53 protein-coding genes, 1 pseudogene and 1 riboswitch are annotated in these 57,465 nt (G+C 54.9%); of the genes and pseudogenes, 20 read left to right on the forward strand and 34 right to left on the reverse strand.

All coding sequences use genetic code 11. The features are described 5' to 3' along the window. Positions 1 to 670, forward strand: a pseudogene (locus PSSD_RS10870) (glycerol-3-phosphate 1-O-acyltransferase PlsB); the annotation flags it as partial. Between the two features lie 35 nt (positions 671 to 705). Here the strand turns inward: PSSD_RS10870 and ubiA are convergent. From ubiA to PSSD_RS10890, 4 genes are all read right to left on the reverse strand, one after another. Then, a complete protein-coding gene (ubiA, locus tag PSSD_RS10875) occupies positions 706 to 1,572 on the reverse strand; it encodes a 4-hydroxybenzoate octaprenyltransferase (RefSeq protein ID WP_201023809.1) in 867 nt (288 codons plus the stop codon). 24 nt (positions 1,573 to 1,596) lie between these two features. Then, a complete protein-coding gene (gene ubiC, locus PSSD_RS10880) occupies positions 1,597 to 2,115 on the reverse strand; it encodes a chorismate lyase (RefSeq protein WP_058972255.1) in 519 nt (172 codons plus the stop codon). 88 nt (positions 2,116 to 2,203) lie between these two features. Beyond that, entirely contained in the window at positions 2,204 to 2,614 is a 411-nt protein-coding gene (psiE, locus tag PSSD_RS10885; RefSeq protein WP_039331675.1) for a phosphate-starvation-inducible protein PsiE, read from the reverse strand. 69 nt (positions 2,615 to 2,683) lie between these two features. Further along, positions 2,684 to 3,382: a UTRA domain-containing protein gene (locus PSSD_RS10890; protein ID WP_039331678.1), complete on the reverse strand. Its 699-nt coding sequence runs from the start codon at positions 3,380 to 3,382 to the stop codon at positions 2,684 to 2,686. A 224-nt stretch (positions 3,383 to 3,606) separates the two neighbouring features. On the opposite strand from PSSD_RS10890, the gene PSSD_RS10895 reads away from it, so the two are divergent. The 6 genes from PSSD_RS10895 to PSSD_RS10920 all read left to right on the forward strand — a co-directional run bounded on the left by PSSD_RS10895 (position 3,607) and on the right by PSSD_RS10920 (position 10,008). Next, complete coding sequence (locus PSSD_RS10895; protein WP_058972256.1) at positions 3,607 to 4,668, forward strand: ABC transporter substrate-binding protein; 1,062 nt, start codon at positions 3,607 to 3,609, stop codon at positions 4,666 to 4,668. A gap of 163 nt (positions 4,669 to 4,831) precedes the next feature. Further along, entirely contained in the window at positions 4,832 to 5,641 is an 810-nt protein-coding gene (locus PSSD_RS10900; protein WP_058972257.1) for an alkaline phosphatase family protein, read from the forward strand. Beyond that, positions 5,641 to 6,489: an ABC transporter permease gene (locus PSSD_RS10905; RefSeq protein WP_058972258.1), complete on the forward strand. Its 849-nt coding sequence runs from the start codon at positions 5,641 to 5,643 to the stop codon at positions 6,487 to 6,489. The genes PSSD_RS10900 and PSSD_RS10905 overlap by 1 nt, the downstream gene beginning before the upstream one ends. A gap of 3 nt (positions 6,490 to 6,492) precedes the next feature. Beyond that, complete coding sequence (locus tag PSSD_RS10910) at positions 6,493 to 7,278, forward strand: ABC transporter permease (RefSeq protein ID WP_058972259.1); 786 nt, start codon at positions 6,493 to 6,495, stop codon at positions 7,276 to 7,278. 2 nt (positions 7,279 to 7,280) lie between these two features. Then, complete coding sequence (locus tag PSSD_RS10915) at positions 7,281 to 8,273, forward strand: ABC transporter ATP-binding protein (protein WP_039331684.1); 993 nt, start codon at positions 7,281 to 7,283, stop codon at positions 8,271 to 8,273. Between the two features lie 109 nt (positions 8,274 to 8,382). Next, positions 8,383 to 10,008 carry a Na/Pi cotransporter family protein gene (locus PSSD_RS10920; protein WP_058972260.1) on the forward strand — a complete coding sequence of 542 codons (1,626 nt, stop codon included), beginning with the start codon at positions 8,383 to 8,385 and terminating at the stop codon, positions 10,006 to 10,008. Positions 10,009 to 10,136: 128 nt separating this feature from the next. Here the strand turns inward: PSSD_RS10920 and gntU are convergent, their stop codons facing one another. The 4 genes from gntU to PSSD_RS10940 all read right to left on the reverse strand — a co-directional run bounded on the left by gntU (position 10,137) and on the right by PSSD_RS10940 (position 13,994). Then, positions 10,137 to 11,477 (reverse strand): gluconate transporter, encoded by a 1,341-nt coding sequence (gene gntU / locus PSSD_RS10925; RefSeq protein WP_039331688.1) that lies wholly within the window; start codon positions 11,475 to 11,477, stop codon positions 10,137 to 10,139. A gap of 2 nt (positions 11,478 to 11,479) precedes the next feature. After that, positions 11,480 to 12,016, reverse strand: coding sequence for a gluconokinase (gntK, locus tag PSSD_RS10930; protein ID WP_038649722.1), 537 nt, complete (start codon positions 12,014 to 12,016; stop codon positions 11,480 to 11,482). A 140-nt stretch (positions 12,017 to 12,156) separates the two neighbouring features. After that, on the reverse strand, positions 12,157 to 13,152 hold the full coding sequence (gene gntR, locus PSSD_RS10935; protein ID WP_039331691.1) for a gluconate operon transcriptional repressor GntR: 996 nt from the start codon (positions 13,150 to 13,152) through the stop codon (positions 12,157 to 12,159). Between the two features lie 146 nt (positions 13,153 to 13,298). Further along, a complete protein-coding gene (locus tag PSSD_RS10940) occupies positions 13,299 to 13,994 on the reverse strand; it encodes a pirin family protein (protein WP_058972261.1) in 696 nt (231 codons plus the stop codon). A 364-nt stretch (positions 13,995 to 14,358) separates the two neighbouring features. On the opposite strand from PSSD_RS10940, the gene PSSD_RS10945 reads away from it, so the two are divergent. Beyond that, positions 14,359 to 14,850, forward strand: a complete 492-nt coding sequence (locus tag PSSD_RS10945) for a GNAT family N-acetyltransferase (RefSeq protein ID WP_058972262.1) — start codon at positions 14,359 to 14,361, stop codon at positions 14,848 to 14,850. Between the two features lie 65 nt (positions 14,851 to 14,915). On the opposite strand, the gene ggt is transcribed toward PSSD_RS10945, so the two are convergent. Next, positions 14,916 to 16,667 (reverse strand): gamma-glutamyltransferase, encoded by a 1,752-nt coding sequence (ggt, locus tag PSSD_RS10950; protein ID WP_058972263.1) that lies wholly within the window; start codon positions 16,665 to 16,667, stop codon positions 14,916 to 14,918. A gap of 186 nt (positions 16,668 to 16,853) precedes the next feature. Here ggt and PSSD_RS10955 point away from each other — a divergent pair, with 186 nt between their 5' ends. Beyond that, a complete protein-coding gene (locus PSSD_RS10955; protein ID WP_039331699.1) occupies positions 16,854 to 17,129 on the forward strand; it encodes a DUF2756 domain-containing protein in 276 nt (91 codons plus the stop codon). Here PSSD_RS10955 and ugpQ read toward each other — a convergent pair. The 10 genes from ugpQ to PSSD_RS11005 form a co-directional block, all read right to left on the reverse strand. Further along, positions 17,126 to 17,869, reverse strand: a complete 744-nt coding sequence (ugpQ, locus tag PSSD_RS10960; protein WP_058972264.1) for a glycerophosphodiester phosphodiesterase — start codon at positions 17,867 to 17,869, stop codon at positions 17,126 to 17,128. The genes PSSD_RS10955 and ugpQ overlap by 4 nt on opposite strands. Continuing rightward, a complete protein-coding gene (locus PSSD_RS10965; RefSeq protein ID WP_058972265.1) occupies positions 17,866 to 18,939 on the reverse strand; it encodes a sn-glycerol-3-phosphate import ATP-binding protein UgpC in 1,074 nt (357 codons plus the stop codon). Before PSSD_RS10965 ends, ugpQ begins: the two co-directional genes overlap by 4 nt. Then, positions 18,940 to 19,785: a sn-glycerol-3-phosphate ABC transporter permease UgpE gene (gene ugpE, locus PSSD_RS10970; protein WP_058972266.1), complete on the reverse strand. Its 846-nt coding sequence runs from the start codon at positions 19,783 to 19,785 to the stop codon at positions 18,940 to 18,942. Next, positions 19,782 to 20,669, reverse strand: a complete 888-nt coding sequence (gene ugpA, locus PSSD_RS10975) for a sn-glycerol-3-phosphate ABC transporter permease UgpA (protein WP_034827026.1) — start codon at positions 20,667 to 20,669, stop codon at positions 19,782 to 19,784. Before ugpA ends, ugpE begins: the two co-directional genes overlap by 4 nt. A gap of 60 nt (positions 20,670 to 20,729) precedes the next feature. After that, positions 20,730 to 22,046 carry a sn-glycerol-3-phosphate ABC transporter substrate-binding protein UgpB gene (ugpB, locus tag PSSD_RS10980; protein WP_039331707.1) on the reverse strand — a complete coding sequence of 439 codons (1,317 nt, stop codon included), beginning with the start codon at positions 22,044 to 22,046 and terminating at the stop codon, positions 20,730 to 20,732. Positions 22,047 to 22,391: 345 nt separating this feature from the next. Further along, a complete protein-coding gene (livF, locus tag PSSD_RS10985) occupies positions 22,392 to 23,105 on the reverse strand; it encodes a high-affinity branched-chain amino acid ABC transporter ATP-binding protein LivF (protein WP_039331711.1) in 714 nt (237 codons plus the stop codon). A 1-nt stretch (position 23,106) separates the two neighbouring features. After that, on the reverse strand, positions 23,107 to 23,874 hold the full coding sequence (gene livG / locus PSSD_RS10990) for a high-affinity branched-chain amino acid ABC transporter ATP-binding protein LivG (RefSeq protein WP_039331713.1): 768 nt from the start codon (positions 23,872 to 23,874) through the stop codon (positions 23,107 to 23,109). Beyond that, positions 23,871 to 25,142, reverse strand: coding sequence for a high-affinity branched-chain amino acid ABC transporter permease LivM (locus PSSD_RS10995; RefSeq protein WP_058972267.1), 1,272 nt, complete (start codon positions 25,140 to 25,142; stop codon positions 23,871 to 23,873). The genes livG and PSSD_RS10995 overlap by 4 nt, the downstream gene beginning before the upstream one ends. After that, complete coding sequence (gene livH / locus PSSD_RS11000; RefSeq protein WP_034827036.1) at positions 25,139 to 26,065, reverse strand: high-affinity branched-chain amino acid ABC transporter permease LivH; 927 nt, start codon at positions 26,063 to 26,065, stop codon at positions 25,139 to 25,141. The genes PSSD_RS10995 and livH overlap by 4 nt, the downstream gene beginning before the upstream one ends. A 151-nt stretch (positions 26,066 to 26,216) precedes the next feature. Next, on the reverse strand, positions 26,217 to 27,344 hold the full coding sequence (locus PSSD_RS11005) for a branched-chain amino acid ABC transporter substrate-binding protein (RefSeq protein WP_039331722.1): 1,128 nt from the start codon (positions 27,342 to 27,344) through the stop codon (positions 26,217 to 26,219). A 405-nt stretch (positions 27,345 to 27,749) separates the two neighbouring features. Here PSSD_RS11005 and panM point away from each other — a divergent pair, with 405 nt between their 5' ends. Beyond that, positions 27,750 to 28,136: an aspartate 1-decarboxylase autocleavage activator PanM gene (panM, locus tag PSSD_RS11010; protein ID WP_058972268.1), complete on the forward strand. Its 387-nt coding sequence runs from the start codon at positions 27,750 to 27,752 to the stop codon at positions 28,134 to 28,136. 172 nt (positions 28,137 to 28,308) lie between these two features. Here panM and rpoH read toward each other — a convergent pair whose 3' ends face one another. The 4 genes from rpoH to ftsY form a co-directional block, all read right to left on the reverse strand. Next, on the reverse strand, positions 28,309 to 29,166 hold the full coding sequence (gene rpoH, locus PSSD_RS11015) for an RNA polymerase sigma factor RpoH (RefSeq protein ID WP_058972269.1): 858 nt from the start codon (positions 29,164 to 29,166) through the stop codon (positions 28,309 to 28,311). 239 nt (positions 29,167 to 29,405) lie between these two features. Continuing rightward, positions 29,406 to 30,392: a permease-like cell division protein FtsX gene (gene ftsX / locus PSSD_RS11020; RefSeq protein ID WP_039331725.1), complete on the reverse strand. Its 987-nt coding sequence runs from the start codon at positions 30,390 to 30,392 to the stop codon at positions 29,406 to 29,408. After that, on the reverse strand, positions 30,382 to 31,050 hold the full coding sequence (gene ftsE / locus PSSD_RS11025; RefSeq protein ID WP_039331726.1) for a cell division ATP-binding protein FtsE: 669 nt from the start codon (positions 31,048 to 31,050) through the stop codon (positions 30,382 to 30,384). The genes ftsX and ftsE overlap by 11 nt, the downstream gene beginning before the upstream one ends. Before the next feature lie 5 nt (positions 31,051 to 31,055). Next, complete coding sequence (gene ftsY, locus PSSD_RS11030; protein WP_058972270.1) at positions 31,056 to 32,651, reverse strand: signal recognition particle-docking protein FtsY; 1,596 nt, start codon at positions 32,649 to 32,651, stop codon at positions 31,056 to 31,058. A gap of 230 nt (positions 32,652 to 32,881) precedes the next feature. Between ftsY and rsmD the strand changes: the two genes are divergently transcribed. Further along, the gene (gene rsmD, locus PSSD_RS11035) at positions 32,882 to 33,481 is read left to right on the forward strand and encodes a 16S rRNA (guanine(966)-N(2))-methyltransferase (protein WP_039331731.1); all 600 of its coding nucleotides are present in this window, start codon (positions 32,882 to 32,884) and stop codon (positions 33,479 to 33,481) included. Continuing rightward, positions 33,471 to 33,740: a DUF1145 family protein gene (locus PSSD_RS11040; protein WP_039331733.1), complete on the forward strand. Its 270-nt coding sequence runs from the start codon at positions 33,471 to 33,473 to the stop codon at positions 33,738 to 33,740. The genes rsmD and PSSD_RS11040 overlap by 11 nt, the downstream gene beginning before the upstream one ends. Positions 33,741 to 33,767: 27 nt before the next feature. On the opposite strand, the gene PSSD_RS11045 is transcribed toward PSSD_RS11040, so the two are convergent. Beyond that, positions 33,768 to 34,124, reverse strand: a complete 357-nt coding sequence (locus PSSD_RS11045) for a DUF2500 domain-containing protein (RefSeq protein ID WP_039331734.1) — start codon at positions 34,122 to 34,124, stop codon at positions 33,768 to 33,770. A 162-nt stretch (positions 34,125 to 34,286) separates the two neighbouring features. Between PSSD_RS11045 and PSSD_RS11050 the strand changes: the two genes are divergently transcribed. Then, positions 34,287 to 34,916: a lysoplasmalogenase gene (locus PSSD_RS11050; protein ID WP_058972271.1), complete on the forward strand. Its 630-nt coding sequence runs from the start codon at positions 34,287 to 34,289 to the stop codon at positions 34,914 to 34,916. Between the two features lie 95 nt (positions 34,917 to 35,011). Continuing rightward, complete coding sequence (locus PSSD_RS11055; protein WP_058972272.1) at positions 35,012 to 37,288, forward strand: zinc/cadmium/mercury/lead-transporting ATPase; 2,277 nt, start codon at positions 35,012 to 35,014, stop codon at positions 37,286 to 37,288. Here PSSD_RS11055 and tusA read toward each other — a convergent pair. After that, the gene (tusA, locus tag PSSD_RS11060) at positions 37,285 to 37,533 is read right to left on the reverse strand and encodes a sulfurtransferase TusA (protein WP_039331737.1); all 249 of its coding nucleotides are present in this window, start codon (positions 37,531 to 37,533) and stop codon (positions 37,285 to 37,287) included. The two genes, PSSD_RS11055 and tusA, sit on opposite strands and share 4 nt — an antisense overlap. A 190-nt stretch (positions 37,534 to 37,723) precedes the next feature. On the opposite strand from tusA, the gene PSSD_RS11065 reads away from it, so the two are divergent. Both PSSD_RS11065 and PSSD_RS11070 read left to right on the forward strand, forming a co-directional pair. After that, a complete protein-coding gene (locus PSSD_RS11065) occupies positions 37,724 to 38,389 on the forward strand; it encodes a 7-cyano-7-deazaguanine/7-aminomethyl-7-deazaguanine transporter (protein ID WP_058972273.1) in 666 nt (221 codons plus the stop codon). Between the two features lie 125 nt (positions 38,390 to 38,514). Beyond that, a complete protein-coding gene (locus PSSD_RS11070; RefSeq protein ID WP_058972274.1) occupies positions 38,515 to 39,072 on the forward strand; it encodes a DcrB family lipoprotein in 558 nt (185 codons plus the stop codon). Positions 39,073 to 39,181: 109 nt separating this feature from the next. Here PSSD_RS11070 and glgP read toward each other — a convergent pair whose 3' ends face one another. The 5 genes from glgP to glgB all read right to left on the reverse strand — a co-directional run bounded on the left by glgP (position 39,182) and on the right by glgB (position 48,618). After that, positions 39,182 to 41,629, reverse strand: a complete 2,448-nt coding sequence (glgP, locus tag PSSD_RS11075) for a glycogen phosphorylase (protein WP_039333961.1) — start codon at positions 41,627 to 41,629, stop codon at positions 39,182 to 39,184. Positions 41,630 to 41,650: 21 nt separating this feature from the next. Beyond that, the gene (gene glgA / locus PSSD_RS11080; protein ID WP_039333965.1) at positions 41,651 to 43,084 is read right to left on the reverse strand and encodes a glycogen synthase GlgA; all 1,434 of its coding nucleotides are present in this window, start codon (positions 43,082 to 43,084) and stop codon (positions 41,651 to 41,653) included. Positions 43,085 to 43,158: 74 nt separating this feature from the next. Then, the gene (gene glgC / locus PSSD_RS11085; protein ID WP_039333966.1) at positions 43,159 to 44,442 is read right to left on the reverse strand and encodes a glucose-1-phosphate adenylyltransferase; all 1,284 of its coding nucleotides are present in this window, start codon (positions 44,440 to 44,442) and stop codon (positions 43,159 to 43,161) included. Between the two features lie 10 nt (positions 44,443 to 44,452). Continuing rightward, positions 44,453 to 46,432, reverse strand: coding sequence for a glycogen debranching protein GlgX (glgX, locus tag PSSD_RS11090; protein WP_058972275.1), 1,980 nt, complete (start codon positions 46,430 to 46,432; stop codon positions 44,453 to 44,455). Beyond that, on the reverse strand, positions 46,432 to 48,618 hold the full coding sequence (glgB, locus tag PSSD_RS11095; protein WP_058972276.1) for a 1,4-alpha-glucan branching enzyme: 2,187 nt from the start codon (positions 48,616 to 48,618) through the stop codon (positions 46,432 to 46,434). The genes glgX and glgB overlap by 1 nt, the downstream gene beginning before the upstream one ends. Before the next feature lie 35 nt (positions 48,619 to 48,653). On the opposite strand from glgB, the gene PSSD_RS11100 reads away from it, so the two are divergent. After that, complete coding sequence (locus tag PSSD_RS11100; RefSeq protein WP_058972277.1) at positions 48,654 to 48,980, forward strand: hypothetical protein; 327 nt, start codon at positions 48,654 to 48,656, stop codon at positions 48,978 to 48,980. Here the strand turns inward: PSSD_RS11100 and asd are convergent. Beyond that, a complete protein-coding gene (asd, locus tag PSSD_RS11105; protein WP_058972282.1) occupies positions 48,977 to 50,086 on the reverse strand; it encodes an aspartate-semialdehyde dehydrogenase in 1,110 nt (369 codons plus the stop codon). The two genes, PSSD_RS11100 and asd, sit on opposite strands and share 4 nt — an antisense overlap. A gap of 207 nt (positions 50,087 to 50,293) precedes the next feature. Between asd and PSSD_RS11110 the strand changes: the two genes are divergently transcribed. Then, complete coding sequence (locus tag PSSD_RS11110) at positions 50,294 to 50,887, forward strand: YhgN family NAAT transporter (protein WP_039333975.1); 594 nt, start codon at positions 50,294 to 50,296, stop codon at positions 50,885 to 50,887. Positions 50,888 to 50,902: 15 nt separating this feature from the next. Continuing rightward, positions 50,903 to 51,226 (forward strand): DUF805 domain-containing protein, encoded by a 324-nt coding sequence (locus PSSD_RS11115; RefSeq protein WP_058972278.1) that lies wholly within the window; start codon positions 50,903 to 50,905, stop codon positions 51,224 to 51,226. 163 nt (positions 51,227 to 51,389) lie between these two features. Here the strand turns inward: PSSD_RS11115 and panS are convergent, their stop codons facing one another. The 3 genes from panS to lysC all read right to left on the reverse strand — a co-directional run bounded on the left by panS (position 51,390) and on the right by lysC (position 54,806). Continuing rightward, entirely contained in the window at positions 51,390 to 52,313 is a 924-nt protein-coding gene (gene panS / locus PSSD_RS11120; protein ID WP_039333984.1) for a ketopantoate/pantoate/pantothenate transporter PanS, read from the reverse strand. 180 nt (positions 52,314 to 52,493) lie between these two features. Continuing rightward, positions 52,494 to 53,186 carry an aquaporin Z gene (gene aqpZ, locus PSSD_RS11125; RefSeq protein ID WP_058972279.1) on the reverse strand — a complete coding sequence of 231 codons (693 nt, stop codon included), beginning with the start codon at positions 53,184 to 53,186 and terminating at the stop codon, positions 52,494 to 52,496. A gap of 264 nt (positions 53,187 to 53,450) precedes the next feature. Continuing rightward, entirely contained in the window at positions 53,451 to 54,806 is a 1,356-nt protein-coding gene (lysC, locus tag PSSD_RS11130) for a lysine-sensitive aspartokinase 3 (RefSeq protein WP_039333987.1), read from the reverse strand. A 111-nt stretch (positions 54,807 to 54,917) separates the two neighbouring features. After that, a riboswitch (Lysine riboswitch) is annotated at positions 54,918 to 55,113 on the reverse strand. Positions 55,114 to 55,502: 389 nt separating this feature from the next. On the opposite strand from lysC, the gene pgi reads away from it, so the two are divergent. Continuing rightward, positions 55,503 to 57,149, forward strand: a complete 1,647-nt coding sequence (pgi, locus tag PSSD_RS11135; protein WP_058972283.1) for a glucose-6-phosphate isomerase — start codon at positions 55,503 to 55,505, stop codon at positions 57,147 to 57,149. Positions 57,150 to 57,465: the final 316 nt, after the last annotated feature.

A 57,465-nucleotide genomic window follows, 5' to 3' on the forward strand; every position in this document is an offset into this window, starting at 1 on the left:
GTTTGAGACCGAAAAGGACAGCATTGGCGACATCATTATTCTGCCGCGCGAACAAGCGGTGTTGATGACCTACTATCGCAACAACATCCATCACATGCTGGTGATGCCATCGCTGATTGCCGCCATCGTGCAGCAGCATCGCGAAGTCGATGAAGCGGAACTGCTGCGACAGGTCAGCCTGGTCTATCCGATGCTGAAGAGTGAACTGTTCCTGCGCTGGGATAACGCCGAGCTACCAGCACTGTTGAACGCACTCAGTGCTGAGATGGTGCGACAAGGGCTGATTACCTTGCAGGAAGGTCAGCTGCGCATGAACCCTGCGCGTCACCGTTCACTGCAGTTGCTGGCAGCCGGTATCCGCGAAACCTTACAACGTTTTGCGATTACCTTTGCCATTCTGAGTGCCAAGCCGACGATTAACCGCGGTACGCTGGAGAAAGAGAGCCGAACTTTGGCTCAACGTCTGTCGGTGCTGCACGGCATTAACGCACCGGAGTTCTTCGATAAAGCGGTCTTCACGACCTTAGTGCTGTCACTGCGTGACGAAGGGTACATCAGTGATTCGGGTGATGCCGATGCAGAGCGTACTCATATCATGTGGCAGATGCTGGCAGAGCTGGTTACCAGCGATGTGCGTCTGACCATTGAAAGTGCGGTTACTCACGAGTAATGCCTGTTAGAGGCGCACCTGGGTGCGCCTCTACATCAAAACAGATCAATAAACGGCTGGGTATTCAGCAACACCCCGATAAACATCACCAAACCCACATAGTTGTTATTCAGGAACGCCTGGAAGCAGGGATCGCGCTCGCGCTGGGCAATCAGCTTTTGCTGATGCACAAATAAAGCACCCGCCAGCAACAATGACCAATAAAACGCGCCATTCAGACTCAGCATCCAACCCACCAGCGCCATCAGGCCCAGCGTCGCCAGCTGCAACAAGCCAATGATCAGCTTGTCGTAACGCCCAAACAGAATCGCCGTAGATTTCACGCCAATCTTCAGGTCATCATCACGATCGACCATCGCGTATTGGGTGTCATAGGCCACTGTCCAGCAGATGTTCGCAAAGAACACCAGCCAACAAACAAGTGGTAAGGACTCACTAACTGCCGCCCATCCCATCGGAATTGCCCAGCCAAAGGCTGCGCCCAAAACCACCTGCGGCAAATGGGTAAAGCGCTTCATAAACGGGTAAACCCACGCCAGCGCCAGGCCGCCAAATGACAGCAGAATCGTCATGCGATTCATGGTCAGTACCAGCGCAAACGCCAACAGACCGAGCACCACGAACAGTATCTTGGCCTCTTTCTCCGTCACCGCGCCACTCGCCAGCGGCCTCGAAGCCGTGCGTTTAACGTGGCCGTCAACTTTGCGATCCGCGTAGTCATTAATGACACATCCCGCTGCACGCATGACAAACACACCCAGCACAAACACCACCAGCACAGACAACGGCGGCACGGCCATGCCTGACAGCCACAGTGCCCACATCGTTGGCCACATCAGCAGCAGGGTGCCAATCGGCTTATCAATGCGCATCAGGCGGCGATAGGCCTGCCACTTGGTCATGGTTAAGGTTTTTTCCACAGTCCTTTATCCTTGATCCAGCGCGCGATACAGCGGCGACGCCGGTAAAAACAGTTCAGTTAACATCAGCGGCTTGCCCGACAAACGCAGGCGAGAACGGCGTCCCCATAAATCCTCTACCTGACCGGGATCGATAAAATCACGGCTAAGGGTTGAGGAAGCAAACAAATAACGCCCCAGCGGACGGGTGCCGAGATTTTGTAGCATCAGCTCGGGGCCATTCAGCGTGCTTTCAGGCACCACCGTACGGCCAATTAACCAAGGTTCACCATCACCGCAGAGCACGATCTCACGCAGCCAAAATCGTTCGTCGGCAGGCAGGAACTCCGCTTCTTGCGCCATCTCGTCGGCACGGATAAAGCTTTCGCGGATCAGTTGAACCGTGACTTTCTGGCAATGTTGCTCGAAACGACGCGTCATCGAGTCTTCTTCCAGCAACCAGTCAAGTAATGGGGGCGAGAGTAAGGGGGAAGAGGCTGGCAGCCAGTGCAGTGCGCGTAACTGGCGCAGCGCTTGATGCGACATCAGGACATCTCCGGAAAAAAAGTTGCCCTAGTTTAGCGCAGAGAAACCGACGTGGCACTGTTGGTTGTGCCACGTCAGGAAGAAGATGTTATTCGCGCTTCAAGCGATTGCTGTTCGCCAGCCACAACGTGATCACCAAAATCAGGATCGCCGCCGAATAATAGAGCGTATCGAACGGATTTTTATGGTCAACGATGATCAGGCGGATAATCGCAGTGATACCGATATAGATGAAATAACGCAGCGGAAAGTGATAGCCCGACTGGAAATACTTCACGATCAGCGCGATAAACTCAAAATAAAGAAAATAGATGACGATCCCTTCAATCAGCAGGTAAGAAGAGGCCTGCTCGCCGGTGCTGAACAGTACCGTGGCTAAGTGAATCGTCTCTTTCCCCAAAAACACCACGAGGATGATGGCCAGAATCACCAGGCCAATGTTCAGAACCCACTGCAATACCGAAGCAATAAGCTGCCCCGGTGCTGATTTTGTTGTCATTTTTTGCGCCTTATCGTACGAGAACTCTCTGGCGCTATCATGCTGTAGTGTGATCGAAATCACAATATGCTACACATCAACATCCACACAGAGCGCGTCGTAGCGCCAGTACTCACAATCGCAATCGATCACCCTGCGCTGCCGATCGCGGTTGATGCGGGTGATCAGCAAACCTGGCGTCCCGCTGGCCACATTCAGCGCGGGTGCCGCTCGTGCAGGTAGCGGTCCGGGAAGAATGGTGAAACGCGCGCCACCGTAACGAATGCCGTAACGCTGATCGTAAAGGTCTGTGAGGGAACGCGTGAGGTCTTCATCCAGTAGACCGGGGAAAAAGGCCGGATTGAGGTAATGCTCAACGTACAACACCGCGCGGCCATCAATGCGTCTTAAACGGCGGATACGATAAACCTTGTCACCCTCCAGCAGATTTAAATGCCGGGCGATAGCCAGCTGTGCAGGCACTTCGCGCGCTTCAATCACTTCGGTGGTCGCCACCCGTCCCTGCTCAGCGGCCATCGCATGAAAATGGCTGTGATGAGCCGGGTTATAGACCAGCCGCGGGGGCGCCAGAAACCAACCGCGACGCAGTTCGCGATAAATAATCCCCTGCACTTCCAGCAAGCCCAGCGCTTCACGCAGCGTAATGCGCGTGGTGGAGTAGTGTTCGCTCAGGTTCCGCTCTGCAGGCAGGCGGCCGCTGGCAAATTCACCGTTTTCAATACGTTCGCACAGTGCTGCGGCAATCACGTCCGCCGTTTTCGACGACATTTTACAGCCTCTTATTAGTGCAATATCTGCACTATGACAGTTCGATGACTACAATATGACAAGCATATCCCACGCTTTAGCGCGCCGTATCCGCATGTGGAGCTGCGTGCCACACCACATTTCACCACCATGGTCATAAAACCTTCATCTGATCGGGCTAAATTGGCTCGGTTCTTGCTGGACTAGACCAAGACGTCCCACAACTTACACCCGGAGCAACCGAGATGAAAGCGTTTATCTCCTCTGTAGTAGCCAGTGCCGTACTGCTTGCGCTGCCCGCCGCGCACGCTGCCGATAACGACCTTGCCGCGCTGGAAAAAGCCGCGCGTGCTGAAGGACAAGTCAACAGCGTGGGTATGCCAGACAGCTGGGCAAACTGGAAAGACACATGGAATGACATCAGCAGCAAATATGGCCTGAAGCACAGCGACACTGATATGTCGTCTGCGCAGGAATTGGCGAAATTTGATGCAGAGAAAGAGAACGCCAGCGCCGATATCGGTGATGTGGGCGCGGCCTTTGGCCCTATCGCGGTCACCAAAGGTTTGGCACAGCCTTATAAACCTACGCACTGGGATCAGATCCCGAGCTGGGCGAAAGACAGCGAAGGCAACTGGATGCTGGCATACACCGGCACCATCGCTTTCCTGATCGACAAGCAGCAGGTGAAAGATGCACCGCACAGCTGGGCCGATCTGAAGAAAGGTAAGTATGTGGTTACTATCGGTGACGTCGGCGTCGCTGCTCAGGCGGCTAACGGCGTACTGGCCGCTAACTATGCGATGGGCGGTGATGAGAAGAACCTGAAACAGGCGCTGAATTTTTTCGGTGAGCTGGCAAAAGAAGGCCGTTTGGGCGTGACCGATCCGGTGATTGCCAACATTGAGAAAGGCGAGATTCAGGTTGCCGTGGTATGGGACTTTAACGGTCTGAACTACCGCGATCAGATTGACAAAAATCGCTACGAAGTGGTGATCCCATCTGATGGTTCGGTGATTTCCGGCTATACCACCATCATCAACAAATACGCCAAACACCCGAACGCCGCCAAGCTGACGCGTGAATATATCCTGTCCGATGAAGGTCAGATTAACCTGGCAAAAGGCTATGCACGTCCGATTCGTGCCGAGCATTTAACCCTGCCAGCCGATGTGCAGGCCAAACTGCTGCCGCAGTCTGAGTATAAAAATGCCCGTCCGATCAAAGACCAGGCTGCATGGGATAAGACCTCCAAAATGCTGCCGCGTCTGTGGCAAGAGAACGTCATCATTAATATGAAGCAGTAAGACATTAGGGTGCGCATTCGTGCGCACCAGGTTGCATGGGCGCCATCAATGGCGTAATCCATGTCAGTTAAGCGCATTTCGGTCGCCATAAATGGCAGCCCTACGACGATCCAGCGTGGTTTTCGTAGGGTGCGCATTAATGCGCACCGGGTAAGGAACGGGAATGAAAACAATCCTGGTGGTACTGGATGGGCTGAGCAATCAGGTGGCGCAGCATGCGATGGGCTATCTGTTCGCGGAATGCAAACAGGGTAACGGCCAATATTACACCTTAACCTGCGAGCTGCCTTCGCTGTCGCGTCCGCTGTATGAATGCATACTTACCGGGATTCCACCGGTGCATAGCGGAATCATTCATAACGGCGTTAACCGTTTAAGCAACCAGCGCAGCATCTTCCACTATGCACGTGCAGCCGGATTAACCACGGCCGCAGCGGCGTATCACTGGGTGAGTGAGCTTTACAATCAATCTCCGTTTAATGCCGCGCGCGATCGCCACACCCTCGCGCCTGAACTGCCGATTCAGTACGGCCATTTCTACTGGGACGACGGTTATCCCGATTCGCACTTGTTTGAAGATGCCGAGAGTTTGCGTCTTAAACACGCTCCCGACTTTTTATTGATCCACCCGATGAACATTGATGATGCTGGCCACAAGCACAGCCTGTCATCGCCGCAATACCGCAACCGCGCACGCATGGCCGATGGGTATCTATCGCAATGGATGCCGAACTGGCTCGCCGAAGGCTATCAGGTGATTGTCACCGCCGATCACGGCATGAACGATGACCGCTCGCACGGCGGGATTCTGCCGGAAGAGACGCAGGTGCCGCTGTTTGTGTTCGGCGCAGGCTTCTCACGCCAGCCCGACCTTGAACCGCAGCAGACCGAATTGTGCGGAATCGTCTGCTCTTTGCTTGGCGTCCCACATGATAAACCGGTATGCCGTGGCCTGCTGGCGGAGCCGCAATAATGAAGGGCAAAACCCTCGCCTCGCTGTTGCTCATTCCGTTCGCCATTTTCTGGGTCGCATTCCAGCTCGCGCCGTTGTTATGGATTGCCATAAACAGCTTCTGGAGCGACATGAATGAGCGCTGGGGCATTGATAACTATAGCGATATCCTCACCTCGCCGTTTTATCTGCAGGCGTTTCGCCTGTCACTGGACATCTCCATCTGGTCGAGCATTTACGGCCTGCTGATTTCACTGATTGCCGGGTATTCGCTGCATCAACTGGGCGAAGGCCGTTTTCAACGCTTCCTGATGTCTTTCACCAACATGACCAGCAACTTCGCCGGCGTACCGCTGGCCTTTGCCTTTGTCATTTTGCTGGGGATGAACGGCTGCCTGACGCTGCTGTTGCGCCATTACGGCATGCTGGAAGGGTTTAAACTGTTTTCCCGTGACGGCATGGTGCTGGTGTATACCTGGTTCCAGATCCCGCTCGGCATTCTGCTGCTCTATCCCGCCTTTGATGGATTGCGCAAAGACTGGGAAGAGTCGGCTGCGTTGCTCGGTGCCAGCCGCTGGCGCTACTGGTGGCATATCGGTTTACCGATTCTGTTCCCTGCGCTGCTGGGTACGTTCGTCATTCTGCTGGCCAACGCGCTGGGTGCCTACGCCACCATTTATGCGCTGACCACCGGCAACTTCAATGTGGTACCGGTCCGTATCGCCGCCCTGGTGTCAGGGGATATCTCACTCGACCCAAATACCGGCGGGGCGCTGGCAATGCTACTGGTGCTGATCATGGCGCTGATTACCGTGGTGCAGCAGTATCTGGTGCGCCGCAGTTATCTCAACGCGAAATCACAGGAGTAGAACGTGTCTCGCGCGGAAAAAATTTACCATCGCCTGATTATCTGGCTACTGCTGATCATACTGGCCGCGCCGCTGCTGGCGACGCTGCTGTATGGCATCTCCACGGACTGGAGCGACACCATTCTGCCGCAGGGCTTTACCCTGAAGTGGCTAACGGCGCTGTGGAGCGATCCCCGTTTCCTGACGTCACTCGGCCATTCGCTGCTGATTTGCTTCGGCGCTTTGCTGTTCTCCTTAGTGCTGGTGCTGCCTGCGATGTTTGTAATCGCTTACTATTATCCAAGACTGGATGCGGTGATGAACGTGCTGATTCTGATGCCGTTTGCCGTGCCGCCGGTGGTGTCGTCAGTAGGTTTACTGCAGCTTTATTCATCGTCGCCGTTAATGATCACCGGCACGCCGTGGATTCTGATTGGCTGCTACTTCACCATTGCCCTGCCGTTTATCTATCGCGCTATCGCCAACAATATGCAGGCCATCAACCTAAAAGAGCTGATTGATGCCTCACACCTGCTGGGTGCCAGCACCTGGCAGGCCGCCCTGTTTGTGGTGCTGCCCAACCTGCGCAAAGGGGTGTTCATTGCGGTACTGCTGTCGTTCTCTTTCCTGATAGGTGAGTTTGTATTCGCTAACCTGTTAGTCGGCACCCGCTATGAAACCTTGCAGGTTTATCTCTATAACATGCGCAATGGCAGCGGCCACTTCACCAGTGCGTTGGTGATCTCCTATTTTGCTGTCGTCCTGCTGGTCACCTGGCTGGCGAATGCCCTCAATCCTGAACGAGGCTGACCATGAGTTATTTGAACGTCACCCAGCTGAACAAAAGCTACGGCCCTACCAGCATCTTTGAAAATATCGATTTCAGCGCCGAGGAAGGCGAGTTTGTGACCCTGCTCGGCCCCAGTGGCTGCGGCAAATCCACGTTGCTGCGCTGCATCGCCGGGTTAACCGATGTTGATAGCGGGAAAATTCTGTTGCAGGGTCAGGATATCGTGCCGTTGCCGCCGCAGAAGCGCACCATCGGTATGGTGTTCCAGAGCTACGCGCTGTTCCCCAATATGACGGTCGAGAAGAACGTGGCATTCGGCCTGAAAATGCAAAAGCTGGGCAGCAGCGATATCCAAAAGCGTGTGATGGAAGCGCTGGCGCTGGTGGAACTCACCGATTTCGCCCGCCGCTATCCCCATCAACTTTCCGGTGGTCAATGCCAGCGCGTGGCCCTGGCGCGTTCGCTGGTGACGCGCCCGCGCCTGCTGTTGCTGGACGAACCGCTTTCCGCCCTTGATGCTCGCATTCGCCGCCATCTGCGCGAACAGATTCGCCATATTCAGCAGGAGCTGAAGCTCACCACCATTTTCGTCACCCACGATCAGGAAGAAGCGCTGACGCTGTCGGACCGTATCGTGTTGATGAACCGTGGCAAAATCGTGCAAAACGGCAATGCTGAAGCGCTCTACACTCAGCCTGCCGACCTGTTTGCCGCCGGTTTTATCGGCAACTACAACCTGCTGAGTGCCGAACAGGCGACGCAACTCACCGGACAGACCTTTAGCGGCCAGGTGGCGATTCGCCCTGAATCGATCCGCTTGAGTGCACCACAGGAGGGGATTCCAGCCACCATCATCAGCCACAGTCTGCTGGGTAACGTGATCCGCTATCGTGTTTTAGCGAACAATGTCGAGTTATCGGTCGATGTGCTGAACCGCAGCGTGGCAGATTTGCACCCTGCTGGCATGCAAATTGGTCTACAGTTAGAGATGTCGACGTTGCGCCAGGTCGCTTAAATTTAACGAAAAATTGGCAACGCAACGCGGCAGAAATTTGTCCCGGTTGCGCTCACCGTCAGGCGGCTAACCGCATGATTACAGCCTGACGGAAGAGGAGCCAGCCAACGTGTTAACCCTACTCAATCTCTTGTCTGCCGTGGCCCTGCTGGTATGGGGCACGCACATTGTGCGTACCGGCATTATGCGCGTTTACGGTGCCGATTTACGGCGCGTGCTCAGTCGCAGCGTGGAAAGGAAGCCGATGGCGTTCCTCGCGGGCATTGGCGTTACCGCGCTGGTACAAAGCAGTAACGCCACCACCTTACTCGTCACCTCGTTTGTGGCGCAGAATCTGGTGAGTCTCACCCCCGCGCTGGTGGTGGTACTCGGCGCTGATGTCGGTACCGCTATTATGGCGCGCATACTGACCTTCGATCTCTCCTGGCTTTCGCCGCTGTTTATCTTCTTTGGCGTGGTGTTTTTCCTCAGTCGTAAGCAGACGCGTGCCGGACAAATGGGCCGCGCAGCGATTGGCCTGGGGCTGATATTGCTGGCGCTGCAACTGATTGTCGCCGCTGCCAAGCCCATCACCCAAGCGGCTGGCGTACAGGTGCTGTTCTCAACATTGACCGGCGACATCATGCTGGATGCACTGATCGGTGCGGTGTTTGCCATCATCAGTTATTCCAGCCTCGCTGCCGTGCTGATTACCGCGACACTCACGGCGGCAGGCGTGATCTCTTTCAAAGTCGCGCTCTGTCTGGTCATTGGGGCCAACCTCGGCAGCGGCTTACTGGCGATGATTAACGCCAGTGGCTCAAATGCCGCAGGCAAGCGTGTCGCGCTCGGCAGCCTGCTGTTTAAGCTGATTGGCAGCCTGGCGATTCTGCCGTTGGTGAATTACGTTGCCGATGTGCTGGATAAACTGCCGGTGAACGATGAAGAGTTAGTGATCTTCTTCCACGTCTTCTACAACCTGATTCGCTGTCTGATTATGGTGCCGTTTGCCGAACCGATGGCGCGACTGTGCCGACGGATGATCGCAGACGACCCAGACAATGAGACCCATTTAAAACCGAAACACCTCGACAGCAGCGCCCTGGATACCCCCGCGCTGGCGCTGGCTAATGCCTCACGCGAAACGCTGCGTATTGGCGATGTGGTGGAACAGATGATGGAATCGTTCAATAAAGTGGTGCACGGCGAATTGCGTGAAGAGCGCGCCGTGCGGCGTCTGGATGATGATGTCGATGTGCTGTATACCGCGATCAAACTTTATCTGGCGCGCATGCCAAAAGAAGACCTCGCCGAGGAAGACTCTCGCCGCTGGGCAGAGATCATTGAGATGGCGTTAAACCTTGAACAGGCAGGTGACATCATCGAACGCATGTGCGCGGACGTGGCGGATAAATCTCTGCACGCCCGCCGCGCCTTCTCGACGGAAGGACTGGAGGAATTGAATACCCTACAAGAGCAGGTGGTGAATAACCTTCGCCTCAGCTTGTCGGTGTTTTTATCTAAAGACATCACCAGCGCGAAACGTCTGCGTCGCTCCAAGCACCGTTTTCGCATTCTGATTCGCCGCTTCTCACATGCGCACGTTGAGCGCTTGCATCAACAGAACGTGCAGAGCATTGAAACCAGTTCACTGCATCTGGGGTTATTAGGGGATATGAAGCGCCTGAATTCGCTGTTCTGCGCGGTGGCGTATACGGTGCTGGACCAGCCGGATGATGAGCGGGAAGAGGATTGACGGCCAGGTCGCCATTAATGGCGCCATCAGCTGGTTGCGGTGTTCGGCAAGGTCGCCATAAATGGCGACCCTACGGGCGGAAATATGTGGGTTTTGTAGGGTGCGCATTCATGCGCACCTGGAAAATATTACGACAGCAAACTGAACGCGATCATCCCGACAATCGCACCGGTGGTGCCCAGGATGGTTTCCATCAGCGTCCAGGTCTTCAGCGTTTCACCTTCGGTCGCACCGGTAAAGCGGCCAAACAGCCAGAACCCGGCATCGTTCACGTGGCTGATAATGATTGAACCGCCGCCGATACAGATCGACAGTGCCGCCAGCTGCGCGCCGCTGTAGTGCAGCGGCTCAATCACCGGCATCACTAAACCGACAGTGGTTAAACAGGCAACGGTTGCTGAACCCTGAATCACGCGGATCGCGCCAGAGAGAATAAAGCACGCCAGCGCAATCGGCATCCCGGCACCGGTCAGCGCGTGGCCCAATACCGGGCCCACGCCAGAATCCACCAGCACCTGCTTAAACACGCCGCCCGCACCGATCACCAGCAGAATAATCCCCGCCGGTTGCAGTGCGCTGCCGCACACTTGCATCACCTTCTCTTTATCCATGCCCTGACGATAGGCCAGGCCATAAATCGCCACCAGGCACGCCAGCAGGATGGCGGTGAACGGATGGCCGATAAACTCCAGCCACTCATACAAGCGTGAATCCGGCGTGGTAAAGCGCGCACCAATGGTTTTCAGGCCGACCAACAGCAACGGGAACAGAATCAGTGCCAGACTGAAGCCAAACGACGGCAACTTGCCCTCTTCCACTTCTGGTTGATGATCTTCGGGCGGCGCACTGAAGCTGACATGGCGGGCAATGAAGTTACCGAACAGCGGCCCCGCGATCAGCATGCCCGGAATCGCCGCACACAGACCGAGCAGTATCATCCAGCCAAAATCCGCGTGCATCTGTGAAGCCAGCAGCATCGGCGCAGGTCCTGGCAGGAGAAAAGCCGCCGAGGCCGCTACCCCGGCAAACAGCGGAATCACCAGCTTGACCAGATTGCCTTGAGTACGCCGAGCCACCGCAAAAGCGATGCTAATCAACAACACCACCGCCACCTCAAAGAACAGCGGCAGCGCACAGATCAATCCGGCGATCCCCATCGCGTAGTGAGCACGGTTTTCACCAAAGGCTTTCAGCATACGAATAGCAATCTGATCGACCGCGCCGGTTTCATGCAGGATTTTGCCAAACATCGCGCCCAGCGCCACCACGATGGCGAGAAACCCGAGCGTTCCCCCCATGCCTTTTTGCATGGTGTCGGCAATTTTATCCAGCGGCATGCCAGAGAACAGACCGGCACCAATCGAGACTAACATCAGGGCGACAAAGGCGTGCATACGCGCTTTCATCACCAAAAACAGCAGCAGCAGGACAGAGCCTGCTGCGGTTAACACCAGCGTTGCGGTACTCATCACTAACCCTTGTTGATTGCTTCCTCAATGGTCGCAACCGTGGCCGCAACGACTTCATCCAGTGAATGATTAATATCAACCACCAGTACATCGGGCTCGTCGGCCCCAGGTTCTTGCAAGGTTTCAAACTGCGTGACCAGCATCTGCGGCTTAAAGAAGTGACCTTTACGCGCTTTCAGACGGGATTCGATCGTCTCAAAATCACCTTTCAGATAGATGAATTTAAGATTCTGATTGCCCTGACGCAGGATGTCGCGATAGGACTTTTTCAGCGCCGAGCAAACAATGATGGAAATGGCCTGGGTGCGCTGCATGGCGAACGCGGCATCATTCAGTGCCTGCAACCACGGCTGACGATCGTTATCGTCCAGTGGATGACCGTCGGCCATTTTCATGATGTTGCTGCGCGGATGGAGGAAATCTCCATCAAGAAAGGCGGTGCTCAGCTGATGAGAAACCTGGTTAGCGACAGCAGACTTTCCGCTGCCGGAAACGCCCATCAGGATAAAGACGTGGTGCGATGGAGATGGCGTAGTCATTGTTTTGCGCTCCGGCAGTTGCCCTGCCAATGTTACCGATAACAAATTTGATTATCATTGTCGGAGCCCACTGCAGGACTGGCAACCCTTGTTAGGCGGAAAAGCACGAAAGTGTGAACTGACTCAAATAATCGCCAAAATCAGATGCTGCCACCTTCAGCAATTTCAAACCCAACATCCAGTGGCTCAGTCACGCTGGTATCACCGCCAATCCGCGCCAGCAGCATTGCTGCTGATTCACGTCCCATACGCTCACGCGGCGTCAACACCGTGGCAAGGCGCGGCGTGACCACTTGCGTAATATCGTGGCCGTGGAAACCGGCAATCGCCATCTGCTCAGGCACGCGTAATCCCTGGCGCTGGCACTCAAACATTGCACCCACGGCCAGGTCATCATTGGTACAGAACAGACTGTCGGTTTTGGGATGGCGCTTCTGCGCTTCACGCAGCAACTGTGCACCGGCGCTAAATGAAGAGGCATCTTCCATCATCACACTGTGCGGGGTTAATCCCGCTTCACGCATCGCTTGCTCGTAACCCTGCTGTTTTTGCAGGGTACGTTCATCAAGACGAGCACCGAGGTAAACGGTGTGAGAATGGCCTTTTTTCAGGATAGCATGCGTCATCTGACGCGCGGCTTCGACGTTATCAAAACCCACCGCCATATCGAGGCATGGCGTGACGCAATCCATCATTTCAATCACCGGGATACCCGCCACTTCCAGCATGCGCAGCGTGCCTGGTGTGTGCGTGCGCTCAGTGAGGATCACGCCATCAATGTTCCAACCCAGCAGTGAACGTAGCTGTAGCTCTTCTTTCTGTGGGTTATAGCCGAAGTGCGCCACCAGCGTTTGATAACCGGCTTCATCGGTGACGGTTTCAATACCGCGTAGTACATCGGCGAAAACCTGGTTGGTAAGCGAAGGCAGTAACACACCAATCGCCCGGCTGGTGGCGTTAGAGAGCATATCGGGGGCGCGGTTAGGGATGTAACCCAGTTCATCAAGCGCCACGGCGATCTTATCGCGCAGTGCCGCAGAGACCTGATCGGGGTTACGCAGGTAGCGGCTGACGGTCATTTTTGTGATGCCGACGCGATCGGCAACGTCCTGTAATACCGGTCTTTTCTTCTTCATCGTATGCGCCTGAGGTCAGAGATACGATGAGTCTATCATTTTTTTGTCATTTTCAGGCTGTGGAGCGGCAATGGCAAAACCGCGCGATGAATCGCGCCGCTACCGATCACATGAAATCCGTAGCGGCGCAATTTATTGCGCGGGGTTTACACCGGCGGCAAATCAAACAACAGAATCTCGGCATCGCTGTCGGCTGTCAGCGTCAGCGCGCTTTCATCCCAGATCGCCAACGCATCGCTGGTGCCGACTTGCTCGCCATTCACGCTCACCAGACCTTTCACCACCTGAATCCATACGCGGCGGCCGGCTTCGATAGCCACATCATCCGTTTCACCTTCCGCAAACACCCAGCGCGATAAGGTCATATCCTGGAACACTTTCAGTGAACCTTCACGCTCATCCGGTGACAGCACAAACTGGCGGCCTTTGACATCAGCAAAGCGGCGCTGCGCATAGCGTGGCTCAATCCCTTTGCGCTCTGGAATGATCCAGATCTGATACAAATGCAGCGGATCGCTGGCGCTGGCGTTGTACTCCGAGTGACGCACCCCGGTGCCGGCGCTCATGATTTGGAACTCACCGGCCGGGATCTGCTCTTTGTTACCCATGCTGTCCTGATGCTCAACCGTACCCGAGAGCACATAGGTCAGGATTTCCATGTCTTTGTGCGGATGGGTACCAAAACCCTGGCCGCCATCGATCACATCTTCATTGATAACGCGCAGGGCGGAGAAGCCCATAAAGTTGGCATCGTAATAATCCGCGAAGGAAAAAGTGTGCCAGCTATCCAGCCAACCGTGATTGGCGTGACCGCGTTCTTCAGCTTTGCGTACGTAAATCATGTTCAATTCTCCTCAATGTTTTTTACAGTGTGGACTTGAGGTGAATCTATTGATAGCTGAAAAACTTCACGCCTCTGTTCAAAAATGCTGAACGTTTTGGCGAGGGTTGCACAGAGCAGATGAAGGAGGTCAATCGCAGGCAAAAAAAAAGCCAGCACCCGAGCTGGCTAAGAAACACTGGAAGCAATGTGAGCAATGTCGTGCTTACCCGGTTGTCAGGAGACGTTCCCGAGTCCGCATGACAATAATAATCATTATCATTCGCGTCTGTAAACCCTTTTTGCGATTTATTTTTGATTGACGCGTTGCGAGAATTCCTTGATGTTAAAGGGGATTTTATTCACTTTGCACAAGGAGTCGCCTTATGAGTCAAGTCACTGTTCGTCATGCCACCCCCGAAGATGCTGCAGCCTTAACCCACCTTTATAGCCAGCCGGAGACCCAGGCTGGCACACTGCATCTTCCTTATCAGTCACCTGTGCTGTGGCAGGAGCGCCTAAATGATGTGCGCCCTGGTCAGCACCGCCTGGTGGCCTGCATTGATGAACAAGTGGTAGGGCAACTCACGCTGGATGGAATCACCGTGGCACGCCGTCGACACGTGGCATCGATTGGCATGGGTGTTGATCCGGCTTTTCACCGTCGTGGCGTGGGTTCCGCGCTGATGGCGGCGATGATTGACCTGTGCGACAACTGGCTGCAGGTAACGCGTATTGAGTTAACGGTGTTTGCCGATAACCACAAAGCGATTGGCTTGTATCAGAAGTTTGGCTTCGAGATTGAAGGCACCGCGAAGCGTTTTGCCATACGCGATGGCGAAATGATTGATACGCATTACATGGCGCGATTGAAATAAATCCAGGTGCGCATCAATGCGCACCCTACAAAGCCAGGGGCGCCATTAATGGCGCCTCCTTTTTTCTAATAACCCGCACTCAAATCATCCACCGAACGCGGATCGGACGCGCCATAACGCATGCCATCCGGCCCGATCATAATGCTCTGTGTGCTACCCATTGCGGGCAGGACTTTCACATGCTGGCCTTTGGCCTCCAGCAGGCGCAGCGTATCCGGGCTGAAGCCTTTCTCCACGCGCAACTGATCCGGCAACCACTGATGATGGAAGCGCGGTGCGTTAGTGGCTTCCGCCACGTTCATACCGAAATCGATGCTGTTCACTACCATTTGCAGCACGGTGGTAATAATTCGGCTACCGCCTGGGCTGCCGGTCACCAGCCAGGTTTTCCCGTCTTTCGCCACAATCGTCGGTGACATCGATGACAGCGGACGCTTGGCCGGTTGCACCGCATTGGCCTCACCGCCCACTAAGCCATACACGTTTGGCGTACCCGGTTTGGCGGAGAAATCATCCATTTCGTTGTTCATCAGGATGCCGCTCTGCCCGGCAACAATGCCGCTACCGAAGTAGGTATTCAGCGTATATGTCACCGCCACCGCATTGCCATCTTTATCCACCACCGAGAAGTGCGTGGTTTGGTTGCTTTCGTAAGGCTCCAGTTTACCCGGTTTGATTTCACTGGAAGGACGCGCTTTGTTGACGTCGATCTGCTGCGCCAGGGTTTTGGCGTAGGCTTTGCTGGTCAATGCCTGCTGCGGCACTTTGACAAAATCAGGGTCACCCAAATACTCCGAGCGATCGGCATACGCGTATTTCTCCGCTTCCGCCATCACCTGCATCGCATCGGCGCTGCCAAAGCCCCACTTCGCCAGATCGAAGTTTTCCAGGATATTGAGGATCTGCACGATGTGAATGCCGCCTGAGGATGGCGGTGGCATGGAGAACACTTCATAGCCACGATAGGTACCACTCACGGGTTTGCGCTCCACAGCGCGATAGGCTGCCAGATCCGGCTTACCGATCAAACCACCGTGCTGTGCCATTTCGCCCGCGATCTCATCGGCGATTTTGCCTTTGTAGAAGGCATCTGGCCCCTGCTGAGCGATCAGTTGCAGGCTGTGCGCGAGGTTCTTCTGCACCAGACGATCGCCTTTCTGATAAGGCTGACCATCCGCTTTGTAGAAGATCTCACGGCTGTTGTCGTGGTTGATAAGAGTCTCTTTACCGTAGGTCGCCAGGTCATCAGCCAGCGCATCGTTGACGATAATGCCGTCACGCGCCAGCTTGATTGCCGGAGCCAACAGTTTGCTCAATGGCAAGGTGCCATATTTCTGTGCGGCGAGCGCAAATCCCGCCACGGTGCCCGGCGTGCCAGAGGCTAAGTGCGAAGTCAGCGATAACTTCGGATCAGCGTTGCCCTGTTTATCGAGGAACATATCGCGCGAGGCACGGGCCGGAGCCATTTCACGGAAGTCGATGGCGGTCGTGCGGCCAGATGCGGTACGCAGCATCATAAATCCGCCGCCGCCCAGGTTGCCGGCCTGCGGATGCGTCACGGCCAGCGCAAATCCCACCGCTACCGCCGCATCCACGGCGTTACCGCCCTGCTTAAGAATATCGACGCCCACTTCCGTTGCTATCGCATCCACGGACGCCACCATGCCGTGCTTCGCCTTCACCGGGTGGAAGGTATCGCTATCCACGCCATAGGAAACAGGCGGAGCGCTGGCAGGCGTGGCCTGTGCGCCCTGCACCACGGTAAAACTCATGAGTAACGCCCAGCCAATCTGGCGCATGCTGCCCTGTTTTCTCATCCTGCTATCATCCTTTTCAGTTGTTTACATTTGTTATGAACTGATGCAAGTGTTTGCAAACACGATAGAAAACTGTAGCAGTAAGCCAAATTCGGTGCACTCCTGGTGATGGACTTTGTGACATCGCATAAACTTATAGATGCAGCCACTCCCTCACACAGCAGGCTGCATTAATGGAGGAATACCATGAAAAAATGGCTAATTGTGATTGCCGCGTTGCTGCCACTGAGCGGCATGGCGAATATGCTGAATAACACCAGCGAGCCCTACAAACCCGGCTACAACCCGAGCCAGCAACGGATGCAGACGCAAATGCAGGTGCAGCAGCAGCAACAGCAGCAAAAATTGCGTCAGGATCAGCAACAGCAAAATCAGGAATTGCAGCGCAAAATGCAGGAACGGCGGGACAGTGCCCAGCAGCGCGTGATTCAGCAGCAGCCGGGCCAGCAGAGCGGGAATTAACGGAAGTCCGGGCCGATAATGTCGATGCGATCGGTGCAGATGGCGTCGACACCCCAGTTTAACAGCTCGCGCGCTCGCGCGGGCTGATTCACGGTGTACACCAGAATGTGTAATCCGGCGGCTTTCAGCTGCGCGGTGCGCTCAGCATCCAACAATTTGTGATTCAGATGGATGGAAACACAGCCCAGCGCCGACGTCAGCGTTAACCAGTCATCGTGCCATTCATCCAACAGCAATCCACGAGGCAGTTCAGGCACCGCCTGCATCGCCGCTTCCAGTGCGTCATAAGAGAAGGAAGACAACAGCGGTGCCGTTTGCCCCTGCCAGAGTTCGCGTGCAGCTAACGCCACATCACGTCCGGTTTCCTGCTCTTTGCCCGTGGTGGGTTTGATCTCGATGTTCGCCATCATCTGATGCTGACGGCAGCGTTCCGCCACGTCACGCAACAGTGCCAGGGGTTCGCCCTCATACTCGCGGCTGTACCAGCTCCCCGCATCGAGCTGCGACAACTTACTCCATGACAGATCGCCTGCTACACCCCAGCCGTTGCTGGTGCGGTCCAGCGTGTCGTCATGCAGCAGGAATACCTGCTTATCCTCTGACAGCTTTGCATCAAACTCGATCATGGTATGACCGTACTGCGCGCCGACATCAATCGCCGCGAGGGTATTTTCCGGGGCCAGTTTACCGCCGCCGCGATGCGCGACGATCTGTGGGTAGGGCCAATTTTCTGCACTCATTCCAGACGCTTTCCATGGGTAGAATCGAAGAAGTGTAACGCATCTGGCGGCAGATGTAGCCACAGGGTGCTGCCCGATGTCGGACGCTCGCTGTGTGGCAAACGCACCACCAGTCGCGTATTGCCAATGCGACCGTGTGCGAGGTTATCCGCCCCCAGCATCTCCAGTGTATCCACCACCAGCGGGATTCCCCCAGCGGCTTGCGAGCTGAGCACCAGATGTTCAGGACGAATGCCCAGCGTCAGCGGGCGGTTTGCCCATTTGGCTTTGCTTTCGCCCAGCGGCAAACTGTTGAGCGCATCCAGTGTAAAGCGGGTGCCATCACTGTTGATCTGGCCTGGCAGCAGATTCATCGCTGGCGCACCAATGAAGGAAGCGACAAACTGGCTGGCGGGGCGTTCATACACTTCTACTGGCGTGCCGACTTGCTCCACGACGCCTTTGTTCATCACCATGACGCGCTGTGCCAGCGTCATCGCTTCCACCTGATCGTGCGTCACGTACAGGCTGGTGGTTTTCAGACGACGATGCAGCTGTTGCAACTCAAGGCGCATTTGTACACGCAGGCGCGCATCAAGGTTCGACAGCGGTTCATCAAACAGGAATACCGCGGGTTCACGCACGATGGCGCGGCCCATCGCCACACGCTGACGCTGGCCACCAGAAAGCTCACGTGGACGACGCGCCAGCAGGTGATCCAGCTCCAGACTGCGTGCCGCTTCCATTACACGCTGATCAATTTGCTCTTTGCCCATGCCGCGAATTTTCAGGCCATACGCCATGTTTTCGCCCACCGTCATGTGCGGATAGAGCGCGTAGTTCTGGAACACCATGGCAATACCACGATCTTTCGGTTCCATGTTGGTCACGCGTTTGTCGTCGATATAGATATCGCCCGAGGTCACACGTTCCAGGCCTGCCACCATACGCAGCAGCGTTGATTTACCGCAGCCGGAAGGGCCGACCATCACCATAAATTCGCCATCATTGATGGTGATGTTGAGTGGCTGGATGATCTGATTTTTGCCGTCATACGATTTGGTGACGGTCTGAAGGGTTACGCCTGCCATTTATTTATCACTCTCCACCAGGCCACGTACAAAGGCACGTTGCATCACGAGTACCACCACCACCGGTGGGATCAGGGTTAATAACATTGCCGCCATCACTTCATTCCACTGCGTAGGGCCGCCGCTGGTGTTGATCATACTTTTCACCCCGGCTACTGCGGTGCTGAGTGAAGGATCGTTGATGATCAACAGCGGCCACAGATACTGGTTCCAGCCGTAGATAAAGGTGATCACGAACAGGGCGGCGAGATTGGTTTTGGACAGCGGTAACACGATGTCCCAGAAGAAACGCATCGGGCTGGCGCCATCAATACGAGCCGCCTCAATCAGCTCATCCGGCAGTGACATAAAGAACTGGCGGAACAGGAAGGTGGCGGTTGCAGAGGCCATCAACGGCAGCGTCAAACCGCTGTAGCTGTCGAGCATGTGCAGGTTTGAAATCACTTCTACCGTGGGGAAGATACGCACTTCAACCGGCAGCATCAGCGTGATGAAGATCAGCCAGAAGAACAGCGTGCGCAGCGGAAAGCGGAACCACACCAGCGCGAACGCGGAGAGCATCGACACCGCAATTTTGCCCACGGTGATGCCAAGCGCCATGATCAGGCTGTTCATCATCATCATGCCAAATGCCGGACCGCTGCCGTTAACCCCTTGAGTCCAGATGCGTGAGATGTTGTCCCACAGGTGCGTACCCGGCACCAGCGTCATCGGCACCTGATACACCGCTTCGTTATCCAGCGTTGCCGCCACAATCGCCACGTATAGCGGGAAGAGAATGCTCAGCACGCCAAGCACCAGCAAGGTATGGCTGAAGATATCCAGCCCGCGTCGATTTTCAATCATTGGTATTGCACCTTACGCTCGACAAAGCGGAATTGCAGGATGGTCAGGCCAATCACCAGCAGCATCAGCACCACCGACTGGGCGGCAGAGGATGAGAGATCCAACCCGGTAAAGCCTTCACGGTAGATTTTGTAAATCAACGTGGTGGTGGCCTGCACCGGACCACCGCCCGTGGCGGCATCGATCACCGGGAAGGTATCGAAGAAGGCATACACCAGGTTGACCACCAGCAGGAAGAAACTCACTGGCGTAATCAGCGGCAGTGACAGGTTGAAGAAACGGCGCACCGGTCCGGCACCGTCAATCGCTGCCGCTTCCACCAGCGATTTTGGAATCGACTGCAGCGCGGCGAAGAAGAACAGGAAGTTGTAGCTCATCTGCTGCCAGATGGAGGCCAGCACGATCAGGAACATCGCCTGACCACTGTTTTGCGCGTAGTTCCAGTTGTAGCCAATCTGGTTCAGCAGGTGGCTGAACAGGCCGAGGCCGGGGTTGAACAGGAACATCCACAGCACGGCTGCCACCACGGGCGCAACGGCGTAGGGCAGCAGTAATAAGGTTTGATACAGCTTTTTCAGACGCACCACATAATCAACCAGCGCCGCCAGCAGCAGCGAGAAGGTCATGCCGCACACCGTGACCAGTGCGCTGAACTCAATGGTGGTCCAGAAAGAGTCGAGATAATAGCTGTCGCTAAACAAGCGCTTGAAGTTATCCAGACCGACAAAGGTGCTGGAAATGCCAAAGGGATCGATGCTTTGCAACGAATACCACAGCGCTTCCCCGGCAGGCCACAGGAAGAAAATGGCGGTGATCACCAGCTGCGGTGCGACCAGCAAATAGGGCAGAAAACGGGAGCGAAAAACGGGGCGTGATGAGGACATAACAGACTCGCCAAAGAGAAATCGGGGCTGACGCCACGCGCCAGCCCCGAGACAACGGAATTACTTCACTTGCTGTTCAAAACGACGCAGCAGTTCATTTCCGCGCTTCACTGCGTTATCCAGTGCGGCTTGTGGTGCCTGTTTACCCGTCCACACGCCTTCCAGTTCCTCGTCCACGATGGTACGAATCTGTGGCATGTTGCCCAGACGCATGCCTTTGGTGAACGGCAGTGGATCTTTGTTCAGCATCTGACGCGTGGCAATGTCTGCACCTGGGTTCTTGTCGTAGAAGCCCTGCTGTTTGGTCAGCTCATACGCTGCAGTGGTGATCGGCAAGTAACCGGTCTTCTGGTGCCACTCTGCGGCGATCTCTGGCTGCGCCAGGAACTTCATAAACTCTGCTACGCCTTTGTAGGTGTTGGCATCTTTGCCTTTCATTACCCACAGGCTCGCGCCGCCGATAATGGCGTTCTGCGGTGCGTCTGGCACGGTTGAGTCGTATGGCATCATGCCTACGCCGAAGTTGAACTTCGCGTAGTGCTTGATATCCGCCAGTGAACCTGAAGACGCGGTGGTGATGCCGCAATCGCCGTTATAGAACTTGGCAGTGGACTCATCTTTACGGCCGAAGTAGGTGAAATCACCTTTCTTGTTCATGTCTTCGAGCATTTGGATGTGGCGCACCTGCACCGGCTTGTTGAACTCCAGCACTGCATCGGTCCCGTCGAAGCCGTTGTTCTTGGTGGCAACCGGCAGTGCATGCCAGGCGCTGAAGTTTTCGATCTGAATCCAGCCCTGCCAGCCACTGGCGTAGCCACAGGTCATGCCGGCTTTACGCAGTGCATCGGCATCTTTCGCCAGTTCCTGCCAGGTTTTCGGTGGCTGGTCTGGGTTCAGGCCGGCTTTCTTGAAGGCGTCTTTGTTGTAGTACAGCACCGGGGTAGAGCTGTTAAACGGCTGAGAAATCAGCTGGCCTTTGCTGTCGCTGTAGTAACCCGCAACGGCTGGCACGAACTGTTTTGGATCCATCTGCACGCCCGCGTCTTTAAACACGTCATGCACCGGAACGATAGCCTTAGAAGCCATCATGGTTGCCGTACCCACTTCGTAAACCTGCAGAATAGCCGGGGCTTTACCGGTACGCACAGCAGCGATACCCGCTGCCAGGCTCTGCTCATAGTTACCTTTATAAGTTGGTACGATTTTGTATTCTGGGTGAGCCTGGTTAAAACGTTGTGCCAGAGAATCGACTTCTTTGCCTAACTCGCCTTCCATTGAGTGCCAGAAAGGAATGTCTGTAGCAGCCAGCGCATTACCGCTGAGCGCCAGACCGAGCAACACACTCATCAGGCGGGGACGAAGCGTAAAAGCGGACATAAGTTTTTTCCTGTGCTTGTTAGGTACGCGCGATATCACGCATTTTTTTGTTCGCGAAGTAACATGACACGAGGAAATGACGGAAAAATAACAGGATTATGACGGGAATGTGACGAGGTAAAAGCGCATAAGAAAGTTTTAAGTGGCACGAATTATCTCAAATTCGTGCACTGTGTTCGGACCGTCGGCGTTACATTCAAACCGCACCTTCAATCAGACCGCCGGCGGCGCAGTCAGATTGCGGGCGGACAGCGCGCACATTATTGTAGCGGCGCGATTCATCGCGCGTTTGCAGGAAGCGCAATGAATTGCGCCGCTACGGATCTATGCAGCCATGATAGTATTTCAGGCCCCCAGGTAAGCGCTACGTACCGCTTCGTTGGACAACAACGCTTCTCCGCTGTCTTCCAGCACCACATGACCGTTCTCCAGTACGTAGCCACGATCGGCCAACTTCAGTGCCTGGTTGGCGTTTTGCTCCACCAGAAAGATGGTCATGCCCTCTTTACGCAGTTGCTCAATAGTGTCGAAAATCTGCTGAATGATAATCGGCGCTAAGCCCAAAGAAGGTTCATCTAGCAAAAGTAAACGCGGCTGGCTCATCAACGCGCGGCCAATGGCCAGCATCTGTTGCTCACCACCGGACATGGTGCCCGCACGCTGCACTTTACGCTCTGCCAACCGGGGGAACAGTTGGTAAACGCGTTCAATGCGCTCCTGATACTGCTGACGCGTGGCAAAAAAACCGCCCATCGCCAGGTTCTCTTCCACTGTCATACGCGAAAACACGCGGCGGCCTTCTGGCACAATCGCAATCGCTTCACGCATGATTTTGGCGGTTTGCCAGTCAGTAATCTCTTTACCATCAAACACCACGGTGCCGCTAGTGGCGCGTGGCTCACCGCACAGCGTGCCGAGCAGCGTGGTTTTACCCGCACCGTTAGCACCAATCAGGGTGACAATTTCCCCCTGATTGATGTGCAGATTAATGTTATGCAGCGCCTGAATCGGGCCGTAATGGGCACTGACACCCTGCAAGGTTAAAATTGGGTTTGCCATATTACGCCTCACCTAAATAAGCACGGATCACATCCGGATTGTTACGCACTTCTTCCGGCGTGCCGTTAGCCAGCGGTGTGCCCTGATTGACCACATAAATGCGGTCAGAAATTCCCATCACCAGCTTCATATCGTGTTCGATCAACAGCACCGAGACCTTGTGCTCGCCACGCAGTTCGGCAATCAGTTCATCCAGCTCATGCGTTTCACGCGGGTTAAGTCCTGCAGCCGGTTCATCCAGCATCAGGATTTCAGGACGTGTCACCATGCAGCGCGCAATCTCCAGACGGCGCTGTTGACCGTAAGCGAGGTTCCCCGCCTGGCGGTTAGCCAGATCCAGTAAGCCAATGCGCTCCAGCCAGGTGGCCGCACGATCCAGGGCTTCACTTTCGCCACGGCGAAACGCTGGCGTCTTGAACAGCCCGGAGAATACGCCGCTTTTCAGATGCTGATGCTGCGCCACCAGCAGGTTTTCGATCACCGTCATTTCACGGAACAGACGCACGTGCTGAAAAGTACGCACGATGCCCATGCGCGCAATCTTCTGGCCCGGCAGGCCCTGTAATGGCTGGTCGCGCAGTTTGATAGTGCCGCCGGTCGGCTTGTAAAAACCGGTCAGGCAGTTAAACACCGTGGTTTTACCGGCACCGTTTGGGCCAATCAGTGACACGATTTCCTGAGGGTGCAGTTCCAGCGCCACATTGTTGACGGCCAACAGGCCGCCAAAGCGCATCATCAAGCCTTCAACGGCTAATAAAGGCTGACTCATGCCTGCTCTCCTTGTTTACTGCTTTTTAACTTCAGGTGTGGACGCTTCATCGGCAGTAATCCTTGCGGACGCCAGATCATCATCAGCACCATCAAACCACCGAGCACCAGCATGCTGTACTCGTTCAAATCACGCATCAGCTCGCGCGACACCACCAGCAGTACAGCCGCGAGGATCACCGCAAACTGAGAGCCCATGCCGCCCAATACCACAATCGCCAGTACAAAGGCCGATTCGACAAAAGTGAAAGATTCCGGACTGACAAAGCCCTGGCGCGCGGCAAACAGCGTACCGGCAAAACCAGCGAACACTGCGCTGATGGTGAATGCCGTCAGCTTGATACGCGTTGGGCTGAGGCCCAGCGAGCGACAGGCAATTTCATCTTCACGCAGTGCTTCCCAGGCACGACCCAGCGGCATACGCAGCAAGCGGTTAATCACAAACAGCGTCACCACCACCAGCAGCAGCGCCACCAGATAGAGGAAAATCACACGATGGTTAGGATCGTATTGCAGCCCTGTCAGCTCATGGAAGGTGGTCCAGCCGCCTTCACTGACGCGACGACCAAATTCAATGCCAAACAGGCTGGGCTTGGGAATCTGCGCGATACCGTTTGGCCCGCCAGTGAGCGAGGTACTGTTCAGCAGCAGAATACGGACGATCTCGCCGAAACCGAGCGTCACAATCGCCAGATAGTCCCCGCGCAGGCGCAGCACCGGGAAGCCCAGCATCAGACCAAAGGCACCCGCCACTATTCCTGCCAGCGGCAGGCTTTCCCAAAAACCGAAACCGTAATAGTGATTAAGCAAGGCAAAGGTGTAGGCACCGATGGCGTAAAAGCCGCCGTAACCCAGCACCAGCAAACCGGAAAGCCCGACCACCACGTTGAGGCCCAAACCGAGCATCACGTAGATCAGTGTCAGTGTGGCGATATCCACACTGCCGCGCGAGACGAGGAACGGCCAAATCACCGCTGCGGCAATGATCAGCGCCATCAGCCCTTTTTGTTTGGCGTTGGAGCCATCAAAACTGGGTAAAACAAAACCTTTGCCGCTGCGTTTAAACTTGCCCTGCAACAGTGGACGCAATAACTGGAAGATAAACACCACCGCACAGCCGATGAAAATCCAGTTCCAGCGGGCGGCGCCAGCGTTGGCCACCACCAGTTTGGTGCCATCCAGATCGAGGCGCACTCCCATAAAGAAGGTGGCGAGCACTAACAACATCACCGTGGAGATAACGGCGTTAACCAGACCGAGGCGCTTCATACTTTTTCCACCTCCGGACGGCCCAGAATCCCGGTTGGCATCACCAACAGCACCACAATCAACAGGGCGAACGACACCACGTCTTTGTATTCCGTTGACAGATAAGCCGACGTCAGTGCTTCAGCAATACCCAGCACCAGACCGCCAATCATCGCACCCGGAATACTGCCGATACCACCAAGTACCGCTGCGGTGAAGGCTTTCATCCCGGCCATAAAGCCGATAAATGGGTTGATGGAGCCATAGAACTGGCCCAGCAACACGCCGGCTACCGCTGCCATCGCGGCACCAATGATAAAGGTCAGTGAGATAACACGGTCAGTGTTGATACCCAGCAGGCTGGCCATTTTCAAATCTTCTGCGCAGGCACGACAGGCGCGCCCCATGCGCGAATAGCGGATGAACAACGTCAGTGCCAGCATCGACAGGAACGTCACCACCCAGATCACCAGTTGCATAGTGGAGAGTGTGGCAGCGAAGCCGTTGCTTTCGCCCAGCGTCCACTGGCCGGTGATCAGGCTTGGCAGTGCCAGATCGCGTGAGCCTTGCGTCAGGCTGACGTAGTTCTGCAGGAAGATCGACATCCCGATAGCCGAGATCAGTGCGATCAAGCGCTTCGAGGATCGCACCGGTTTGTAGGCCACGCGCTCGATGCTCCAGCCGTAGGCGCTGGAGATAATGACTGCCATCACGAAACCGGCGGCAATCATCAGCCACGTGGTATCGATACCCATCATCATCAGGGCGGCAATCACAATAAAGGAGACATAGCTGCCGATCATATACACCTCGCCGTGGGCGAAGTTGATCATGCCGATGATGCCGTAAACCATGGTGTAACCAATGGCGATCAGCGCGTAGGTGCTCCCGAGGGTCACCCCGTTGAACATCTGCTGAATGAAATAGAGAAACTGCTCGGACATAGTGAGGACCTGCATGTGGACTAAAAATCCCCTCTCCTTTGGGAGAGGGTTAGGGTGAGGGAGAAACGCGGGAGTCATCAAAACCGTGCGCGCTGCCCCTCTCCCAGCCCTCTCCGGTAAAAGAGAGGGCCAATCTGTTTAAGGTTGGGAATTACTTAACGGCGGTAGAAGAACCGTCTTTATGCCATTTGAAGACACCAAATTCGAAGCCCTTCAGATCGCCTTTCTGATCCCAGTTCAGGTTACCCATCACGGTTGGAACCGCAGCGCCCTCTTTCAGGTTTTTAGCAATCGCATCTGGCTCGTCGCTCTTGCTGCGCTCGATACCGGCCACCAGTGACTGAATCGCGGCATAAGTAGTCCAGACGAACGGACCGGTTGGATCTTTGCGGTTAGACGCAGTGTTGGCTTTAATCGCCTCAACAATCGCCTTGTTTTCTGGCAGCTGGTCATAACGCTTCGGCAAGGTGACATACAGGCCTTCAGAGGCATCACCCGCGATATTAGACAGTGATGCGTTGCCCACACCTTCTGGACCCATGAAGCCCGCATTCAGACCCGCTGATTTCGCCTGGCGCAGAATCTGGCCCAGCTCTGGGTAGTAACCGCCGTAGTAGACGAAATCGACGTTCTCTTTCTTCAGACGCGCAATCAGCGTAGAGAAATCTTTATCACCGGCGGTGATACCTTCAAACAACACCACGTTGCCGCCTTTGGCTTTCAGGGTTTTCTGCACCGATTCCGCCAGACCCTGACCGTACTGCTGCTTGTCGTGCACCACAGCGATACGTTTTGGTTTGATTTCATTCAGGATGTAAGTCGCTGCGGTTGGACCCTGATCCGAATCCAGACCGGTGGTGCGCAGTACGTCAGCATAGCCACGCGCCGTCAGCTCGGGAGCGGTGGCAGCCGGGGTGATCATCAGAATGCCTTCATCATTGTAGATGTCGGAAGCAGGCTGAGTCGAAGAAGAGCAAAGGTGGCCGATAACGTATTTGATGCCGTCGTTAACCACTTTGTTGGCCACTGCAACCGCTTGTTTCGGGTCACAGGCATCGTCATATTCCACGCCAACCAGTTTGTCACCATTAACACCGCCTTTGGCGTTAATGTCCTTGATCGCCTGCGCTGCACCGGTGAACTGCATGTCACCGTACTGGGCAACCGGGCCGGTTGCTGCGCCAACGATGGCAATCTTGATGTCTTTAGCCAGTGCCGCGTGGCTCAACGCCAGCGCAACGCAACCCGCCAGTAATGCGCGTCCTTTACTCATTTTCATGCGTACTTCCCCATCTGTTGTGTCGTGTGTCTGTTGTGATTGGTTTATTTTCTGCCAGTCAAAGAGGAAAACTGATTTTAGAATAATGAGTTAGCGCTCTTTTCTGGCATTTATTGGTAATAAGGCTTTATTTTTCAGGTTATTAAACAGGAACTTTCTTCTGTAAATCAACTGACATATTTAGAATTAGTCGCGTTGAACAGCAGAATCATCTGGTTGTTATGGCCGCAATTTAGCCAGCTACCCAGCGCGTTATGCTGGCTTTTTCAACGATCATTGATGGCTTACTCCACAATCCTGGCAAACAGGCTGGCATTTGACCTATTTTCATCGCAAAAAAGTGACAGCACGCTGACTGTCTAAATTCGCTACACTATGGCCTTTCTGCCAGTACAGGTAAGGGTAATGAAGCTCACTATTCAGCGGATCACCGCACTGACGCCACAGGATCGGTTGGATTTAGCTAAAGTCTGGCCGCAGATCGATATTGCGCAACTGGAAGCCGCATTAAGCGAGACGCAGCGTTTGTACGCCGCCCGCTTTAACGATCGCCTGCTAGCGGCGTTACAGCTGGAGATGAGCGGGACACAGGGGAAGATTTCGCAGCTGAATGTGCGTGAAGTCACGCGCCGTCGTGGCGTAGGGCAATATCTGCTGCAAGACACTATCGCGCAGAACAGCGAGGTCGCGAATTGGTGGATTGCCAATGATGGCGAGAGCAATCAGGAGATTCTCGCTGCGTTTATGCGGGCCTGTGGATTTCGTGCGCAAGCGGAAGGCTGGGTGCGTTAATAACGAGTGATGAGCGGTTTTCTACCCGGTGCGCATTAATGCGCACCCTACACTCATCTCCCGTAGGGTCGCCATTTATGGCGACTGTCTAATCAAGCGCCGCTACGAATGGCGACTGTCGAGCAAAAAAAAGGGCGACCCGCTGGTCGCCCCGTTTTGCACCTGACACTTATCAGGCTTCAATTGCCATACGCAGTTTCTTCATGGCGTTCTTTTCCAACTGACGCACGCGCTCAGCAGAGACGCCGTATTGATCGGCCAGTTCCTGCAGCGTGGTTTTGTTCTCATCATCCAGCCAACGGGCACGGATGATGTGCTGGCTACGCTCATCGAGGCTCAGCATTGCATCGCTCAGTTTATCTGCGGCGTGTGCATCCCAGTTGTCCTCTTCAATGCCATCAGCAAAGTCAGAGGTTTTATCCTGCAGATACAGCACCGGAGCCATCGGCTTACCTTCGCCTGCTTCGTCATCTGAAGACATATCGAAGGTCATATCCTGCGCGGCCATACGAGATTCCATCTCAAGCACGTCTTTACTGCTCACGCCAAGCTCGCGCGCGACCATTTCCACTTCGTCCTGGTTAAACCAGCCCAGACGCTGCTTGCTTTTACGCAAGTTAAAGAACAGCTTACGCTGTGCTTTCGTGGTCGCGACTTTCACGATACGCCAGTTACGCAGTACATATTCGTGAATTTCTGCTTTGATCCAGTGCACGGCAAACGACACCAGGCGCACGCCCACTTCAGGGTTGAAGCGACGCACCGCCTTCATCAGGCCAATGTTACCTTCCTGAATCAGGTCAGCCTGTGGCAGGCCGTAACCGGAATAGTTACGAGCAATATGAACAACAAAGCGCAGGTGAGAAAGGATCAGCGTCTTAGCTGCATCCAGATCGCCCTGGTAATGCAGTTTCTCCGCTAATGCCTTCTCCTCTTCTGCCGTTAATACCGGCCAGTTATTGGCAGCCCGGACGTATGATTCCAGGTTACCCAGAGGCGCAATCGCTAAAGTTTGCATTTCTTTGGTCATTCAAACCCTCACAAATTCAATGGACTTGCTGCACAGTTCCTTGCGCAGACGTTACATTATGTCAACGTCGCGAAAAAACCAAAAGCAATCTGTGCTACTTGGACGACAAAGTTATCCACAAGTTCAATATTAGCAGTGAATATTTTACACACAGATGACGGCGGGAGAAACAGAAAGATTCCTCTGCTCCCAGATCGTCGGCAGCAGAGGAAGAGTATATCAAAAAACGTTGCTGTTGGTTACTGCGGCGTAAATCGGCGTAAATGTTGTACAGTCGCTAACCACGCGGCAATCCAGCCGATAATGGCGGCGATCAGCAGCAGCAGCAGTCCTTCGTCCCAGGAAAAACCTTCCAAAACAAAGGTGGTGCCGAACACCGAGGCAACCTGCGCCACCACGGACTGCAAGCGCAGTACCAATACTTCGGAGAGGATCAGTGACAACACCGCGCCACTGAAACCGAGCAGCGCACCGCCATACAGGAATGGACGCAGAATAAAGCCGTCGGTGGCACCGATCAGTTTTTGCACGTTAATAGTATCGCGGCGGGCGAAAATGCTGAGTCGCACACTGTTGCCGATCACCAGGAACACGGCGACCACCATCAGCAAGCCAATCATCGAGGCGATTTGCCCCACCAGCCCGGTTAAGGCGGCCAAGCGAGCAAACCAGCTGTCATCCATACGCACTTCATCAACGCCCTGCACTTTCGCGACCCGATCGCGCAGATTGGCCATGGTGTCTGAATTCTGGAAATTGAGCTTCGGCGTGATAATGGCGACAGCAGGCAGCGGATTCTGCTCCAGCATGTCCATTGAGCCGCCAAAGCCGGACCAGTTACGGAACTCATTCAGCGCTTCTTCACGCGTCAGATAATTGACATTATCCACGCCATCTAACTTTTTCAGTTCAGCGGTGACATTCTCGGCGGCGCTATCGTCCAGCGCTTTGTCGAGATACACGGTAAGCTGCGGCGCGGGATACCATTGCGTGGCCGCCTGGCTGACGTTTTTCCACACCATGTAGCAGACGCTCGGCAGCGTTAGCGAGATGGCGATCACCATCACCGTCAGCAGCGTGGCCAGCGGCTGGCGATACATATCCGATAACGTACCGCGCCACGCATAACGCCACTGCTCCTGCCAGCCACCTTTTAACGCCTTGCTTTTCGAAGGTTGCTTCGTCGCTTTTGGCGCTGCTGGGCGCTTATTGCGTTTATTGACCATCGTGGCCTCCGTGCAGACGTCCCTGATTCAGCGTCATCAGGCGGTAATTCCGCCGTGCAATCAGCCCGGTGTCATGCGTTGCCATCAGCACCGTGACACCTACGCGGTTAAACTCTTCAAACAGTCGCAGAATGTCTTCTGACAGCGCATTGTCGAGGTTACCGGTCGGTTCATCCGCCAGCAAAACCGCCGGCTTATTCACCACCGCACGCGCAATGCCAACACGTTGCTGTTCACCGCCTGAGAGCTGGATCGGATAACTTTTCGCTTTGTCGAGCAGGCCAACTTTATCCAGCGCCGCCGACACGCGACGACGAATGTCCTCACCGCTGGCACCGGAGATAATCAGCGGGATAGCCACGTTGTCATAGACCGAACGATCCATCAGCAAGTGGTGATCCTGGAAAATCATACCGATCTGACGTCGCAGGAAAGGCACTTCACTGTGACGCAGACGCGAAATATCGTGGCCGCTAAACCAGATCTGCCCGGCGCTCGGGCGCTCAATGCCACAAATCAGCTTCAGTAAGGTACTTTTCCCCGCGCCGGAATGGCCGGTCAGGAACGCCATTTCACCGGGACGCAGATGAAAATCCACCCCCTGCAGCGCCTGACGTCCTCCCAGGTAAGCCTTACTGACCTCTTCAAAGCGAATCATCCCAATCATTCCTCTCGGGCAAACAGTGCCTCAATAAAGTCCTCGGCCTTGAACGGCCGTAAATCCTCGATGCCTTCCCCGACACCGATATAGCGAATCGGAATACCGAACTGATCGGCAACCGAGAAGATCACGCCACCTTTCGCGGTGCCGTCAAGCTTGGTCAGGGTAATGCCGGTTAAGCCCACCGCTTCATGGAACAGTTTGGCCTGGCTTACCGCATTTTGCCCGGTGCTGGCGTCGAGGGTCAGCATCACTTCGTGTGGCGCATCCTCATCCAACTTCTTCATCACGCGGGTGATTTTCTTCAGTTCTTCCATCAGGTGCGCTTTGTTCTGCAAGCGACCTGCGGTATCGGCGATCAGCACATCCACCTGACGTGATTTAGCTGCCTGAATGGCATCAAAAATCACCGAGGCGGAGTCCGCGCCCGTGTGCTGTGCCACTACCGGAATGTTGTTACGCTGACCCCACACCTGCAACTGCTCAACAGCAGCTGCACGGAAGGTATCACCTGCCGCCAGCATCACTGATTTGCCTTGCGCCTGGTACTGACGCGCCAGCTTACCAATGGTGGTGGTTTTACCTACGCCGTTAACGCCGACCATCAGGATAACAAACGGCGTTTTGCCACTGACATCCAGCGGCTCGTCAACTTTTTCCAGAATGCCGGCCATTTCGGCTTTCAGCAGGCCGTACAAGGCTTCTGCATCGCGCAGCTGCTTACGATTCGCCTGCTGCGTCAAATTGGCGATGATGCGGCGCGTCGTTTCCACACCGACATCAGCGATCAACAGCTGTTCTTCCAGCTCTTCAAACAGGTCGTCATCGATTTTTTTGCCACGGAACAGACCGATAAACCCAGAGCCCAGGTTTTCACGGGTTTTCACCAGACTGCGTTTCAGGCGGGCAAAGAAGCCTTCTTTGGTTGGGCGCTCTTGCTCCTGCGTGACAATCGGCGCCGCGGCCAGCGGCAGATCGCTGACGGTGTCCTGCGCTTCGGCTTCCGCATCTTCGGCATAGGTTTCCGCTAATGCCAGTGCTTCCAGCTCCTCGTCGCTTAACGCGTCGTCTTCTGGCTCAACCGGTGCTTCGATAACGGGCTGTTGCGGCTCAATCACCGGCTCAACCGGCGCTTCGATAACAGGCTGTTGCGGTTCAATCACCGGCTCAACCGGCGCTTCGATAACATGCTGTTGCGGTTCAATCACCGGCTCAACGGGTGCTTCGATAACAGGCTGTTGCGGTTCAATCACAGGCTCAACGGGTGCTTCAACAATCAGCGTTTCGGCCTGCGGTTCTTCTTCGACAGGCACAACGTCGGGTTGCACTTCCGCTTCCGGCTGCACCGCTTCTTCAATCGCGACAACCGGCTCGGCAACAGGCTCTTCCACTGGCGCCTGCTGCGCTTCGGCAACCTGCTCAGTGACGGCAACCGTCTCTTCGGCCTGCGCTTCGGCGCTTGCTAATGCGCTCTCTTCAGCGATGGGCTCATGCGCGACATCGGTCGATTGCTGCTGCTCTTCCGCAGGCTGCTGCGTCTCTTCTTCTTTGCCAAAGCCTAGCCAGGAAAAAAAGCCGCGTTTTTTCTCTTTTGCCATTGTGTAACCACACTCCTCGATGGCTTATTCCCGGTTGCACGCTGTTCCCAGGGGATAAAAAATTCAATTATTGACGCACGAGCCGCGTAAAAATCAGGCAATTACGCGCGCCATATCAACTCAGTAGTCTAACACTTTCCAGCCAGCGCACCACAGCACCCTTTTTTACGTTTCTTCTCCTTGCTGCGCCCGTTAAACTACGCAACAAATTATGACGAGTTGTGAGCGAAATGAGTAAATCACCCCGCAGCAGTGGCGCTGCTGGCCAAATCCGCATCATCGGCGGGCAGTGGCGCGGTCGCAAATTACCGGTGCCTGACAGCGCTGGCTTACGCCCGACCACCGATCGCGTACGCGAAACCCTGTTCAACTGGCTGGCCCCCGATATTCAGGAAGCACGCTGCCTCGACTGCTTCGCCGGTAGCGGCGCGCTCGGACTGGAAGCGCTGTCACGCTATGCCGCCTCTGCCACGCTGCTTGAAATGGAACGAGCGGTGGCGCAACAGCTGTCGCAGAACCTGCAAACACTGCGTGCAACTCAAGGTACTGTGGTGCAGACCAACACTTTGCAGTGGCTAAATCAGCCGGGCGAGCCGTTTGATGTGGTGTTTGTGGACCCGCCGTTCCGTAAAGGACTATTGCTGGAAACATTGACGCTGCTTGAAAAAAACGGCTGGCTGGCAGAGAACGCGCTAATTTACGTAGAGAGTGAAGTCGAGCATGGCACGCCGGTGGCACCCGCCAACTGGGATTTATACCGCGAGAAGATTGCCGGACAGGTCGCCTATCGCCTTTATCAACGCCAACAGGAGACGCACGATGTGGCTTAATCTGGGACGTTTACTGATGATTTGCGTCTGGGCTTTTTTACTGTTGAATCTGGTGCACCCTTTCCCGACGCCGCTGCGTTACTTTGTCCATGTTGCCTTGTTCTTCATGGTGATTATGCATGGCTTGCAGCTGGTATTACTGCGCGCGACCCAGCCTAAAGAAGCACCGAAGCTCAGTGGCGCAACTCAGGCGAAGATTTTCTTTTTCGGCGTATTTGAACTGCTGGCGTGGCAGAAGAAGCATTATCCTAAGATGTAGAGAAATCGGCCGCCCTTGCGGCCGATTTTATTGCGCAGGGGTAAAGCTGACAAAGCGACTGCCCTTCATCTTCAACTCCCCCTTCGCACCCTTATCGATTTGATGATAATCATTGGCGCTGACCACCACTTTGATGTCACTTGCACCATTCAGCGGATGAAACAGGGCCTCATACTTCATGTCTTCAGCCACAATCTCTTCACGCTGGCGTGAACGGCGATTGGGCGACGGATACTCACGTTTGGTTTTGACTTCCACGCTCAGAGAACGAACCGGGGAAGCGTCATTGACCGCAGTTTCACGGCGTTGCTTGATAAACTGACGGGTCGCCAAAACGGCAATAATCGCCAGAACGATAAAAAAGAGTAGCGGTGGTTTGCTCATGTTTTCTCTCGTGCTTTGCGTTGATAATAGAACAAATAAAGACGACAAAGCATACAACCAGAGTTGACCGATTGTCACATTTGCCGCCGGTAACTTACACTGGGATCGCGATTTTGGGAAAATTCAATACTCTGAGCTGCGTGTTCAGAAAAGGGAGAAAACATGCTTTGGTCTTTTCTTGCCGTACTTTTTTCCGGTTGGCTCTACGTTGATGCTTCGTACCGTGGCCCGCAATGGCAGCGCTGGCTGTTCAAACCCGTTACCTTACTGCTACTGGTGGCCTGGGCCTGGCAGGCGCCAACGCTCAACACCACCGACTATTTGATCCTCGCTGGGTTGGTTGCCACATTGGTTGGCGATGCGCTGACGTTATTGCCACGTCAGCAAATGCTCTATGCGCTGGGCGCATTCTTCCTGTCACACCTGCTGTATACCATCAGCTTTGCCGCCCACATGACCATGAGCTTCTTCTGGCCGATCCCGGTGACCCTGCTGGTGATAGGTGCCGTGGTGATTGGCATCATCTGGTCAAAACTCGAAGATTTGCGTTGGCCGATCTGTACGCTGATTGGCATGACGCTGGTGATGAACTGGATGGCAGCGGAAAACTACTTCTTCCGCCCGACTGACTTCAGCTTTTCGCTGCTGGTGGGTGCAGGACTATTGCTGTTGGCCAATATTGTCTGGTTTATCAGTCATTATCGCCGCCGTTTCAGTGCTGATAGCGCCATTGTGGCTGCCTGCTACTTTGCCGGTCACTTTATGATTGTGCGCTCATTGTGGCTCTACTGAAGAAAAAATGACCTTTAACGCTTGACTCTGGAGTGGACTCCAAAGTGTAGCATTCAGGTTGCGGGCAATGGCCCGCACCTGATACCGGAGGTCACATGCACGCACATACTCATTCTTGCCGCTGTGGGAAATCCCATAGCAAGCCTCAACCGCTGTGCGCCATTCGCAGCGCATCGCCCACCACGCTGAAAATCTCTGCCGCCCTGCCCGCCACACCGGAAAATGGTTGCGGCTGCTGCGACAACGACAGCGCCAGCCCTGGCGGTGAAAACGACGCCGAAAGCGACAGGCCCGGCTCCTCTTCCCATCAATTCCGCTGGCAAATCGCCGGCATGGATTGCCCCAGCTGTGCGCGCAAAATTGAAAGCGCGGTACAACAGATTCCGCAGGTCAGCGCAGCCCGCGTTATTTTCGCCAGTGAAAAACTGGTCGTGGATGCCGACCAGGATATTCGCTCAGCCGTAGAGCAAGCCGTGAAAAATGTCGGCTTTACGCTCACTTCAAACGATCCGCAAGCGCAGCCCGCTGCACCTAACCGCTGGCGCGAAAATGCTGCCCTCGTCGTGCTGGCGCTGCTGATGCTGGCCAGTTGGCTGCTCAGCCAGATTTCACCGCTATGGGGCGATCGCCTGTTCGTGGTGACCACGCTGATTGGCCTGGCACCGATTGCCCGCAGCGCCTGGAAACTGCTGCGCGGTGGCTCGCCCTTTAGCATCGAAACCCTGATGACCCTCGCTGCCGCCGGTGCACTGTTGATCGGCGCCCACGCTGAAGCGGCCATGGTGCTGATGCTGTTCCAACTGGGTGAACGTCTGGAATCTTATGCCGCCACCCGTGCGCGTCGGGGCGTAACCGCCTTGATGGCCCTGCGCCCTGCTACCGCCACCCGTGTGAATGGCGCGCAGCGTGAGCAGGTGGCGCTGGAAGACTTACACCCCGGCGACAAGATTGAAGTCGCCGCTGGTGGGCGTTTACCTGCCGATGCTGAGCTACTGAACCTCAGCGCCAGCTTTGACGAAAGCGCGCTAACTGGTGAATCTGTGCCAGTTGTGCGCCAGCCTGGTGAAACGGTGATGGCAGGTGCCACCAGCGTAGATCGTCTGGTGACCCTGAAAGTCATCTCCCAGCCGGGCCAAAGTGCCATTGACCGCATTCTGCAACTGATTGAAGAGGCCGAAACCCATCGCGCCCCGGTTGAACGCTTTATCGATCGCTTCAGCCGCATTTATACCCCCGCCATTATGCTGCTGGCACTCATGGTGATGCTTTTGCCGCCATTGGTGGCGGGTGCTGCATGGCTGCCGTGGATTTATAAAGGTTTGACGTTGCTGCTGATTGGCTGCCCCTGTGCCCTGGTGATTTCAACACCGGCGGCGATCACCTCTGGTTTAGCCGCCGCGGCACGACAGGGTGCGCTGATTAAGGGCGGTGCGGCACTGGAGAGACTGAGCCGCATCCAGACCATGGCCTTCGATAAAACCGGCACCTTAACTGCAGGCAAACCACAGGTCACACAGATAGATGTCTTCGGCACACAGCAAGAGAACGCGCTGCTCAGCCTGGCGGCTGCCGTTGAACAAGGCTCCAGCCATCCTTTGGCGCTGGCGATTGTGCGTGAAGCCGAACGTCGCCAACTGGCGTTACCGCAAGCACAACATCAACAAGCATTGGCCGGAAGCGGTATCCGCGCCCGGGTTGATGGAGTGAGTTATCAGCTTCTGGCCCCGCGCGATGTCAATGTTCTCACTGACGATCAGCAACAACTGATTGCGCAACGAGAAGCGCAAGGCCAGACGGTGGTGGTGCTGTTGCAAGAACAGACAGTGCTCGGCGCATTGGCCTTGCAGGATCAACTGCGAGAAGAGGCGATGACGGCAGTGTCGCAGTTGAAAGCGTTAGGTATCAAAAGCCTGATGCTGACCGGCGATAACCCGCGAGCCGCGGCGGCGATTGCGGCTGAACTCAGCATCGATTATCGCGCTGGGCTGCTGCCCGCCGATAAAGTCGAGGCGGTACGCAAGTTAGGTGAAGCGCAGTCATTGGCGATGGTCGGCGATGGCATTAACGACGCACCCGCGATGAAAGCGGCAACGTTGGGCATCGCGATGGGCAGCGGCACCGATGTGGCACTGGAAGCCGCCGATGCCGCCTTAACACAAAACCGTCTGACGTTGTTACCGCGCACGGTATTACTGGCACGCCGCACGCGCGCCATTATTCGTCAGAACATTGCGATTGCGCTCGGCTTGAAGGGGATTTTCCTGATCACCACACTGCTCGGCTTCACCGGTTTGTGGTTAGCGGTGCTGGCAGACTCCGGCGCCACGGCGTTAGTCACGGCTAACGCACTGCGGCTGCTGCGTCAGCGTTAAGCCTGGCCTTTCTGAATCAGATACTGGTACGGCAGCGTTTCCGTTTGCTGTGCCAGCAACTGGTGTTCCATAAAGCGGCAAAATCCCGGTATATCGCGTGTGGTAGCGGGATCGTCAGCGATGATCAGCAGGGTTTCACCCGCCTGCATGGTGCGTACGGTTTTGCGCACCATCATCACCGGCTCAGGGCAGCGTAACCCCAAAGCATCAAGCGTGTGGTCCGGCGCAGAAAAGGGATCGCTCATGATTCTCTGTCTTTGTTCGTGGTGGGCGCTCATTCTAGCGCGCTCAATCTCCAGCGCAAGGCGATAACGATTGCGTTAAAATTAACCATTGCTTAAATTGCGCAACGCGCTAAGATGCCGCCGTTTTCATTTTATGGCTGTACAGCTCGGCTCTATGGGTTCCCTCACCCCTACATTAAAAAGGCTCACAATGATTGATTTTTCTGCACGTCAGCGCATGCATGCGCTGTTTTGGCTATCGCTATTCCATTTGCTGGTGATCACCTCCAGTAACTACCTGGTACAGCTGCCGGTCTCGATTTTCGGCTTCCACACTACCTGGGGCGCGTTTAGCTTTCCGTTTATTTTCCTCGCTACCGACCTCACCGTGCGCATTTTTGGCGCGCCTTTAGCCCGTCGCATTATTCTGGCGGTGATGATCCCGGCACTGTTTATCTCCTATGTGGTCTCCTGTGTGTTTTATCAGGGAGAATGGCAGGGTTGGGCCTCACTGGAACAGGTGAACCTGTTTGTCGCCCGTATCGCCAGCGCCAGCTTTATGGCTTATGCGCTGGGTCAGATTCTGGATGTCCACGTTTTTAACCGTTTGCGTCGTTTACCCCAGTGGTGGATCGCCCCGGCAGCCGCCATGTTCCTCGGTAATATCAGCGATACGCTGGCCTTCTTCTTCATCGCTTTTTATAAGAGTCCAGACCCGTTTATGGCAGCCCACTGGGTGGAGATTGCCATGGTGGATTACAGCTTCAAAGTGCTGATCTGCATGATTTTCTTCCTGCCCGCGTACGGTGTACTGCTTAACAGCATGTTGAAACGCCTGGCTGAACGTTCTGCACAGCGCCAGATGAATTTCGGCTAATTGCACATAGACGAAACGCCGCAGCGCGCTAAGATTTCCTGACAGTACGGCGGTTGCTTTTAACCGCCGATTCCGTTTTTATAGCGGATGGAAAGCACCAGACTGGAATCAATAAAGGGAAAAGAATGCGTAATTTAGTGAAATATGCGGGTATTGGTCTGTTGGTGTTGGGTCTCGCGGCCTGTGACCAGAAGAAAGATGATGCGGCAGCAGGCAGTAACGGTGCCAGCGCCAGTCAGTCCGCTCAGACCGTCAACCTGATGGACGGCAAGCTAAGCTTCAATCTGCCTGCGGGCATGTCTGATAAGAGCGGCAAACTCGGCTCGGAATCCACTAATATGCACGTTTACGCCGATGAAACCGGCCAGCGCGCGATTATCGTGATTGCCGGCGATCCCACCAACGAAGCGCTGGATGCACTCTCTCAGCGCCTGGAGCAGCAGCAACGCAATCGCGACCCGCAGCTGCAAGTGGTGTCTAACAAAGCCATTACGCTGAAAGACCAGCCAGCTCAGCAGTTGGATACGGTGATTTCTGCCAACAATCAGACCTCATGGTCTTCCGTGATTCTGGCAAAAGTGGATGGCAAACTGCTGACCTTGCAGATCACCCTGCCAGCAGACAATCAGCAGCAGGCGCAGAGCGATGCTGATGCGGTCGTTAAAAGCATCACTTTGAAATGATACCCCTCGGTGCGCATAAATGCGCACCCTACAGAATGGGAATGCGCACCCTACGAAATGGGCATCAATTCAATGTAGGGTCGCCATTTATGGCGACCTTTTTCATACCTTACAACCTCACCGGCGAAATATGCCAAATCTCATCCGCGTACTCCTGAATCGTTCTGTCCGCTGAGAAGTAGCCCATATTGGCAATGTTCAACGCCGCACACCGCTGCCACTCATCCGGCTGACGATAAAGCTTGTCCACCTTATCCTGAGTATCCACATAGCTGCGGTAATCGGCCAACAGTTGATAGTGGTCACCGAAGTTCACCAGCGCATCAAACAGATTGCGATAGCGCCCTAAATCCCCAGGACTGAACACGCCGCTGGCGATTTGTGTCAGTGCCTGATGCAGTTCGGCATCTTCCTCGTAGTACTTACGCGGGTTATAGCCATCCTGACGCAGTTTCTCAACCTGCGGCGTGGTGTTGCCGAAGATAAAAATATTCTCCGCACCGACGTGCTCGCGCATCTCGACGTTAGCACCATCCAGCGTACCAATGGTTAATGCACCATTAAGCGCGAACTTCATATTACTGGTGCCGGAAGCTTCCGTACCTGCCGTGGAGATCTGTTCAGAGAGATCCGCCGCCGGAATAATGATCTGCGCCAGGCTCACGCTGTAATTGGGAATAAACACCACTTTCAGCTTGTTCTTTACCTGAGGATCGTTGTTGATCACATTGGCGACATCGTTGATCAGATGAATGATGTGCTTCGCTACGTAATAGGCGGAAGCCGCTTTGCCGGCAAAGATATTGACGCGTGGCACCCAGTCTGCGGTGGGATCGGCCTTGATACGGTTGTAACGAGTGATAACGTGCAACACGTTAAGCAGTTGACGTTTGTATTCGTGAATACGTTTGATCTGCACGTCAAACAAAGCGTGCGGATCCAGCACAATATCCATGTTCTTCGCTACCCAATCCGCTAACCGCTTTTTGTTGGCGAACTTGGCATCACTAATCTGCTCAATAAATGCCGGGTAATCAACGTGCGGGGTCAGTTCGCTGAGTTGGCTGAGATCGGTACGCCAGTTGCGACCGATGGTGTCATCCAGCACCTCCGACAGCGCCGGGTTAGCCAAGGCCAGCCAGCGTCGTGGCGTTACACCGTTGGTTTTATTGCAGAAACGCCCGGGGAACAGGCGCGCAAAATCGGCAAACAGTGACTGCACCATTAGATTGGAGTGCAACTCTGACACGCCATTCACTTTGTGGCTCACCACCACCGCCAGCCAGGCCATGCGGATCTTACGGCCGTTGTTCTCATCAATAATCGAGATACGCGCCATCAGATCCCAGTCATCCGGGTAATACTCCTGGATGGTTTTCAGGAAGTAATCGTTGATTTCAAACACGATGCTAAGGTGACGCGGCAGAATTTTGCCGAACATATCTACCGGCCAGGTTTCCAGCGCTTCACTCATTAGCGTGTGGTTGGTGTAGGAGAACACCTGGCAGGTCACTTCAAAGGCATCGTCCCAGGTAAACTTGTGATCATCGATCAACAAGCGCATCAACTCGGGGATTGCCAGCACCGGATGCGTGTCATTCAGGTGGATGGCGATTTTATCCGCCAGATTGTCCCAGGTTTCATGCATCTGCCAGTGGCGGTTAAGGATGTCCTGCACCGTGGCCGACACGAGGAAATACTCCTGACGCAGGCGTAGTTCACGGCCTGAATCGGTGGAGTCATCGGGATAGAGCACGCGCGACACGTTCTCCGAGTGGTTTTTGTCCTCCACCGCCGCAAAGTAATCACCTTGGTTGAATTTACCCAGGTTGATCTCGTTGCTGGCCTGGGCGCTCCACAAGCGCAAAGTATTGGTGGCGTCGGTGTCGTATCCGGGGATGATCTGATCGTAAGCAGCCGCGATAATCTCTTCGGTTTCCAGCCAGCGCACGCGCGCCCCTTCATGCTGCAAACGGCCACCAAAACGCACTTTGTAGCGCGTGTTAAAGCGCTGAAACTCCCAAGGATTGCCGTATTCCAGCCAGTAATCCGGCGATTCACGCTGCTGGCCGTCAACGATGTTTTGTTTGAACATGCCGTAGTCATATCGGATGCCGTAGCCGCGCCCTGGCAGGCCGAGCGTCGCCAGTGAATCCAGGAAGCAAGCGGCCAAACGGCCCAGACCGCCGTTACCCAGCCCGGGATCGTTCTCCTCATCCATCAGTTCGCTGAGGTCGAGCCCCATCTCATCCAGCGCCTGATTGAGATCGTCATAGATGCCCATCGCCAGCAACGCATTGCCCAACGTGCGCCCCATGAGGAATTCCATCGACAGGTAATAGACCTGACGCACATCCTGTGACAGCTGTGCACGACTGGAGCGCAACCAGCGTTCCACCATGCGGTCGCGAACCGCCAACAGTGCGGCGTTCAGCCACTCATGCTGATTGGCGATCGAGGGGTCTTTACCAATAGTAAACATCAGTTTATAGGCGATTGAGTGCTTCAGTGCGTCAACCGTTAGCGTGGGTGAGGCATAGGTGAAAGGTGCATTCATATCCAGTATCCCAATCTCTGATTACAGCAAACGTTGATAAAGATCGCGGTAGGCTTGTGCGGCCACCTGCCAACTAAAATCCATCCCCATTGCCTGGCGCTGAACATAACGCCAGAGCGAAGGACGGGACCACAGAACAAAAGCACGTCGAATCGCCCGCAGCAGCGACCAGGCGTTACTGTCTTCAAAACTGAAACCGCTTGCGACCCCGTCAGCGAGGTTCTCCAGCGAACTGTCCTGCACGGTATCCGCCAGCCCACCGGTGCGGCGTACTAACGGCAACGTGCCATATTTCAGACCGTAGAGCTGTGTGAGTCCACACGGCTCAAAACGGCTCGGCACCATGATCACATCGGCACCGCCGACAATGCGGTGCGAAAACGCTTCATGATAGCCAATCTGCACCCCCACGCTGCCAGGATGCTCAGCCGCGGCGGCCAGAAAACCTTGTTGTAACTCAGCGTCGCCCTGGCCCAGCAGCACCAGTTGGCCGCCCTGCGCCAGTAATCCTGGCAACGCTTCCAGCACCAGATCCAGCCCCTTTTGTTTCGTCAGACGGCTGATGACACAGAACACCGGCGCTTTCTCATCAATTTTTAGCCCCATGGCAATCTGCAACTGGCGCTTGTTCTCGGCTTTGCTCTCCAGCGTGTCGCGGTCGTAACGCGCCGTCAGCAGCAAGTCATGTGCCGGGTCCCAGATTCCGGGGTCAACGCCATTGAGGATGCCACTCAGCCGCCCCTCTTTCAGACGTTGTTCAAGCAGCGATTCCATGCCGTAACCGAATTCGGGTCGGGTGATTTCCAGAGCATAAGTCGGGCTGACTGCCGTAATATGATCGGCATAAAATAAACCCGCTTTGAGATAGGAAATCTGTCCATAGAACTCCAGCCCATGCATGTTAAAGAATGCGCGCGGGATCTGAATCTCATCCAGATGGCGCGCATTGAACAACCCTTGATACGCCAGGTTATGCACGGTAAACACCGTTTTCGCCGGACGCCCGCGCGCGGCGATATAGGCGCAGGTTAAGCCAGCGTGCCAGTCATGCGCATGCACCACATCGGGTTGCCAGAAGGTATCCAGCCCACTTGCCAGTTCGGCCCCCATCCAGCCAAGCAACGCAAAACGCAGATAATTATCCACATAAGCAAACTGCGATGTATCGTGATACGGGCTGCCGGGGCGCTCATACAATCCCGGTGCATCAATTAAATAAATGCCAACTCCGTTGAATTGTCCAAATAATAAACGGACCGGCCCGGCAAAAGTGTTTAATTCCGCAACAATCTCCGTGTCAGGGATCCCTTTACGCAGATCCGGATACGCGGGTATTAGCACCCGCGCATCCGTTCCACCTGCAATTTGGGCCTGAGGCAAAGCGCCGACAACATCAGCCAACCCGCCGGTTTTCAGCAGCGGGAAAAGTTCTGAACAGACATGTAAAACCTGCATCCTGGACCCCTATTATGTTATCGCTCGCGTTCCCCGCGACGATTGCCTGTGTGTCTTGCTCGTTGCTTTCGCGGTCAGCCAGCCAGTTTGGCCAGCATGGCGCGCGTGACCAGCACGATGCCCTCTTCTGAACGGTAAAAACGGCGGCTGTCTTCATCGGGGTTTTCACCAATCACCATGCCTTCAGGGATCACGCAGGCGCGATCAATCACGCATCGGCGTAAACGGCAGGAACGGTTAATGACCACATCAGGCAGCAGCACCGAGGAGTCGATATTGCAAAATGAGTTGATGCGCACACGCGGGAACAGCACTGAATTCACCACCACCGAACCGGAGATGATGCAGCCGCCCGATACCAGTGAGTTCATCGTCATGCCATGGCTGCCCGAGCGATCCTGCACAAATTTCGCCGGCGGCAGAGGCTCCATGTGGGTACGTATCGGCCATTCATGGTCGTACATATCCAGTTCCGGCGTGACCGAGGCCAGATCGAGATTGGCTCGCCAGTAGGCCTCTAGCGTCCCGACGTCACGCCAGTACGGCTCAGCATTTTCGTCGTTCTGCACGCAGGATAAGGTGAAGGAGTGCGCGTAAGCCTCACCGCTGGCCACAATTTTCGGCAGCAGGTCTTTACCGAAATCGTGGCTGGATTCAGGGATCAGCAAATCCTCCTCCAGCAACTGATAGAGGTAGTCAGCATTGAACACATAGATGCCCATACTGGCCAAGGCTTTGCTGTCATCACCGGGCATTGACGGCGGTTTAGGCGGTTTCTCGACAAAATCCACCACGTTGTTTTCCGCGTCTACGGCCATCACACCAAACGCCGTGGCTTCCGCCAGCGGCACCGGCAAACAGGCGATGGTGCACTTCGCGCCACGGTCAGCATGGTCGAGCAGCATGCGCGAGTAATCCATTTTGTAGATGTGATCGCCCGCCAGAATGACGATGTATTGGGCGTTGTAGCGACGAATGATGTCGAGGTTTTGCGACACCGCGTCTGCGGTACCGCGATACCAGTGCTCGGTTGACGCACGCTGCTGTGCGGGCAGCAGATCAACAAACTCATTCATCTCTTCGTTGAACAGTGACCAGCCACGCTGGATATGCTGCGTCAACGTATGCGACTGATATTGCGTGATCACGCCAATGCGCCGAATGCCCGAGTTAATGCAGTTCGACAGCGCAAAGTCGATGATGCGGAACTTGCCACCGAAGTGCACGGCAGGTTTGGCGCGTTTTGCGGTGAGATCTTTCAGGCGCGTACCGCGCCCGCCAGCAAGGATCAGGGCAACCGTTTGTGTAGGGAGCTGGCGCGCCAGCATCAGATGATCTGTTCTATCTAATTTAACCATGTCTGACTCCTTATGATTGCTTTAGGAACACACACACGCCGTGTGCGGGCCCGTGCCAGACAGTTGTCAGGATGGGGTTATCTTCCCCGGCGAAAGGAGGAATGGCACGCCACTCTCCGTCTGGTAAGGCAAGGTCACTCACCGATTCCGTGGCGTTGATTGTTATTAACCAGCGGCCGGAGAGCAGGATCTGCATTCTGTGCGCCCCCTGTTCCCACTCCTCATTCTCCAGTGGTTTGCCGCTGGCATTGAACCACCGCACGTTGCCATCGCCCTCCTGCCACCAGCGATCAGCGGTCAGTGCAGGGATGCGCTGACGCAGCCGGATTAACGCGGCAGTGAAGTCGACCAGTCCAAAATCATCCTGTTGCCAGGCCAGCCAGGTCAGCGGGTTGTCCTGACAGTACGCATTGTTGTTGCCGTGCTGGCTGTGACCGCGTTCATCCCCCGCCAGCAGCATCGGGGTGCCCTGCGCCAGCAGGAGCGTGGTCAATAACGCATGCACACTGCGCCGCCGCCGTTCGACAATATCGAAATTGACCTGCAGCCCCTCTTTGCCATGGTTATGGCTGAAGTTGCTGCTACTGCCGTCACGATTGTCTTCGCCGTTGGCCTGATTGTGTTTATTGTTGAAGCTCACCACATCACGCAGCGTAAAGCCGTCGTGGGCAGTAATCAGATTGATACTGGCGTGCGGCAGACGTCCGTCACGCTGGAATACGTCACTGGAGGCCGCAAAGCGCCGGGCAAAGTCACCGTTGTTGAGTTGACCATGCAGCCAGTATCGGCGCGCGGCATCACGGAAGTGATCGTTCCACTCAGCGAAATCAGCAGGGAAATTCCCCACCTGATAACCGCCGGGGCCGATATCCCAGGGTTCAGCAATCAACTTGACCTTAGATAGCAGCGGGCAGGCCTTAATGGCAGCAAACAGCGGCGCATCCTGACGGTATTCCGGCGTGCGTCCTAACACACTCGCCAGGTCAAAGCGGAAACCATCGATATGACAGTCCCGCACCCAGTAGCGCAGCGCTTCTAAGGCCCAATCCATCACCTGCGGATCGCTGAGATTGAGCGTGTTGCCACAGCCAGTCCAGTTTTGATATTCACCCTGCGCGTCGAGCCAGTAATAGCTGGCGTTATCTACGCCGCGCAGCGAAATGTTAGGGCCGATCTCTTCCAGTTCGGCGGTGTGGTTGAACACCACATCAAGAATCACCTCAATACCTGCCGCATGCAGCGTTTTAACGGCCTGCTGGAACTCCTGCAACGGTGTCAAACCGTGCTCGCCAGATGCGTAGCGGGGGTCCACCGCCCAGAGTGCAAACGGGTTATAGCCCCAGTAGTTGCTGAGCCCCAGCCGCAGCAAACGTGGCTCGCTGGCGAAATGGGCGATCGGCAGCAGCTCCAGCGCGGTAATGCCAAGGTGATGAAAGTACTTCACCATAGCAGGATGGCCCAGCGCCGCATAAGTCCCGCGCAGCCTTTCCGGAATTTCCGGATGTTGCTGGGTCAGGCCACGCACATGCGCCTCATAAATCACCGTTTTACCCCACGGCGTCCGCAAGAGCTTATCCGTTTCCCAGTCGAAATCTTCGGCAATCACCAGCGATTTCGGTGCGATGGCGGCGTTATCCTGACTATCAGGCTGCTGCTCGCCGCCGCTAAAGCGTGGATCATCGGGAATGTCGCCGACCACCGCTTTGGCGCAGGGATCGACCAACAATTTGGCCGGATTAAAACGATGACCTTGCTGGGGTGCCCACGGGCCATGCACGCGATAACCATAACGTTGACCTGGCTTAAGCGCGGGAAAATAGCCGTGCCAGATATCGCCGCTACGCGCCGGAAGGGGAAAGCGCCGCTCTACGCCGTGCGCGTCAAATAAGCACAGTTCAACCTGCTCGGCATGGCGGGAAAACAGCGTGAAGTTCACGCCGCGCCCGTCATAGTGGGCGCCCAACGGCGTCGGCTGCCCGGTCTCCAGCATCAGTCGCCCTCCCGCACCAGCCAAATCGTGGCCAGTGGTGGCAAGGTCAGGCTGATTGATTGTGCACGACCGTGGCTCTCAATCGCATCCGTGTGAACGATGCCGTGATTACGCACGTCGCTGCCGTGATAATCATGCTGATCGGTATTCAACACCTCACGCCAGCCACCTTGCTGATTGACGCCGAAACGATAATCGTGGCGCGCCACCGGCGTGAAGTTGCTGGCGACGATGATTTCGTTGCCCTCACGATCGCGGCGTACAAACACAAACACCGAATTCTCATGATCGTCGACCACCAGCCACTCAAAGCCCTGTGCATCAAAATCCAGTTGATGGAGCGGCGCAAAGTGTTTGTAGCTGTGGTTGAGATCGCGCACCAAACGCTGCACGCCGTTGTGCCAGTTGTCCTCACCTTCCAGTAAGTGCCAGTCAAGGCTGGTATCGTGATTCCACTCACGCCCCTGAGCAAACTCGTTGCCCATAAACTGCAGTTTCTTGCCGGGGAAGCCCCACATCCAACCGTAATAGGCGCGCAGGTTGGCAAACTTTTGCCATGCGTCACCCGGCATCCGGTCGAGTATCGAACGTTTGCCATGTACCACCTCATCGTGAGACAGCGGTAACACGAAGTTTTCGGTGTAGTTATAAAGCATGCCGAAGGTCATCAGGCTGTGATGATAACGACGGTGCACCGGATCGAGTTTCATGTAATCGAGCGTGTCGTGCATCCAGCCGAGATTCCATTTGAACCAGAAGCCGAGGCCGCCATCTTCGGAGGGACGCGTCACACCGGGATAATCGGTAGACTCTTCCGCCACGCTGATACTGCCTGGCGCGGCACGGCCCAGCGTACGGTTGGTGTGGCGCAGGAAGGAAATCGCTTCAAGATTCTCACGACCGCCGAAGTGGTTGGGGACCCATTCACCCTCTTTGCGGCTGTAATCGCGATAGATCATCGAAGCCACGGCATCAACGCGTAAGCCGTCAATGCCAAAACGCTCCATCCAATAGAGCGCGTTACCGGAAAGATAGTTACTGACTTCACGCCGACCAAAGTTATAAATCAGCGTGTTCCAGTCTTGATGGTAGCCTTCGCGCGGATCGCTGTGTTCGTACAGTTCAGTACCGTCGAATTTCGCCAGCCCGAAGTCATCGCTAGGGAAGTGTCCTGGCACCCAGTCGAGCAGCACGTTGATACCCGCATCGTGTGCCGCGGCAATAAAGTGGCGGAATTCGTCACGTGTACCAAAACGGCGCGTCGGTGCGTACATCCCCAGCGGCTGATAGCCCCAGCTGCCGTCAAACGGGTGCTCGTTGATTGGCAGCAACTCAATGTGCGTAAAGCCCATCTCTTTGACGTACGGCACCAGCTGCTCTGCCAGCTCTTTGTAGCTCAGCCAAAAGTTATTGTCGGTATGACGACGCCAGGAACCGAGGTGCACTTCATAAATCGAGATCGGCTGATCAAAAGCATTCGCGGCTTTACGCTGTGGCAGCATCTCCACTTTCGGCGGCAGGCCACAGATCATTGACGCCGTTTGCGGACGCATTTGCGCTTCAAAAGCAAACGGGTCCGCTTTAATGCGCAGCTGCCCATGAGTATCAATGATTTCATATTTATACAGCTGGCCATTTACCGCGCCCGGCACAAACAATTCCCAGATACCGAGTTCACGGCGGAAGCGCATCGGATGACGGCGGCCATCCCAGAAATTGAATTCACCCACCACGGAAACACGGCGTGCGTTGGGGGCCCAGACGGAAAAACGCGTTCCGCTGACGCCATCAATGGTGGCACCGTGCGCGCCCAGGGTTTCATACGGGCGCAAATGCGTGCCCTCGCCGAGCAGCCAGGCATCCATCTCCGCGAGTAGCGGGCCAAAGCGGTACGCATCGTCGATCAGGTTTTGCTGGCCGTGCCACGTGACCGCCAGCTGATAGCGAAACAGGTTTTTACGGCGTGGGATCACACCACAGAAGAAACCGCGTGAATCCAGACATTTAAGCTGTGCGCATTTGCGACCGGTGTTGGTTTCAATTACCCACACTTCCGAGGCATCAGGCAGCAATGCGCGCACTTCGAGGCCTTCGACAGTTTGGTGCATCCCCAGAAAAGAGAAGGGATCGGCATAATTCCCGGCAAAAAGGGCATTGATCGCATGGCGATCGGGAAGCTCTGACATGACTTTCTTCCTATGATTTTGCGCAGGCGACCGGAGTGGACAACAATGCCGCCTCTGGTGCGCTGCTTTTCATTGAGCCATACATACACCAGCAAGAGAGAGGACACCGTCCATGGGGGAAGATCTTTGCCGTGTACAACAACCATTCAGTTCGAAAGCAAAAACAGTTAACAACCGGCACATCACTGTTAAATCATAGCTTGGGGCTGGCAGTTGCCAGGGGGGAAAGCAAAAAAATCTTCTCGGACGAGCAAAAAGGGGAAGCGGATCACTTGTCAGGCGCAATTTGCGTTAAGTTTTGCAACCTGGATGACAAAAAAGGCCGGGAAACCCCGGCCTGTCTGGTTTGTCGCTGCGCTTAGTCGATCAGCAAACGTAGCATGCGACGCAGCGGTTCAGCCGCGCCCCACAGCAACTGGTCACCCACGGTGAACGCGGAAAGGTATTCCGGCCCCATGTTCAGTTTACGCAGACGTCCTACTGGCGTGGTCAGCGTGCCGGTGACGGCCGCTGGCGTCAGCTCACGCATGGTGATCTCACGGTCGTTAGGCACCACTTTCACCCACTCGTTGTGGGAAGCCAACAGCTGTTCGATTTCGTTCATCGGCACATCTTTTTTCAGCTTCAGGGTGAACGCCTGGCTGTGGCAGCGCAGCGCGCCCACACGGACACACAGACCATCGACCGGAATCACACTACTGGTACGCAGGATCTTGTTGGTTTCTGCCTGGCCTTTCCACTCTTCGCGGCTCTGGCCGTTATCCAGCTGTTTGTCGATCCACGGAATCAGGCTGCCCGCCAGCGGTACACCGAAGTTGTCGGTCGGCAAAGTGCCAGAACGGGTGAAATCAGTGACGCTGCGTTCGATATCCAGAATCGCGGAAGCCGGATCCTGCAGGGATTTCGCTACGTGGTCGTGCAGCATGCCCATTTGCGTCAGCAGTTCACGCATGTGACGCGCTCCGCCGCCGGATGCCGCCTGGTAAGTGGCCACAGACGCCCACTCGACCAAATCGTTGGCGAACAGGCCGCCCAATGACATCAGCATCAGGCTGACGGTGCAGTTGCCGCCAACGAAGGTTTTGATGCCGTTGTCGAGACCCTGACGAATCACATTGTGGTTAACCGGATCGAGAATGATGATGGCGTCATCTTTCATGCGCAGCGTCGATGCTGCATCAATCCAGTAGCCCTGCCAGCCGCTTTCGCGCAGCTTAGGATAGACTTCACTGGTGTAGTCACCGCCCTGGCAGGTGATAATAATATCCAGCGCCTTCAGCGCCTCGATATCAAAAGCATCCTGCAGCGCACCGGTCGACTTACCGCCAAAGTTTGGCGCCGCCTGACCCAGCTGTGAGGTGGAGAAGAAGACCGGATTGATTACATCAAAATCACGTTCTTCACTCATGCGTGACATCAGCACAGAGCCGACCATGCCACGCCAACCAATAAAGCCTACATTCTTCATTTTCTGTCCGTCCGGGGCGTTTTCACTGTGCCCTTCGTGGTGCGAGGAAAGACCAGCCGGATTATCCAGTTGATCTGCGTAATAATCAGGTTTACCTGCGACCTCCAACTCTACAAAATGCAGGCTTTCTGGCAAGTGAATTAATTCGATTGCATCAACTTTTTCAGCAGTACAACTAATAATTCCGAATAAGAGTGGTTTTTAAAAATGACTGAGATGATATCCGCAACCATCTTGTTGCTGTTGATTATGGACCCGTTAGGTAACCTGCCGATCTTTATGTCGGTGCTTAAGCATCTGGAGCCCAAGCGCCGCCGCGTGGTACTGATGCGCGAAATGCTGATCGCGCTGATTCTGATGCTGCTGTTTTTATTCGCCGGTGAACGCATTCTGGCGTTCCTCAATTTGCGCACCGAGACGGTGTCGATCTCCGGCGGCATCATTCTGTTCCTGATCGCCATCCGCATGATTTTCCCCTCCGGTGAAACCAGCACCAGCGGATTACCCGCCGGTGAAGAACCATTTCTGGTGCCGCTGGCGATTCCGTTAGTGGCTGGGCCGTCGTTACTGGCCACCCTGATGCTGCTGTCGCATCAATATCCCAATCAGATGACGCATCTGGTGGGTGCGTTGATGATCGCCTGGGGAGTGACGGTGGTGATTTTGCTGCTGTCCGGCGTGTTTTTACGCCTGCTTGGTGACAAAGGCGTCAATGCGCTGGAACGCCTGATGGGGCTGATTCTGATTATGCTGGCAACGCAGATGTTTCTGGATGGGATACGCGCGTATCTCAAGCTGTAAGGGCAAGGAGGAAAAATGGCGTTAACCCGACTTTTTCACATTATTTTGGCTGGCTTTCTCAAGACGTTTAATTTCAGTGGACTGGAAAAGCGTACAGGCTACATCGTGTTCGTCGTTTTTCAGGTGGGATGGTTTTGCCTCTATCTGCAATGGTTTGCTATGCAGACTAGTGAGATTACCTTTGTGCCGCTACTGCTGTTTATCTTGCCGATGCTGGCGTGCGGCAGTAGACGTATCAACGATGCGGGGTATTCGCGAGGTGTTTTTATTTTATTGATAATCGCCCCCTATTTACTGTTTCCTTATCTGGCATTTCCGGCCTCGGTAACACGTAAATAGACAGCGGGCGACCTGTTAGGTTAATGCCCATCGCTTAAGCAGAAATTGCATGGTTAACCCGGTGCGCATCAATGCGCACCCTACGAAAACCGTACACTTTCATTGTAGAGTCGCCATTGATGGCGACCGAAAAGTACTTAACCGACAAGCATTACGCTACCGTTTACTTTTTCTTCTTCTCAATCGGTTTACCCGACCAGTAACCGGCCAGCAGCGAACCTGACAGGTTGTGCCACACCGAGAACAGTGCGCCTGGCAAGGCCGCCAGCGGTGAGAAGTAGAGTTTGCCCAGCGTGGCCGCCAGACCGGAGTTCTGCATGCCGACTTCCAGCGCCAGCGTACGGCAAGTGGATTCATCAAAGCCGAACAGCTTGCCGCCCCAATAGCCGCCCAGCAGACCAATGGCGTTATGCAGAATCACCGCGGCAATCACCACCAGACCCACGGAACCGATAAAGCCTTGAGAGCCTGCCACCACAGCGCTGATGATCAGCAAAATACAGATCATTGAGAACGCCGGCAGATACGGCTCAACGCGGCGCACCACGCTGTTCATGGAGTGGTGGATAATCAGGCCCAGACCAATTGGGATGACCACGATTTTCACGATACTGAGCAACATGCCCACCACATCCACCTGAATGTGCGTATCAACGTAGAAACGCGTTAGCAGCGGCGTGGCGAACACGCCCACCAGCGCTGAAACGGACGAGATGGTCACCGACAGTGCTACATCCCCTTTCGCCAGATAGATCATCACGTTGGATGCGGTGCCACTGGCGACGCTACCGACCAGAATCATACCGGCAGCCAGATCCGGTGGCATCTGGAACAGTTTTGCCAGACCCCAGGCCGCCAGCGGCATCACCAGATAGTGCAAAAATGTCCCGGCGATAACCGGTGCCGGACGTACCAGCACACGTTTGAAATCGTCAATATTGAGGGTGACGCCCATGCCGAACATGATCAGCATCAGCAGATAAGTGACCCATGGACCAATACCGGTGAAGGTGCCAGGAGAGTAGTACGCAGCGACCGAGAGCAGCACGGCCCAGAGCGGGAACAGACGAGTTAACATGCCGAGCATGAGGAGACTTCCTTAGATATTTTTTAATTTATTTCATATGCCACAGATGAATGCCGTGCGGGGAACGACCACAGCGACGGACGCAGGATCATAACATTTCATTATCGTGACGTAAGGCGGGAAGTCGCTGGCAGGATAAAATGCGGATCGTCTGCGGTCGATCCGCGATTTGTGGAGAAATTACTCTGCTTTTTCCAGTAAAACACGGTAGATCACACCACCGATTGCGGCACCGATGATGGGCATCAGCCAGAACATCCACAGCTGTTGTAGTGCCCAACCTCCCTGGAAAATTGCGACACCGGTACTACGCGCCGGATTCACCGAGGTATTGGTCACCGGAATACTCACCAGATGAATCAAGGTCAGCGCCAGACCAATCGCTATCGGCGCGAAACCTGCTGGCGCGCGCTTATCGGTTGCCCCCATGATGACCACCAGGAAAATGGCCGTCATCACCGTCTCACAAATCATCCCGGCATGGAGGCTAAAGCCACCCGGTGAGTGTTCGCCATAGCCGTTGGAGGCAAAACCGCTGGCTGCAGCGTCGAAACCGGGCTTTCCACTGGCAATTACATAGAGCACGCCAGCGGCGGCCACGGCACCAATCAGCTGAGCAATGATGTAGGGGATAACCTGCGCTGCCGGGAAACGGCCGCCAAAAGTTAAACCAATGGTCACGGCGGGATTAAAGTGACCTCCCGAGATATGGCCGACGGCAAACGCCATCACCAACACCGTCAAACCAAATGCCAACGCTACACCGGCAAAACCAATTCCTGTTTGCGGAAAGGTAGCCGCCAGTACCGCACTACCACAGCCACCTAAAACCAGAACAAATGTGCCTACCCCTTCAGCCACTAATCTTTGCATAGCCACTCCCTCAAAAATTTAATGTTTTCTCGATGGGACTATCATTCAGAGCGATTAAGGCGCAACCGCTGAATAGAATCGTAGTGCGATATGCAGACAATTCCAGTGCATAAACAGAGGGATAACGCTGATAATTAAAAGGTTATTAAGCAATAGTTGGTGCGGAAAACAGACTGCCGTTTGGCTTAAATAATTGTTTAACGATATTAATAAATAAAAAAGCCGGACCATGTCCGGCTTGATTTATTGCGCTAAAAATTTGCCTTAAGAACCAAAAAGATTCTTATGCAGTGCGCGCACCACTTCTTCCGCATCTGGCGTTGGCACCAGGAAGCACAGGTTATAGCTGCTTGCGCCGTAGCAAATCATGCGCAGGTTGAAGGGCTCAAGTGCGCCAAACACCTCTTTACCTACACCGCAGGCTTTCGACAGGTTGTTACCGATGATCGCCACCAGCGCCAGATTCTCTTCCACCTCTACACGGCACAGTGAAGAGAGTTCGGTCAACAGCGCTTGCGTCAGCAGACTCTCACCGGTGGTGGAAGATCCAGTGGTGTCCAGCGTCAGTGCCACGCTCACTTCGGAAGTGGTAACCAGATCAACCGAGATATTGTGGCGCGCCAGAATCGCAAACACTTCAGCCAGGAAGCCGTGTGCGTGCAGCATGTTCAGGCTGTGCAGCGTCATCAGCGTTTGCTTACGGCGCAATGCCAGTGCACGGAACAGCGGTGGGTTTTTGGTTTCGTTGCACACGCGTGTCCCACCCGCCGCTGGATCTTTACTTGAGCCAACAAATACCGGGATATCACTGCGCACCGCTGGCAGCAACGTCGCTGGGTGCAGTACCTTCGCGCCGAAGATGGCCATTTCAGCCGCTTCTTCAAAGGTGATCTCTTCAATACGCTTCGCGGTAGGCACCACGCGTGGGTCGGTGGTGTAGATACCGGCCACATCGGTCCAGATATCCACACGCGCCGCTTGCAACGCTTCACCCAGCAGTGCCGCTGTATAGTCGCTGCCGCCACGTCCCAGCGTGGTGGTGCGGCCTTTGCTTTCGCTGCCAATAAAGCCTTGGGTGATCACCAGCGCTTCGGCAACGCGTGGAGCCAGTTGTGCGGTGGTCAACTCTTTTAGGGTGGCGATTTCAGGTTCGGCACGACCGAAACGATCGCTGGTGCGCATCACTTTACGCACGTCAAACCACTCGGCATTCACCTGACGCTCACGCAGCACTTCGACAAACAGCAGCGTCGACATCAGCTCACCGTGGCTCACCAGTTCGTCGGTCAGCGCGTGTGAGGTCGCCAGAGCGGTGGCTTCCGCCAGCATGAGGATGTTTTCCAGCATGCGATCAATCTCCTGACGGATCACATCAGGCGACTGCAGACGATCAATGATGGCGTATTGGATGTTACGAATTTCATCCAGCAGGTGAGCACGCTGCTCCAGTTCCCGGCCTTCGGCCAAAGCAACCAGCAGGTTGGTCACGCCAGCAGATGCAGAGAGCACCACTAAACGGGTATTGGCATCAGACAGCACCACATCGGCACTGCGGTTCATAGCATCAAAATCGGCAACGCTGGTGCCGCCAAATTTCGCCACGATCAGAGTTTGAGACATGTAACGAACCTCGTGTCAGATTAGCTTTCTCCCGTTATCAGCAACGGAAGAGGTGATTTCAGCCTTGGCACAAGAGAAGAGCAGAATTGGACAGACAAGATCAGGAGATGAGTCACCAAAAGCACTTCACCTTGCGAAACGTCCGACTGCGGACGCTTCTGGTGACAACCCAGAGGATTCAGCCCCTGCAGCCGACAGCTCAACACACCGCGTGTTGTGCCATCTCGGCGTCACACCCCCTGATGTGTTCTCAAACGGATACGGTTCCTTGAACACACTGCCTGGGCGACGCGCCTCTTCTGGCTTGCACCCGGAGGTGCAAGTCGCGCGCACAAAATACTGATTAATTCTTCCGCTGTCCAGCCTTGTAGCAACGGGATGATTTTTTTTTAGATTTTCGCCAGCGCATCGCTGAACAAACACCGATCGCGCTGCCCGCCTAAAGTAGTAACCGGTGCGAAAAAATGCGGTCAGAACCTGATGCGGCACAGGGAATGTTTATGTCGCAAAAGCGACAATCTGCGCCGGATTTAACTGAAACCGTGCGGCCACAGTCACAAATTTTTTCCCTTCGATTGCAACTGTGGTCATACTGAAACCCGTTCGCGGTTGCGTATAAGCCACAAGATTAGCATGCCGGGCCAGCAGGACGCGCCCGGATGGAATGACGGTTCTTATTTCAACAAGAGTGTTGCCATGAAAAATATCAATCCGAAACAAACCGCAGCCTGGAAAGCGCTGCAGCAGCATTTTGATCAGATGAAATCGGTGCAGATCGCCGATCTGTTTGCACAGGATGCCGATCGTTTTGCGAAATTCTCTGCCACCTTCGATGATCAGATGCTGGTGGATTTCTCAAAAAACCGCATCACCCAGGAAACCCTCGATACTTTACAAGCGCTGGCCAAAGAGACCGATCTGGCGGGCGCGATCAAATCCATGTTCTCTGGTGAGAAAATCAACCGCACTGAAGATCGTGCTGTTCTGCACGTTGCCCTGCGTAACCGCAGTAACACGCCAATCCTGGTTGATGGCAAAGATGTGATGCCAGAAGTGAATGCCGTGCTGGCGAAGATGAAAGGCTTCTCAGAGCGCATCATCAGCGGTGAGTGGAAAGGCTATACCGGCAAAGCCATCACCGACGTGGTGAACATCGGTATCGGTGGTTCCGATCTCGGTCCATTTATGGTGACGGAAGCGCTGCGTCCGTACAAAAACCACCTCAACATGCACTTTGTTTCCAACGTTGATGGCACCCACATCGCGGAAACCCTGAAAGATCTCACCCCGGAAACCACACTGTTCCTGGTGGCCTCAAAGACCTTCACCACCCAAGAAACCATGACCAACGCCCACAGCGCGCGTGACTGGTTCCTGACAACGGCTGGCGACCAGCAGCACGTGGCAAAACACTTTGCCGCGCTGTCCACCAACGGTAAAGCCGTCGGTGAATTCGGCATTGATACCAACAACATGTTCGAGTTCTGGGACTGGGTGGGTGGACGCTATTCACTGTGGTCAGCGATTGGTTTGTCGATCATCCTGTCAATCGGCTTTGAAAACTTCGAGCAGTTGCTGAGCGGTGCGCATGCGATGGATAACCACTTCGCCAACACCCCAGCCGAACAGAACCTGCCGGTGCTGCTGGCGCTGATTGGTATCTGGTACAACAACTTCTTTGGTGCGGAAACCGAAGCCATCCTGCCTTACGACCAGTACATGCACCGCTTCGCGGCGTACTTCCAGCAGGGCAATATGGAGTCCAACGGTAAGTATGTCGATCGTGAAGGCAACGCGGTGGATTATCAGACTGGCCCGATCATCTGGGGTGAGCCGGGTACCAATGGTCAGCATGCGTTCTACCAGCTGATTCATCAGGGCACCAAATTGATCCCTTGCGACTTTATCGCACCGGCACAGAGCCACAACGTGTTAACCGATCACCATCCTAAGCTGCTGTCGAACTTCTTCGCGCAGACCGAGGCACTGGCGTTCGGTAAATCCCGCGATGTGGTGGAGAAAGAGTTTACCGATGCCGGTAAATCTGCCGAATCAGTGGCACACATCGTGCCGTTCAAAGTCTTCGAGGGCAACCGCCCAACGAACTCCATCCTGTTGCGTGAAATCACGCCGTTCAGCCTGGGTTCACTGATTGCGCTGTATGAGCACAAAATCTTCACCCAAGGCGCGATCCTCAATATCTTCACGTTTGACCAGTGGGGCGTTGAGTTGGGCAAACAGCTGGCAAATCGCATTCTGCCAGAACTGGAAAATGACGCGACCATTAGCAGTCATGACAGCTCCACCAATGGCTTAATTAATCGCTATAAATCCTGGCGTTAATTTCCCTGCCAATCTGAATAAGGCGGCGCTATAGCCGCCTTATTTCTGTCAAATATGCCATCACACGCCTATTTCTGTTAATTTCCGCACGCGATAGAGTTAGATAATTCTTAAAATGACCTAAGGAAAATCGGAAGTTTGCCAAACGCTCCTAAACGATACTCGATTTAAAATGGATCTAATTTAGCAAGATAAATAACTATCTTACTGATTGATAGGTAATTTATATTTACCCCCTCTCAGGAAAATCTGATTATTCTTATTCCGTGCCATTTTTTAATGAAAAAGTGAAAAATCCTGCCACGATCCTGGCAAC

This window comes from Type-D symbiont of Plautia stali (genome assembly GCF_001485335.1).
In the GTDB taxonomy this organism is placed as follows: Bacteria; Pseudomonadota; Gammaproteobacteria; order Enterobacterales; family Enterobacteriaceae; genus Pantoea; species Pantoea vagans_C.

Bases quoted from the DNA above. Each gene is read 5' to 3' on its own strand.
- ubiA (WP_201023809.1), bottom strand. From the start codon at position 1,572: ATGACCAAGTGGCAGGCCTATCGCCGCCTGATGCGCATTGATAAGCCG.
- ubiC (WP_058972255.1), bottom strand. From the start codon at position 2,115: ATGTCGCATCAAGCGCTGCGCCAGTTACGCGCACTGCACTGGCTGCCA.
- psiE (WP_039331675.1), bottom strand. From the start codon at position 2,614: ATGACAACAAAATCAGCACCGGGGCAGCTTATTGCTTCGGTATTGCAG.
- PSSD_RS10890 (WP_039331678.1), bottom strand. From the start codon at position 3,382: ATGTCGTCGAAAACGGCGGACGTGATTGCCGCAGCACTGTGCGAACGT.
- PSSD_RS10895 (WP_058972256.1), top strand. From the start codon at position 3,607: ATGAAAGCGTTTATCTCCTCTGTAGTAGCCAGTGCCGTACTGCTTGCG.
- PSSD_RS10900 (WP_058972257.1), top strand. From the start codon at position 4,832: ATGAAAACAATCCTGGTGGTACTGGATGGGCTGAGCAATCAGGTGGCG.
- PSSD_RS10905 (WP_058972258.1), top strand. From the start codon at position 5,641: ATGAAGGGCAAAACCCTCGCCTCGCTGTTGCTCATTCCGTTCGCCATT.
- PSSD_RS10915 (WP_039331684.1), top strand. From the start codon at position 7,281: ATGAGTTATTTGAACGTCACCCAGCTGAACAAAAGCTACGGCCCTACC.
- gntU (WP_039331688.1), bottom strand. From the start codon at position 11,477: ATGAGTACCGCAACGCTGGTGTTAACCGCAGCAGGCTCTGTCCTGCTG.
- gntK (WP_038649722.1), bottom strand. From the start codon at position 12,016: ATGACTACGCCATCTCCATCGCACCACGTCTTTATCCTGATGGGCGTT.
- gntR (WP_039331691.1), bottom strand. From the start codon at position 13,152: ATGAAGAAGAAAAGACCGGTATTACAGGACGTTGCCGATCGCGTCGGC.
- PSSD_RS10940 (WP_058972261.1), bottom strand. From the start codon at position 13,994: ATGATTTACGTACGCAAAGCTGAAGAACGCGGTCACGCCAATCACGGT.
- PSSD_RS10945 (WP_058972262.1), top strand. From the start codon at position 14,359: ATGAGTCAAGTCACTGTTCGTCATGCCACCCCCGAAGATGCTGCAGCC.
- ggt (WP_058972263.1), bottom strand. From the start codon at position 16,667: ATGAGAAAACAGGGCAGCATGCGCCAGATTGGCTGGGCGTTACTCATG.
- PSSD_RS10955 (WP_039331699.1), top strand. From the start codon at position 16,854: ATGAAAAAATGGCTAATTGTGATTGCCGCGTTGCTGCCACTGAGCGGC.
- ugpQ (WP_058972264.1), bottom strand. From the start codon at position 17,869: ATGAGTGCAGAAAATTGGCCCTACCCACAGATCGTCGCGCATCGCGGC.
- PSSD_RS10965 (WP_058972265.1), bottom strand. From the start codon at position 18,939: ATGGCAGGCGTAACCCTTCAGACCGTCACCAAATCGTATGACGGCAAA.
- ugpE (WP_058972266.1), bottom strand. From the start codon at position 19,785: ATGATTGAAAATCGACGCGGGCTGGATATCTTCAGCCATACCTTGCTG.
- ugpA (WP_034827026.1), bottom strand. From the start codon at position 20,669: ATGTCCTCATCACGCCCCGTTTTTCGCTCCCGTTTTCTGCCCTATTTG.
- ugpB (WP_039331707.1), bottom strand. From the start codon at position 22,046: ATGTCCGCTTTTACGCTTCGTCCCCGCCTGATGAGTGTGTTGCTCGGT.
- livF (WP_039331711.1), bottom strand. From the start codon at position 23,105: ATGGCAAACCCAATTTTAACCTTGCAGGGTGTCAGTGCCCATTACGGC.
- livG (WP_039331713.1), bottom strand. From the start codon at position 23,874: ATGAGTCAGCCTTTATTAGCCGTTGAAGGCTTGATGATGCGCTTTGGC.
- PSSD_RS10995 (WP_058972267.1), bottom strand. From the start codon at position 25,142: ATGAAGCGCCTCGGTCTGGTTAACGCCGTTATCTCCACGGTGATGTTG.
- livH (WP_034827036.1), bottom strand. From the start codon at position 26,065: ATGTCCGAGCAGTTTCTCTATTTCATTCAGCAGATGTTCAACGGGGTG.
- PSSD_RS11005 (WP_039331722.1), bottom strand. From the start codon at position 27,344: ATGAAAATGAGTAAAGGACGCGCATTACTGGCGGGTTGCGTTGCGCTG.
- panM (WP_058972268.1), top strand. From the start codon at position 27,750: ATGAAGCTCACTATTCAGCGGATCACCGCACTGACGCCACAGGATCGG.
- rpoH (WP_058972269.1), bottom strand. From the start codon at position 29,166: ATGACCAAAGAAATGCAAACTTTAGCGATTGCGCCTCTGGGTAACCTG.
- ftsX (WP_039331725.1), bottom strand. From the start codon at position 30,392: ATGGTCAATAAACGCAATAAGCGCCCAGCAGCGCCAAAAGCGACGAAG.
- ftsE (WP_039331726.1), bottom strand. From the start codon at position 31,050: ATGATTCGCTTTGAAGAGGTCAGTAAGGCTTACCTGGGAGGACGTCAG.
- ftsY (WP_058972270.1), bottom strand. From the start codon at position 32,651: ATGGCAAAAGAGAAAAAACGCGGCTTTTTTTCCTGGCTAGGCTTTGGC.
- rsmD (WP_039331731.1), top strand. From the start codon at position 32,882: ATGAGTAAATCACCCCGCAGCAGTGGCGCTGCTGGCCAAATCCGCATC.
- PSSD_RS11040 (WP_039331733.1), top strand. From the start codon at position 33,471: ATGTGGCTTAATCTGGGACGTTTACTGATGATTTGCGTCTGGGCTTTT.
- PSSD_RS11045 (WP_039331734.1), bottom strand. From the start codon at position 34,124: ATGAGCAAACCACCGCTACTCTTTTTTATCGTTCTGGCGATTATTGCC.
- PSSD_RS11050 (WP_058972271.1), top strand. From the start codon at position 34,287: ATGCTTTGGTCTTTTCTTGCCGTACTTTTTTCCGGTTGGCTCTACGTT.
- PSSD_RS11055 (WP_058972272.1), top strand. From the start codon at position 35,012: ATGCACGCACATACTCATTCTTGCCGCTGTGGGAAATCCCATAGCAAG.
- tusA (WP_039331737.1), bottom strand. From the start codon at position 37,533: ATGAGCGATCCCTTTTCTGCGCCGGACCACACGCTTGATGCTTTGGGG.
- PSSD_RS11065 (WP_058972273.1), top strand. From the start codon at position 37,724: ATGATTGATTTTTCTGCACGTCAGCGCATGCATGCGCTGTTTTGGCTA.
- PSSD_RS11070 (WP_058972274.1), top strand. From the start codon at position 38,515: ATGCGTAATTTAGTGAAATATGCGGGTATTGGTCTGTTGGTGTTGGGT.
- glgP (WP_039333961.1), bottom strand. From the start codon at position 41,629: ATGAATGCACCTTTCACCTATGCCTCACCCACGCTAACGGTTGACGCA.
- glgA (WP_039333965.1), bottom strand. From the start codon at position 43,084: ATGCAGGTTTTACATGTCTGTTCAGAACTTTTCCCGCTGCTGAAAACC.
- glgC (WP_039333966.1), bottom strand. From the start codon at position 44,442: ATGGTTAAATTAGATAGAACAGATCATCTGATGCTGGCGCGCCAGCTC.
- glgX (WP_058972275.1), bottom strand. From the start codon at position 46,432: ATGCTGGAGACCGGGCAGCCGACGCCGTTGGGCGCCCACTATGACGGG.
- glgB (WP_058972276.1), bottom strand. From the start codon at position 48,618: ATGTCAGAGCTTCCCGATCGCCATGCGATCAATGCCCTTTTTGCCGGG.
- asd (WP_058972282.1), bottom strand. From the start codon at position 50,086: ATGAAGAATGTAGGCTTTATTGGTTGGCGTGGCATGGTCGGCTCTGTG.
- PSSD_RS11110 (WP_039333975.1), top strand. From the start codon at position 50,294: ATGACTGAGATGATATCCGCAACCATCTTGTTGCTGTTGATTATGGAC.
- PSSD_RS11115 (WP_058972278.1), top strand. From the start codon at position 50,903: ATGGCGTTAACCCGACTTTTTCACATTATTTTGGCTGGCTTTCTCAAG.
- panS (WP_039333984.1), bottom strand. From the start codon at position 52,313: ATGCTCGGCATGTTAACTCGTCTGTTCCCGCTCTGGGCCGTGCTGCTC.
- aqpZ (WP_058972279.1), bottom strand. From the start codon at position 53,186: ATGCAAAGATTAGTGGCTGAAGGGGTAGGCACATTTGTTCTGGTTTTA.
- lysC (WP_039333987.1), bottom strand. From the start codon at position 54,806: ATGTCTCAAACTCTGATCGTGGCGAAATTTGGCGGCACCAGCGTTGCC.
- pgi (WP_058972283.1), top strand. From the start codon at position 55,503: ATGAAAAATATCAATCCGAAACAAACCGCAGCCTGGAAAGCGCTGCAG.